The following is a 41,223-nucleotide window of genomic DNA, read 5'->3' as shown; positions in this document are numbered from 1 at the left end:
CGTCGACACAGCAAAATAGTTCTTCTAGACTAAGCATGGGGTAATTCAGATGGATGAGAAGTTAGCACTTTCACCCTACCTGTTTTGCCCCTTCCTTATCCCGAACTCAGGTTACTTAGGATGATGCCAGCAGTAGAATCAGCAGAGGCTCTTAAGGAAAAATTAGCTAAGCTACTGATTGGCAGTAAACAATCTGTTGAAGTAGCACTGTCAAGCTAGTTAACTTAGCAGGGTTTGTTGATGGGACAAGGATTGTTATCTACAATCCTTGTCCCATCAACATTGTTTCTGAGGCGACATTATTTCCTGCTGAGGGCTAGTCCTGAGTTTTTTACTTGGCAAACAATTCTTTGCCTGCTAAGGCAGCAGCCACTCGTGTTACATTCGCACCATGATACTTGGCAGCTTCCAGCCTTTCTTCAGTAACCCATCACTGGCGATTACATCATCTTCAGTAACATCCTCAACAAACTTTACCGCCACTTCAGTACCTGGAACTGATGTCACACCAGATGCTACCGCTTCTGCCATCTTCTGGGTATTGCCGTAATCAGTTGCGTAAACGATTAAAACTTTTGTCATCTTTTACCTCACACTTGTTGAAGTTGATAGCTGTTTGTGCGCCAAATCTCAATCGCTTTGCGTTTAAGTCCCGCTACCCTAAATGCTGTTTTAAAAACGCCAACGTGCGATCGCGTGCTAATTCTGCGGCTTCTTGGCGATAAGCGGAACTATTCATGCGGCTAAACCCGTGACTCACTCCTTCATAGCGATATATTGTGACCAGAGGGTTGTCTTTCAGTCCTTGCTGAATGGTTGTTTGAGCGCTTGGGGACACATACTCATCATTTCCACCTATATGCAATATCAGCGGTTTCTGAATCTTTGTCGCCTCGGCTAAATTCTTGTCAATCTCAACACCGTAGTAACTGACGTTGGCATCCGCATCGGTGCGTGTTGCCATGAAATATGCCAGTTTGCCGCCCAAACAAAAGCCCACACTGCCGACCTTGCCTGTGCTGCTGGGATACTGCCGCAGAAAAGATAGACTGGCCTTGAGGTCTTCTACGCCGCTACCCACATCAAATGCTCGAAGTAGCTCAAAGGCTTTAGCCCAATGCTCCTCCTTGCCAGGATCGAGTTGCACATCGGGTTCCAGTCGCCAATACAGATCCGGCACCAGTACCAAATAGCCTGCCTTAGCATAATCATCGGCAGTCTGTCGCATATTCGGATTGACCCCAAGAATTTCTTGAATCAGCACAATCCCTGCACGAAGCTGAGTATCGGGTGCTGATAGATAGGCGTTAAAACTGCCGCCTGAAAAGGCTGGAATGGTTACATTTTGAGTTGTCATGATGCCTTCATTCTTCCTGATTACGATAGCCATCTGGATGCTAGAACGTTAACTGGCATCAGCCACGGCGCTGTCAACGATCCACTCCAACGATCGCGGCTGAAAATCCAGTTCGCGTTTTGCCTTGGCATTCGATACGCCTCGCATCTGAGTCTGGTAGTAAACAATATCCGCACCACCATCCCTTTTCAGAGCATCCTCAACTGATACCTGTGGCGGTGGTGGAGCATTCAGCGATCGAGCAAACGCAGGGAGCCATTCGCGCACCGCTAAAGGGCGATCGTTCGCAATCAGATAAACACCAGGATTCCCCTGCTCTGCGGCTGCAACTGTGGCGATCGCTGCATCCTCAATGTGTAACCAGGACCAAACGCCATTACCATTCCCGACGATCGGAAACTGTTGCTGTCGCACCTGTTGTGCTACATCGCCATCCGGGTTGAACCAAGTGCCGGGTCCGTAGAAGAAACCATAGCGTAAAGCAATTCCTTCGAGATTGGATGTTTCCAATAAACGGTGTTCAATTTCAGTTACGAGGCGAGCATCGGCGGCAACGGCGGGGGAGGCATCAAGCGATAACGGTGTTTCCTCATCTGCCAATCCAGTACCGGGAATTCCCCAGAAGGCGACCGACTGTCTCAGGTAGCGGCGCACCCCTGCTGCCTGTGCAGCCGCCAGCACGTTGGCACCCCCTTCTAACCGAATGCGCGTATTCAGAGGCGCTGCTGCACTCATGGATTCACGACTGTAAGTCCTGGGTAGGGCGGTGAGTTGTTCAATCACCACTTCCGGTTGAGCGCGGGCGATCGCCGCTTTAACTGAATCAGCGTCGAATACATCCGCGACCGCAGGCTCTATTCCCTCTGCCACTAATGACTGTGCCCTTTCCGGGGAGCGGGTTAGAGCTATAACATCGTGACCTCTGGCAAGTAATTGGTTGAGTAGCGGACGACCGATTGCTCCTGTTGCTCCGGCAACAAAAATCTTCATCTGTAAACCCTCTAAAACTTTGTTGACGTTGAGTATCTTTCTCGTTCAATCGTTTTCATTGCTTACTTCATAGCCTAAGAGAATCAACAAAAATCAAAGTAGTGTTTCTTTGTTTTCATTAGGCAGGGATGGGTTGAAGCCGTGACGCGAGAAATTGACGGATGTAGTTTGCGATCGCATCCCCATCTTCTTCCAGCGCAAAGTGCCCGGTGTCGCGCTCTGGAGCTTTAGCCGCAATCCGATAACCAATCGGAACACCATAATCCATTAAGTAAAGGCTATATTTCTTGAGAGCGATCGCAGCGATAAATTTCTCGACGATCTGTGCCAGATGATCGAACGTGTAATCAAACTCATCCACAGTCGGCATCGAACTGTTACTAAAACCCGGATAATCGGGAGCAACGAGATGGAAGCGATCGCTAAGCGCGGGCATCAGATTGCGGAACATATGAGATGAGATTGGGAAGCCGTGCAACAGCAGAATCGTTGGATTATCGCGAGAACCAGCTTCTCGATAAAAGATATCTAAACCATCGATCGAAACGGTGCGATATGTAATCATCGGATTACTCCTTGTAAGTTTACTGGAGTCGTTTTACGGCAATTACTTTGGCATGGGTTGCCACGTCGAGAAATTAGCAAGATGTGCCCAGTAGGAACTCAATCCAATAAACGCAAAATAAACGCAAAAATGAGGGCTGCCACAATTAACACAATGGCTCCAACAGTTCGTAAGAGCCGGTTTTCTTTGAAATAGAGAGTTGGTACAGCAAAAATTCCTCCTAAACCAACTAAGATAAACCCAGTTCCTGCTGGCACAGCGATTGGTATGAGTCCCAGGTTGATGAAGCGCAAGCCAATGAGCAGCGATACAAGTCCTGCAAAAAATCCATAAATGCCATTTTCGGACAATGGGTAATGGATAAAAAGTCATTAGTTGTTACCTGAGGACTCATAACTAAGAACGAATAACTAATGACCAAGATGTTGCCAATTGCCCTAATTTATACGCCTGATTTTGCTATACACGATCCTGGTCAAATTAGGGTCGAAGGAAATAATTTATATCACCGGGTAGCGGGGCAAGATTTGCTTGACCCAGTTTACACGTTAGACCAAATTCAGTTTCCTTACCCAGTCGTTAGTCCGGTTCCCCACCCGGAATCCAGCAGTCGCCTGACAGCAGCAATGGCAGCGCTAAGAGATTTTGGGTTAAGCCAGCAGATGACTCTTCTTGAGCCAGAATCGGCAACGGAAGAGGATTTACAGGCGGTACACACATCGGAATACATTGCTCAAGTCCGGGCAATCAGTGCGGCTGGCGGGTATTTGGCTGAGTCTACCTATGTAAGCCCCGGCTCTTACAAAACCGCCTTGATTTCCGCTGGGGCAGGAATTAGCGCCCTCAAGGGCATTTTGTCCGGGCAGATTCAAAGCGCTTTGTGCTTAAACCGTCCGCCTGGACACCACGCCGGACGCGAAAAAGCGGGTGGTTTCTGCTTATTTAATAATGCAGCGATCGCAGCCAAGTATTGCTTAAAAAAAGAGGGTGTAGAGCGTGTTTTAATCTTGGATTGGGACTTGCATCACGGAGATGGCACCCAAGATATCGTACAGGACGACCCGCGTATCATTTTTTGCTCCCTCCACCAGTTTGGTAAAGAGCTTTACCCGCAAACCGGCAATCTGGAGGATATTGGCGCACAAGGTAACATTATTAACCTGCCGCTACCCGCGAAGCTAGCAGATGATGAGTATTGGGCGTTGTTCCAAACTATCATTCCGGCTCTAATTGCCCAGGCTAAACCCGACATCGTGATTGTGTCGGCGGGGTTTGATGGACATTTGGATGATATCAATCATCTTTACCTGTACGATCCAGGTGCAGGCTTGTGCCTGAGTGCCCAACTTTACTACAACCTAACCCGTTTAGTCGCAGAAGCGATCGCCTCTGTGGGTGGGCATTACCTGCTGTTGTTAGAAGGTGGCTACGATGCCACGAATTTGGGCAACTGTCTAGTGAATACCTCTGCGGCGATGTTGGGTTTGCCGCTTGTCATTGAAGAAACCCTCCCCCAAAAAGAAACGGAGTCTTCTTTTAACTTGGAGGAATATATTGCAACACTCAACGCAGTACAGCTAGGTCGTTGGCAATTCTCTCGATAGTCACTTCTCACCCCTCACTTCTGACTTCTCGCGCCTCACTTCTCAGCCCTCAGCCCTCACTTTTCACTTCTCAGCCCTCAGCCCTCACTTTTCACTTCTCAGCCCTCAGCCCTCACTTTTTACTCCTTACTCCTCACTTCTCACTCCTCAGCCCTCAGTCCTCAGTCCTTACTCCTCAGTCCTTTTTTTCAGAAGCGCTTTTCATACTCCACCACTCCCCTGGTTTCCCCAGACAAATCGGTGCCACCTCGCAGCAGAATCTCATTATTGACTCGATAAGTGACACCAAACTCAGGAGGCTCATCAGCCGTCAAAATCTTCGATACAGAGGCAGAAAGCTTAGGAGTGACGGAAACCCCAACTTCTGCCGCCAAGCCCAACGTTGAAGTGCGGGACTTTTCATCCCTCACTACTGTGGGGAACAAGCGAAACTCGCTCAATCCCAACGCATCTCCCACCACATTTTGGAAAGGTGTCAACAGTGCCGAACCTGCCAAATTTGCGAGTCCTAGCGTGGTATCTCCCCGACCTAGCGTTTCCACAAAGCCACCACCCAAAAGGGCGACAATTTCGCTCTCGCTGCGAGGCGGATTACTGGTCAGCTCCAGATTATCTGCCAATTGACTTGCCGAACCTGTGGCTCTGGCTTGAATGCGAACCGTTCGCAATGCCCCCAAATTGGTAGCGGGAACATCGCTAATTTCGCTACTCACAATACCCGTGGCGGTTGTGTCAGCAATCCGGCTGCGGGTTACTTCGGAAACAGACGCGACCAGCCGAATATCCAGAACCGGGTCAAGTCCCTCACTGGGGGTAAACTCAGCCGTGTGTTCGTAGCCGCGTGCCAAGCGGAACTGAGTCGTAAACAGATTCACCTGACCCCTGGTTAGCCGAATCGTCCCCTTTGGCTGAGGTTCATCCAAAGTGCCATTGAGAGTAAAGCCACCAGTCGCCTGGAAACTCAGCAGCGGTGGGCGGGAGATTTCGACGCCTTTGTCTAAAGCCAGTTGTAGGTTATTAAATGCGGGAGTGAAGGGTTGCTCGTTAGAGGTTGGGGATGATGGGGTAGCGGTACCACCACCGGGTGAAGCCGTTCCGTTTGTGCCATCCCCTGCCGTCTCTCCTATCAGCACCCGACCATCGGCAAGTCGCACTTCACCACCAATTTGCGGATTGAGAGCCGAGCCAGTAATCTCCACGTTGCCGTTGACGCCGCCTGAGTATAACCCTTTCAAATTTACAGCGAGTTTTTCAAGGCTAACCGTGAGTTTATCCCCCGACTCTTGCCCCGTGCCTGAGATGGGGATGGCTCCGGAGGCGACCACTTCACCACCACTAAAGTCACCCCGGAAGTTTTCTACTTGGATGCGGTCAAAGTTAAATAAGACCCTACCGTTGACATCGGTAAGCGGTTCGGGCAAAGCTTGCGCTTTGATAGTGGCATCGTCAACAGTCGCAATCCCGTTAGCGACAAGCTGGTTTAATTTGCCCGTATTTGGATTCACCGTACCCTGAACGTTGAGTTGCACTTGTCCGGTACCATCCACCCAAGTGACAGCAGAACGCGAAAGCAGGTTTAACAGGGAAAGTCCCTCATTTTGAACGTTTAAATCCAGGCTGAGTTGGTTGTTATCGGGTGCAACGGAGGCAAAGGGCAACTGATAAAAGGGAATGCTGCCAGTGATTTGAGTCGTCGAGGGGATACTGGCGATTGGAGATGGGGTACGAGGAGTTGTTGCAGGTTGAGTATCGAGCCGAGTCTCCCCAGCTTCCGGGCTTGCCTGCTCTCCAGATTCGGCAGTGGCGATGGTGCTGCTGAAGGTCAGACGAGCATTGGTGTATCGGAAACTGCCCCGCGCCGCTTGGACGGCGGTTTGGTTCAGGGTGGCATCGGTGAGAGCCAGTTCGCCGATGGCTTGGGGATTGTTGATGCTGCCTGCTAGGGTTGCGGTTCCATTGAGATTCCCGGTGATATCGACTGGTAAATTGGCGAACTGTTGGAATGGGGCGACAGGGACATTTCTCAGGCGCAGCTGACCGCTTTGTTCGGTTCCGCCAAGGGTGCCAGTGAAGGCAAGCAGCGTTTCTTCAGATTCAATTCGTAAGGGCAGAAGGGTGAGGACGCCGTTTTGGAAGCTGCCTTTGACAATCACATTATCAGCGGTGTAGAGACGATTGGGCTGGTCGTCTCTGCCCCACTTCCAGTTATTGCCGCCAAAGTCAAAGTCGAGGTTAATGCCTTGTCTAGGGGAAGCTGCTACTTTGATTCCGCCGGAGAAATTGCCGGTGAGGTCTTTGAGTTCGGGAATGGGCGAAGCTTCCCGTTCCTCTTTCTGGGCGGCAAGGATGGCTTCTATTTCCGACAAGCGGCGCAGTTGAGCTTCCAGGGTCGCATTGGGTAGACCAACGGGTTGGGGTTTAACCTCAGCGGCGCTGGCATAGGTAGGAGGTTGTCCGCCTCTGGCGAGGTCTTGTAAATCAAAGATTTGCAGGAGGGGGAGGACGTTTTGGATTTTTCCTTGAGCTACTTTCAGCGAACCTTGCAGTTCTGGGCCGCTGGAGGTTTGAGTGACGCTACCGGCGAGGGCGTATAGACTTTCGCCTTGGCGGAACTCTCCCCCATCCAAGGTGGCGGTACCATCGGCATAGCGGAAACTGCCGATGGTCAGCAAATCGCCTTTAATGGTACCAAGCACGGGTTGAGCGATCGCTACATCATTCCCAGCAACATTAAAATTGGCGAGATTTAGGATAAAATCTCCTGAAAGTTTACCTTCGATGGGTTGGGATGCGATCGCTGGCGGTAGACTTGCTAAGGCATTCTGGGGAGCTAAGTCTTTCAACAATTTGAGCGGAACGTTTTGCACATCCACCACCAACAAATCGCCCTCGCGGTTGCCTTGTGCCAGCACCTCGTCACGCTTCACTAAAAAAGAGACGGGTTGATAGCTAGGCGACAACACCAGCGAAATCCGGTCTTGTTGATTGCCTGCCAGCTCAACGCTACTCGGCTGTCCGGGGACTAAATTGATTTGCCCGGTGAGAATGGGGTCGAACACCAAGTCATTGGCGGCAAAATCCTCGACGCGCAACTGTCCGGTTGCTCGGATAGCCGCCGGATTGACAGCACTCAGCGACCCAGAAGCATCAACGTTGCCACTCACCCGTCCTCGCAGCGCCGGAACCGGCACGGAATCGGGTAATGCTGCGGCAAGCTGTTCTAGATCAACATTGTTAGCAGAAATTAAACCCGCAAAGCGCCCGTCTTGGAGTTGGACATTTGAGGCGGTGAGGGTGCCATCCCCCACATTCAAACTTCCAGAAATCGTCCCGTTCAGGGTTGCCGGGGTGAAGGCAGCCAAACTGCCGGATAGGTTGAAGGAACTATTATTCAGCCGACCTTGAAATTGCGGGGGCATCTGGGGAAATACTTTTGCCAACTGAACCCCATTCGCCTCGCCAGAAGCTTGCCAGCGACCGTTGCCGAACTGTAGGTTGGCTGCACTGACGCTTCCCTCACCCAAGTTCAGATTTCCAGAAGCCGTGCCAGTAATCGTTTCGGGGCTGAAAGCGGCTAAACTCCCGGAGAGATTAAAAGAACCATTATTTAGCTGACCTTGGAATTGGGGCGATTGCGGAAACACCCTAGCAAGTTCGATATTGGACGCCTCACCAGAGGCTTGCCAGCGACCATTGCCAAACTGTACGTTGGCGGCACTGACGCTGCCTCCAGCTAAGTTCAGGCTTCCAGAAGCCGTGCCGCTAAGAGTTTCTGGCGTAAAAGCCGCCAGACTTCCCGATACATTAAAAGAACCATTATTCAGCTGACCTTGGAATTGCGGTGGCAGTTCGGGAAATAGCGTTGCTAACTGAACCTCAGACGCTTGTCCGCGAGCTTGCCAGCGACCGTCGCCAAACTCTACATTGGCGGCACTGACGGTTCCCCCACCCACATTCAGGCTTCCAGAAGCTGTTCCGGTAACGGTTTGCGGGCTAAACGCCCCCAGACTTCCCGATACATTAAAAGAACTATTATTCAACCGACCTTGGAATTGCGGCGGCAGTTCGGGAAACACCCTTGCTAGTTGTACCCCAGAGGCTTGTCCGCGAGCTTGCCAGCGACCGTTGTTAAATTGGATATTCGAGGCGGTAACGGTGCCCCCGCCAAGATTCAGACGTCCAGAAGCTTCTCCAGTAATCGTTTCGGCGCTGACATTTTCCAGACTACCGGAGACGTTAAAGGAAGCATTATTCAGCTGACCTCGGAATTGCGGCGGAATTTGGGGCAACACCTTTGCCAACTGGACGTCAGAAGCTTGCCCAGAAGCTTGCCAGCGACCGTTGCCAAACTCCACGTTGGTGGCACTGACGCGACCACCGCCAACCTGAAGATTTCCTTGGGCAGTCCCGCTAATCGTTTCCGGGGTGAAAGCCGCCAAACTTCCTGACAGGTTGAAGGAACCATTATTGAGTCGCCCTTGGACGGGTGATTGGGGCAACACCGTTGCTAATTGAATGGCAGACGCTTGTCCAGAAGCTTGCCAACGACCGTTGTTCAGCCGAACGTTTGAGGCATTGACGCTGCCCCCGCCAATATTCAGTTGAACCGATGCGGTGCCGCTAATGGTTTCGGGTTTAAAGGTAGCTAGACTTCCAGATAAGTTAAAAGAACCATTTGCGGTTTGATTTTGGAATTGCGGCGGCAGTTGCGGGGCTAGCTGCCTCAACTGGACAGCAGAAGCCTGCCCAGAAGCTTGCCAGCGCCCTGCATTCAGCGCAATTTTTGATGCCTTGACGGTGCCACCAGCAACCCGGACATTCGCTTGTGCGGTGCCGCGAATCGTTTCCGCTTGGAAAGAATTGACACTTCCCGCTAGATTAAACGCCCCATCTGCCTGGGCTGACTGCAACTGTGGCGGGAGTTCTGCCAAACGTGCTAGTTGAACATCATCGGCAACGCCTGCCACTTCCCAGCGACCCTCTGCCACCTGACCTTTGAGGTTGACGGTGCCTGCCCCGACCCTCAGAGTCGTGTTGCGAAAGTAGGTTTTGTCCTGAGTAACGATGACTTCTCCACTGCCTGGGTAGGTGGCTTGGGGTGCCTGAACTTGCACGACGGTCTGGAGGTTGCCGGTGGTGCCAAAAAGCTGTGCTTTGGCGGCTACGGTGCCGATTTGGATATTGCTCGGCTTGGCGTTGTAAATCTGGGCAACGGCATCCCCTGGAATGTCTTGACCGATGACATCGAATACCAATCCTCCTTTGTCGCCCATCTGAATGCGACCATTACCAGCCAGTCTGCCGCCAACGCTAGGCAAGGCACGGATGTTGGTAATGGTGAGGAGGGTATCGATCATCTGAAATTGACCGCTGATGCCGCGAAAGTTTACCTTATCTACGATTAGGGGCACTTTTTCGGTGGGCTGGAGGGTGGCGACGGTTCCTGAGAGGATCGGTTTTTCCAGCGCTCCTTTGAGCTGCACGTCAACGCGGACTTGTCCAGTTACGGGGAAGGGTGACTCTACTTTGAGAGTATTGAGGGCAGTCGCGATCGCAACCGATTTCACTTGGGCGGCAATGTTGTATCCACCCTTTTCTTCTTGGGTATCAATAACACCATTGGCAACCGCGGGAACCTGACCGTAAAGAGCGCTAACATTCTCCAGCGCGATCGCATATCCGTTGAATCGCACGAGTCCGTTGGCATTGTTAAACGGTTGCGGCACCTCTGCAACCTGCGCTTTCACATTTTTGAGGATAGCTGTTCCCAGAAATGTGGCTCGCTCTTCATTTTGGAATCGGACTTCCAAGTTGCCATCCAACAGCCCTGCATACAAGTCTATTGGCAGCTTCGCTAAACGATCGACATCGACTGCACTCAGGTTCTGCCCTTGAACTTGCAGGTTGGTTTGTCCGGTTGGGGCGCGGTATTCACCAGAAAGTTTGAGGCTGCTTTGGATGGGCGCAGGTGTTGGATTGGCCTGCTGTTTTTGAGGGACACTTTTTGTCGGTGCCCCTAATTCGACCTGAGATTGAGCGCTGACATCAAAGCGAATCCGCTGGTTGTTATCGAAAAAGCGAGCCGTACCGCCTACCTGACGAAAAGCGACTGGTACCCCCCTCCTCTCTGCTCTGGGAAGCAGAGATTCCAGTCGTCTGGAGAGGGTGTCTTGAGTGTTACTGCGCGGGAGATTTTGAGAGGGCAGCGTTGCATCTACATTTCCTCTTGCTTCCTGGCTGCCTTTTTTCCTCTCTACAATTTTGGGCGTTGGTACCAGCACAACGTCTGCATTTTGAACCCGAACGCTTTGGATATCCGTCTTAATCGGCCCACTCGGTTCTTCTGACTTCAGTTCCGTAGAAACCCAGCGCCCCTCTTTGTCTTGTTCAACGTAAATATCAGGGTTGACCAGGGTAATATCTAGCTCCAAAGTCCGCCTAAAGAGAAGCGCCAGCGGATCAAAAACCACGTCTACACCCTCTACCGAAGCGCGGTCGGGGTCAGTGGGCGTAACTGGTATCGAGGAGGCACCAAAGCGCAGATTGTTGATGGAAAAGCCTTCGACTTTCCCCAGTTGCACGGGTCGTTTCAGCGTTTGACTGAGATTTTCTTCAACAATTGGTGCTAACCGCTGATGGACAAAAATCCACGCCCACCAGACCCCGCCAATTGTGCCAAGCAACAGGATAATTCCCACGCCAAGGCCGGTGCGGCTTAAGAGTACCCATAGACGCCGATTGGAACGGGTAGCTGCTGTTTCATTACCCGAATTTGGGGAGTTCTTCATAGAAAACTAGCAACGGCGGTAACGAGGGTGTCTTTAGACATGATTACAGGCTTCTACCGATGAATACTATCGGCTTGTCCTATGTTAAGTGTCAACTCTGCTCCTTACGCCTGTTCCTTATATTTGGGAATTTTCCCACACTCGCGTACTCAGAATGAGACTTGCTTTGAAAGGGTCTGCCTGCGATCGCGTAGGTGACACTCTTAACCTACAATCAATGCATAATCCAAAAGACTTGAGTAGCGCTGATATGTTTCACCAATCCGTCAATTCCCTAAAACTCATCCCCTTTTAGAGTTTTGATTTCTGATTTTGGTTCGTAGAAGATTGGCTGCGATCGCGCTCATGCGAAGCGAGGCGTTAGCCTAGCACTGAAAAAGTCAGTTCGAGTCTATCGCAGTAGCCACTGATAACCCTTTATTTGTGGCGACCTTAAGCTGGAAATGATTTCACTAGTATTTAATCTAGGGTGGCTTTAATCATACATTTGGCTTGCAGTACAACCAGCTCCCCTGTCTCAAAAACCGAACAACGCTGCATCAAACCAGACATGGCTGGAATCATTCCCCGATCTAGCATTCCTAACATCTCTTTCGCTAGCGGCTGCCACTGCCTAAACCAAGGATTGTTGGTAATATATTCAGAAGTAAATGCTGCGCGATCCAGCAAGAAAAAATCCACATCATAGGTTTGAATAAAATTTTGAATTTCTGCCAAATTCTGAGTGTACTGAGTGTGAATTAAATCGGTAGCTCGTTGGCGAATTTGACGCTCGTATATTACATGATAAGGATTTGCATACTCCCACCCGACTAAAATAGCTCTCTGGGAAAAAGTAGGCAGGTTATCCACTTCTTCCGATAAAGAAGCAATCAGAATATTTTTAGGTTGTTTCTGAAAAAAATCATATAGTGCAGGTGCCTTACCAACGACATAGTTACTGTTTGGAAATTCCTCCAATAAGTACGGATAAAAGAGGATTGTAGTTCCTAGTAGAGTGGTGAATCCCAAAGCTATAAACTGACGCCGAATTAAAAATTTATCTTGCTGCTTTGCCCATTTAAAAACTGCATCTATCAGTGCGACTAATACGATTGCTGCACTCAAAATCATCACCAACTTGAAGCTATATCGCGTGTAACGAGCCGGAGCAAAAAGCTTGTAGAGCATGGCATGGGCAGCCACAAATATCCCGAAAGATGCTAGCGCAATCTGAGGCAAAATGATGATGTTGCTGGCAATTTGCTTAATTAGGGGAAACCTGTCGGGATAGCGCATTAAGATTGGCAAGAATAATCCCAGCAGAGATAGGGGATGTTCAAACACATTAGGCAAAAGACCACTATGTTGCCCAAATAGCCAAAACCACAAGGGATTAGTGTTATCAAAAAAAGGAATTCTTCCCGTTTGAGAAAATGCTGGTAACGATCTTAACTCCATCCCGGCGATCGCTGGGCCAACTTCAGAGGATTTCAAAGCATAGGGCAAGATCGCTAGCAGGCAAAATCCCAGCCCAGTAGCGCCGAACAGATAATCAAGCCGATTCTTAGATAGATGGAGTCGCTGTCCGTCCCAGCGCCACAGTCTCAAGATTAAGATTCCGGCTAAAATGAACAACAACGGGGGATAAAACAATCCAGCCAAAGCGATCGCGCCTAGACATAAAGATAAAGAGCGCCGCAGCAGATAGTACAAAAATGCTAGAAAAAATAAATAAATAAAAGATCGGGGAGTGCTAGAAACTAAATCATCCCTCATGGAAAGATTTTGATTGAGCAGCAGCGTGCTAATAAATCCTGCTATTGGTACCGGAAATATTTCCATGCAGACTGCAAAACAGTAGGCGGTTGTCAGCAGTGTCAAAAAGACTGGTAGTAATTTACTCAAGCCAAGTGGCTCAATCCCCAAAAATGCTATCAGTCGATAGAAAGCAGCATATCCAGAGGGGGTTATAGCTTGAAAATAGTCAGCAATAAAATCATTCGGAAACAAGCCTGAGTCTACAAATCGCTGCATCCAAAACACATACACCCGTGCATCATCTTGCACCACATATGAGCTACTGAAAGCCTGCTTGAGTCCTAAAAAACTATAAATGAGGGCAAAAGTTAAGCTTAAAGTGAACCAAAATATCATCTGAGATTTAGAAGTTTTAGCAGTCGAGGTTGTTAAAAATTTGTGCAGGTGAGTGATTACCATAGGTAAGGTGACAGACTTAAGTTGAATGGGCAAAATGAAACGGAATAGACAAACCTCGTAATCCGACGCTAAGCAGAATTAAACTTAAAGCTCTTCATCAGACTAGACACGGCTGGGATAGTTCCTTGTTTCAGGGAAGCAGGCGCGTCTCCTAGGCGGCAGATGCAGGTAAGGGAGTAGCCGCATAAAGCAGCATACGCTACGCGAGGAGCGTATACACGTACCTGCGCTCCTCGCGTAGCGCTTTTCGCTCTCATCAACAAAATGCTCCCAGTTAGCTGCCTAGAGCGTACACAGGACACGCTCCAGGTAGCTTGCATCAGTTTGATGGGGTTGTAAGGGCACATGAACCCTTAGTGTCACCAGGGGTTCATGTGCGGAACTATGGCATTCGGCTGAGTAATTGGGCTAGACTTTGGACTTGAACGCCTTTGGATTTGTCGCGCTCATCGCCATTATTTGTCAATGACGCTACATCAATTACCAACCTGCTAACAGCTAGTAGAAACAAAAATATGGGGAAAATTTTAGTTACTGGTGCCGCTGGTTTTGTTGGTTTTTACTTGTGTAAACTGCTGCTAGATAGAGGAGAAGAGGTCATTGGCATCGATAATCTCAATGATTATTATGATGTCAATTTAAAACAAGCTCGTCTGGAGCAACTGAAGGACAAAAATAATTTCCAATTTTACAAACTTGACTTGGCTGACCGTCAAGGAATTGCTGAGTTATTCGCGAATTCCCAGATTGAACAAGTACTACATATGGCTGCCCAAGCCGGTGTACGTTACTCGCTGCAAAATCCCCATGCTTATGTTGATAGCAATTTGGTGGGATTTACGAATATCTTAGAGGGGTGTCGGCATTCGCAAGTTAAACACTTGGTGTTTGCTTCTTCTAGTTCAGTTTATGGGGCAAATAAGAAAATGCCTTTTTCGGTGCATGACAATGTAGATCATCCGGTCAGCTTGTATGCAGCTAGTAAAAAGGCAAATGAACTGATGGCGCATACCTACAGTCATTTGTATGGTTTACCAACGACTGGCTTGCGCTTTTTTACAGTATATGGGCCGTGGGGTCGTCCAGATATGGCAATGTTTTTGTTTACCAAAGCCATTTTAGGAGGGCGTCCGATTGATGTTTTTAATTATGGTAAAATGCGGCGCGATTTTACATACATTGATGACATTGCAGAAGGAGTTTTACGAGTAGCTGATAAAATTCCACAACCAAATCCTGATCTAGCAGGAGCTGACTCCGATCCGGGAGTGAGTGCCGCACCTTATAAAATTTACAATATTGGCAATAATACGCCGGTTGAATTAGGGCGTTTTATCGAGGTTTTGGAAGATTGCCTCGGTACGAAGGCAGTGAAAAATATGCTGCCAATGCAACCGGGAGATGTTCCTGAAACTTATGCCGATATTAGCGATCTACAAAGAGATGTTGGGTTCAAGCCTAGTACACCCATTGAGGTTGGAATTCCGCGTTTTGTTGAGTGGTATCGCTCTTTTTATGGAGCTTAGCGGTTAGTTATCAGTCATTAGTTCTATCCATGATTTAAAAAAATGACTAGAAACTAATGACTAATTCTTAACAATTAATCGCCAAGAGCTAGCGCAATCCAAGTTTCTTTTGCAAGAGTTTCTTGGCATTCTCTACTTCTGATTCTTGATTAGAAGTGTAGTAACGATCGTAGTAATAGTACGATCCACCGGCGTTTCTTCTCACACCGTTGGCAACCATACCCAAGACGGGGGCACTAGAGATTTTTAATGCATCTATCGCTTGTAGCAGGATGGAGCGATCGGTTTTGCCCAGTCTCGCTACCATGATCACGCCATTGGTATGGACAGCCAGGAGTCTGCCATCTGCCAGACCTAGTATCGGTGGCGTGTCATAAATCACTAGATCAAAAACAGCGTTCAACTGCTCCATCAAATACTGCATTCGCTTGGAGGAAAGCAGCCTGGTTGGGTCTGGTGGGATTTGTCCAGCGGTTAGCACGTAGAGATTGTCCCAGGAGGGCAAGCGCTGGATGGCTTCTCTGGGAGTTAGACCTGTGGCAATGACGTTGCTTAATCCCTGGTGATTTTCTAAACCGAGGACGTTATGAACCTGAGGACGCCGCAAATCTGCATCTACCAGCAAAACTCGCTGTCCCATTGCCGCAGCCGCCTGTGCTAGGTGTACGGATACAGTGGATTTACCATCACCTGGAGACGCTGAGCTAACCACTAGCGAGTGGATGGGGGTATCAGAACCGAGAAAACGAATATTGGTATGGAGAGAACGGAAGGATTCTAAGAAGGGAGAAGCATTGTACCAGCTAGCTTTGCGAGTGGTGGCACGCTCTTTGGATGGGGTTTCTCCGTTTTGGTTTTTGGCTGAGGCTCCGTTTCCATTTGGCTGGGCAAAGTTGGCGATTTCTGCAATGGGTTTGAATAGTTTGAGTTCTTTGTGGTGGGGAATCAAGCCAAGAATGGGCAGTCGGGTGCTGTCTTTGAGTTCTTCGGGGGAGTGGAAGACATTGTCGAGTCGCTCTGCTAATAAGGCAGATGCCAGCCCTAACATTACCCCTGCGATCGCGCCTAATATCAGATTTCGCTTGGGCTTGGGAAAGATAGGATCTTCTGGCTTTTGGGGTTTGGCGATCAGCTGCCAGGGGAGAGCTTTCTGTGCTGCTTCAATTTGCAGGGTTTCCCGAACGGCTAGAAAGCGGTTTAAACTCTCGGTTGCGACGTTGAGTTCCCGCTGTAAATCTGTGTACTGACGGGCAATCAGGGGCAGTAGTCTAACTTGTTGATTTAAGCGCTTTTCGGCTTGGGCGATCGCATTGCCGCGAACTTCCAGAACCTGCACTTGGTTTGCCGCATCCACAAATTGCTGAATCAGCTCTAAGCGCACCGTGCTGGGGGAAGACAAATATTGCCGTTCGTTGAGACCAGATAGATTATTTCCCAGTACTGCCGCCGCTTCTTGTTGCAAGAGGGGCAGCAAATTTTGCTGCTGCTCTTTGAGTGACTGAATGGTTGGACTTTCTGCCAGAAATCGGGCTGACTCGGTGGCAAGCTTTGTTTCGACTTCCTTAAGTTTGTTGAGTAACTGTTGGTAGCGGGGTGCTTCCGAAAGAGATGCAGCAGCGATCGCTTGATTGGGGGGTAGCCCTAACTGCTTTTGTAGCGTTGCATACAGCGACCGGACTTCATTATGTTTTAGTTGGTTATCGAGTTTTTGTTCCTCAACATTTGAGGCTAGCACGGCAAGTTGTTTGGCTTGTTCTTCCGGATCGAGGATGTTGTACCGCTGCCGGAACGTTTGCAGTTGTCCCTGGAGTTTGTCCACCCGTTGTTGAAGTCCAGGAAGTTGACCGTCTACAAACTTAATTCCCTGGTTGAGGTTAGTTTGCCGCTCCTGAAGAGAGTACCTCAAATAAACTTTAGCTAACTCAAATAATACATACTTGATTTTATCGGGATCGGTATCGCGGTAACGTACTTCTAAAATTTTTGTTTTATCTATTTGGGTAATTGTTAGGTTGTTTTCAAGAATGAGTGACTCATAGTCGATATCGGGATAGCGCTTTTGGATCTGAGCGATGAATGCCGCCATCCGTTCGGAACTGAGTAAAACTTTAATTTGGGTTTCGTAATCCAGACTAGAGTCGTTTAGAGCTGGCTCGATTGCCTGTAATTGAGTAAGTTTCGTCAGCTTATTTTCAGCCGTAACGGGTTCCACCAGGAGTTGGAACTTTCCTTCATACTTGGGTGTTTGGCTGAATGTCCATAAGCCGATTCCAGTCGTGACAACGATCGCCACCCCCGCAATCACCAAAGCACGGCGACGCACCACATTCAAGAGCTGACGAACATTCAAGTCGTCCTGGCTGTTTTCTAGAAACTGAGTTTCGTCGGTTAGCGGCAATGGCTGAAGTTGCTTGCCATTCCCTTTCGGCGATGACGGTTGAGAAAATTGGCCCGCTTCCATCTAAACCCCTGCACCTTGTTGGCTTGGTTGACGCGATCGCCAGGGAGATTCCTGGTTCTAGCCTCATTTTGTACCATGAATGTGCAGGATGCTACATCCAAACGATCGAATTTTTTACTCAGCTCTTGATTGTGGCTCTCCAGACCTAGCCAGCCACGTTTTTACTCGAAGATTCTAAAGAAGTTGAATAAGCTGAAAACCCCTCCCAGCGGACTCAATACCGTCCCCAGCGTGTCTGAGAAATTAGCGAGGTTAGAGCGGTTCACCACCACCACATCGTTATTGCGTAGAATCGGATTGTTTTGATCGTTGATGCCCTGAGCAAAATTGACCGGGACGTTCCGCTTTGATATGGTGCCATTGGCGTTGAGACGAATCAGCTCTACCGAACTCCTCCGGGCACGATTGTTAAATCCTCCGGCTGCCAGCACCGCTTGATTCAAGGTCGTATTGGGTGGCAGTTCAATCGTCCCTGCTTTGGCAACTTCCCCGACCACATTGACCCGAATGGTATTGGGAGAGAAGCTAGCCGATGCGACTTGGGGTACCTCAGAGGGGTCGATATTGCTGGCAGTAGGCACCACAACGGTATCTCCCTCTTGCAAGATGACATCTTGGGTGACATCCCCGGACTGTAAAAGTTGCCAGAGGTTGATATTGAGGACTTTTTCGGGTCCCGAACGGGCGGAACGGCGGACTTGAACCTGGCGAATATCTGCTAAGGAGGTAATTCCCCCTGCGACTTGAATGGCTTGGGTCACGGTGGCAGGAGTGCTGCTAGAAGCCGCAGTCGCATTCGCCTCAGGGGGAGTATTCGCAGTGGCAATGGTGGTTGGTGACACGATATAAGGCCCTGGACGGGATACTTCTCCGACGACGACAATCTTGATCGGCCCGGTGTTCTGGGGCGCAAAGCTGGCATCCGCTAAGGTACGGGATTCATCAGCGTTGATTTGGAGGCTGGTGGGGATAAACAGCGAGTCTCCATCTCGCAAGGTGAGGTCTTGACTCAAATCACCGTTGTTGAGTAATTCCCAGAGATTGACAGCGATGACTCCCGAAGAACCGGGTGAAATACGGCGCAGTTCTACTTGGCGGATATTGGCGGCTTGAGTAATGCCCCCAGCCAATTGCAGTGCTTGCGTGACGGTGGGAAATTGATTGCCTTCGGTTAGGTTAACGGTATAGGAACCCGGACGATTGACTTCCCCAGCCACTGCGATTTTGACCGGACGGGGTGCCAGCAGAGTAATGGTCAGCAAGGGGCGTCGGATGTAGCGACCGTATCTGCTAGAAATTTCATCGGTTGCTCTTTCGAGGCTCAATCCCCGAACGGGTACGCTGCCAATGATTGGCAGGTTGAGCGTACCATCGATTAGCACCTGGTACTCTCCGCTGTATTCAGGAACCTCAAAAATATCCAGCCGGACGCGATCGCCTGCGCCTAGAGTATATGGGGCATCCGGTCCACGTCTGGTAGATGTTCCCGCTGGGGCAGCAGAAGGGCGCAATCCGGGGAGTTGCGCGATCGCTGGTGAAACCGTCATTGCTGCCACGGCTAGAAGCGCGAAGCCCGCAACGGTTCGGGCAGCCAGTTTCGGAAAACCAGCACCGCTCGTACAAAAACTACAGCTTGTTTCACGATGCCTTTTGGCGCTCAACTTAGCACTCTCCATTCCAAATCTGTTAAACCTCGTTACACAAGTCACGCCATTGACGGATGCAATCCGTAAAAAGTTGCACTATAAATTTTAATCACCAACGTAATTTTCCCAAACTCGTGTACCTTTGAGGTGGCAAGGAATATTTGGGTATGAGGAGGAAAGGTTATGACGCCAGCAACAGGTGGGAGCCGTGTCAGTACAAGTGAAAAGAAATTGTGGTACCGATTACGCATCCTACTAAGTTCCATGTTTTTGGGCAGTACGATCCTCTATGCGGCTGCCAGTCTGGCTACCACCAAGGCAAGTTCTACCAACGGGAACACTTCAGCACCAGCCAAGGGTAGCGGTTCAATGGGTGACGCACTCTTAAAAACGATGCTGGGAGCTGACGCGCTGCGTTCTAACAACCCGGCTACTCCTTCAACCACCACCCGTTCCAGCTCTTCCCTACCAGCGATTCGCAATCCAGCCGCCCCAGGAAGAAGTTTACAGCAACCCGGCTCCGTCTCGACGCCGACTCAATTGGCTCAAGCCAGCACCTTCCCGGATGTACAAGGTAGCTGGGCGCAGACTTTTATTGAAGCACTCGCACAGCGAGAAGTAATCGTAGGCTTTCCAGATGGCTCTTTCCGCCCTGACGAGCCGGTGACACGCGCTCAGTTTGCCGCCATGATCCGGAAGGCTTTTCAAAGACCCGCTACTCGCCAAGCGGTGGATTTTGTGGATGTACCTGCCAATTACTGGGGTTACACAGCAATTCAGGAAGCTTATCGGACGGGATTTCTAGAGGGATACCCCAACCAGGTTTTTCAGCCGAATCAAAACATCCCCCGCGTCCAAGTCTTGGTATCTTTGGTCAGTGGACTTAACCTGAATCCAACCGCAGATACCGCCTCGATTTTAAATGGTTTATTTCAGGATGCTGGCAGCATTCCTGCCTATGCCCGCACCAGTGTTGCCGCAGCCGCACAAAATCAACTGGTTGTCAACTATCCAGATGTGGCGCTGTTAAATCCTAATCAGTTAGCCACCCGTGCTGACGTGGCGGCGTTTATTTACCAGGCTTTAGTGAATGCGGGGCAAGCGCCGCAGATTCCAGCAACGGATGTTGCCGCTCGTTACGTGGTTGGCTACGAACCCGTGGCGACAACACCACCTCCCCTGACAGCAGAACAAGTTGCAGCCTTGCGCCAACAGTATCGGCTTCCAGCACCCCCGATAGTAGAACAGCTGCGGCGGTTAATTGGCGGAAATTCTAGCATTACAACACCCACGGCTTTCGGAGCCGATCGGGGTCAGGCTTTTATCGGAGGGGGCTTCCAAGAAAGAACCCGCAACACCAATAAGGCAGACGGGGTAATTGCAGCAGGTATTGGTCTGGGCGATGCTCGGAGAGCAGTGGGTGTAGAAGGCGTTATCTCAATTTATGACCTCTTCGGCGATGATAGCTTTGAAGATGGTGGGATTAGCTTCAAGATTCACCGTCAGTTTGCTAATGACCTAGCCGTTGCGGTTGGGGTGGAAAATATCGAGACGTTTGGAGAACCCGATCCAGGGTACAGCACCGTTTACGGTGTCGTCAGTAAAGTTTTTCCGATAGGATCTCGGACAACGGCAGGCTTCTCCCCCTCAGTTACTGCTTCTGTGGGTCTGGGTGGAGGTCGCTTTCGTTCAGTACCTGATATTGAGGCTGGCAGAGACTCGGTCAATCCGTTTGGCAGTATTGGCGTACGGGTCGCTCAACCGATATCGGTCATTGCCGAATGGAGCGGTCAAGATTTGAATGTGGGTGCTTCGATCGCTCCATTCGAGAATATACCGCTGATCATCACTCCAGCGCTTGCTGATGTAACTGGAAATGCCGGTGATGGTGCGCGTTTCATCCTAGGCGTCGGTTACGGCATCACTTTCTAAGTTTTTTGCTCGTAAAATAAAAGCCATGAACATCAAACGTCTTTCTTTAAATCTCGGTCTGGGTTTAGCTTTGGGTTCTTCTCTACTGTTTTCGGAAACAGCATTTGCCCAGACTCCAGGCAATTCAGATGTCACTGGGCCGATTATGACGACTAGCGACGTTGTCAACGGAGCCTTCATACCCGACAGAGGCGGGCGGGGAAGACTCGCCTTCAGAACAGCAGCGATCGCGTCTGCTGTCAACCAGGCAGCAGCCTCAGTCAACTCCCAGACTGCCAATAATAGCTTAGGGAACGTTTTGACAGGGACTGGAAATGTTGCTGCTAGCGCGAGCCAGCTAGAAAGCGGTCTGGTGAATGCTACTGAAGGCATTAATCCAACCCTGGCTCGTAACGTGGTTGCCAACTTGCAAGGGCTAACCGCAAATGGTAGGGTCGATGCGGTTCGGCTGGCGGCGGCAGTGGAAGCATATAATGCTCTCATCAACTCCAGTAGCGGCGTATTTTTGAGCGAGCCTCCCGATGAGCTGCTAGCGATTCAATCTGTCCTGGCTGCATTGTTGAATGCGGCTTTTGGAGCAGGTTAATGGTAATTCCAAATTTGATGTCAATTAATGAGGATCTATGGGGTTGAGCGCTGCTACTATCAGTCCCTATCAGGGAGTTTGGGATGAAATCGCTCAGCGAGCTGAAAACTTGAGCTAAGTGTAGGTGAAACAAACTCTAGCAGCACAAAAGCTGCTCCATTCTTGGAAAAAGCTGACTAGTGGCTCGACCAACCGCCAAATCTTTGGTGCAGCTGTTACAGTTGCTCTGATGACAGCGTTGGTAAAAGTAGCAGCTGCGGGTAAGGAATTGGTAGTTGCTTGGAAATTTGGCACTGGGGACGAACTCGATGCATTTTTAATTGCCTTGCTCGTTCCTTCTTTTATCATCAATGTGGTAGCTGGCTCTTTTAATGCTGCCCTCATCCCCACCTATATTCAGGTACGAGAGAAAGAAGGTGTAGAGGCAGCGCAAAAGCTTTTCTCCGGGGTAATAGTCTGGAGTTTAGGGTTGTTGTTAATTACTACCATACTGATGGTGGTTACTGCGCCTCTATATCTACCCTGGATTGCTAGGGGGTTTAGCCGCGAAAAGTTAGACCTCACGTTTCGTCTTCTGTGGGTGATCGCGCCTGTTGTGCTGCTGGATGGGCTGGTAGTTATCTGGGTTGCACTTTTGAATGCGGGTGAGCGTTTCGCTTTAGCTGCACTTTCTCCGATTATTACCCCAGTTATCAGTGTGATATTTCTGCTGGTATGTTCGTCTTGGGGAATCTTTGCCTTGGCAGGTGGTTTACTGTGCGGTGCAGTTTTGGAGATGGTAGTTATGGGAGTGGCGCTGAAGCGGCAAGGTATCTCATTGCGCCCCAGGTGGTACGGATTTGATCCTCACTTGCGTCAGGTAGCTGGTCAGTATGTACCGATGATTGCTGGAGCTTTTTTAATGAGCAGCACCAATCTAGTGGATCAATCAATGGCGGCAATGTTGTCACCGGGAAGTGTCGCCGCGTTGAATTATGGTAATAGAGTAATTGCATTTCCAATTGGGCTAATGGCTACAGGATTGGGAACTGCTGTGATTCCCTATTTTTCAAAAAAAGTTGCCTGTGAAGATTGGACAGGAGTGCGCTATACACTGAAGCGTTATATATGTTTGATTATTACGATTACTGTGCCGCTCACAGGATTTTTGTTCTTTTTTTCTGAAACTATAATCCAAGTGTTGTTTCAAAGAGGTTCATTTACACATGAAGCCACTCGCTTAGTAGCTCAAGTACAGGCTTTTTATGCTTTACAAATCCCTTTTTATCTTACTGGCATTTTGTTAGTAAGACTGCTTTCATCACTCTTGTCAAATCATATCCTTTTGGGAGGAGCAATAATTAATTTAACAACCAATGTGTTATTCAATTTTATATTTATGAGAAAAATTGGGCTTCCAGGTATCGCTTTATCAACCAGCTGCGTATATTTGATTTCTCTAGTTTTTCTAATGCGCTACTACCTATATAAAATGAAAAAAATCGAATCATTATCTAAAACTTTAATTAATGAATAGTCCTAATCGCTTTAAATCATCTCCCCTTTTTGGCTTTGATAAAAAAGAGTCTCATTATTATAAGGGGCTTCGTATGAAAACTGATACTAATCTTCACGAGCAGTTATCAAATTTTATTAATAATAAGCTGGAATTGATTGACATACACGGGAAAAAACCTTGCGTCTTAGATTGGGGATGTGGAGAAGGAGCTTTTTCTCAGCGGTTATACGATCTTGGCTACAATGTTATCGCCGTTGATGGAGACGCTGATAACTTTAAAGCTCAAGGTCCTGTATTTTACAAAATAGACTTCAATCATTCTTTAGAAGTTGAAAGTTTTATCAATAAACATGGTGGTTCATTTGATCTAATTGTGTCCATAGAAGTCATTGAACATATTAAGAATCCTTGGCAGTTTCTAAAAAATTTATATCAGCTTTGTCGTCAAGATACTCATTTAGTAATTACAACACCAAACATTAGCTCTTGGTGGGGTAGATTCTGGTTTTTAATAACAGGAGAGTTGTGGGGATTTAATCAAAACTCTTGGGCTAGTATTGGACACATAAACCCGATTGGTAACGTAGAAATGATAAATATGTTATGTGAAACAGGATTTATCTGTTTGGATGTTTGGGCTGGTGGAAATTTGCCAGTTATTTGGTTGTACAATTGGAAACGCACGGTGATTAGTTTATTGATATTGCCTATATATTTGATAATGAAAGGGCAAAAACAAGGATGGGTGCTTTGTTATTATGCAAGGCGTAAACACTGCAAGTGATATTTTTAAATAGAGTAGACCTTGAAAATTACCTTAGTAATTTCATCTCTTTCTTGTGGTGGAGCAGAGCGGGTTTTGGCTTTGCTTGCTCAAGGTTTTTTTAGGAAAGGTTATGAGGTTGCTGTACTAACACTCTCTGGAATAGAGTCAGATTTTTATAAACTGCCAGATGCAGTTCATAGATTAGCTCTCAATATTGCTGAAAACTCACCAACGCCAGCCCATGCTATATGGAACAATCTGTATCGCATATGGATATTGAGGGAAGCAATTATATCAACTCGACCTGACGTGGTTATTTCCTTCTTAGATAAAACAAATGTATTAACATTGCTAGCTCTTATTAAGACAAGCTATCCAGTGATTGCTACTGAGCATTGTGACCCAAGTATAATTAGTTGCGGAAGCTTGTGGGAGAAGTTGCGACGCTTGACCTATCCGTACACTGTTAGGCTGGTGAGCGTAAGTCAAGGAGTTGATAGTTATTTTGACTGGTTACCTAAAACAAAAAGAACCGTAATCTATAATCCACTGGCGATAGGTGAGGATGAGCAAAATTCAATAACTTTACCTAAAGGTGCTGACTTAGGTAAAAAGTTAGTTATTGCTATGGGTCGATTAACGTACATAAAGGGGTTTGATATTTTATTATCCGCCTTTAGCAAAATCGCTGATAAACATCTAGACTGGCAACTTTTGATATTAGGAAAAGGCAACCTTCGGATAGAACTCGAAAACCAGAGAGATAGTTTAGGATTAACCGAGCGGGTTTTTTTTCTAGGGTCTATGAGCAATCCCTTTCCTATATTAAAACTCTCAAAGTTATTTGTTATGTCTTCCCGAACTGAGGGGTTTGGCAATGTCTTAATCGAGGCAATGGCTTGTGGGTTGCCGGTCATTTCAACAGATTGCCCTAGTGGACCAAGAGAAATTATTCGCGATGGTGTAAATGGTATTTTAGTGCAGAATGGTGATGTGGAAGCATTAGCTGTAGCTATGGATCGATTGATGTCCGATAGGGGAGAACGCAAACGTCTCGCTGACCGTGCAGCGGATGTCACTGAGCGATTTAGTTTAGAGAAGATTATGGGAATGTGGGAGGCGTTAATCAGCGAAGTGATGGGAGAAAGATAACAATGGTAGACCAAGTTCGGCAGATAACAGTAATAGAAATAGCCTGTCCGTATGTGTTTACCGTTTTCACCCCAACTTACAACCGCGCTCATACGTTGCATCGTGTTTATGAAAGCCTTAAAGCACAGACTTATCGAGACTTTGAGTGGTTAATTATCGATGATGGCTCCACCGATCGTACCCGTGAGTTGGTAGAACAGTGGCAGAAGGAGGTTGACTTCTCTATTCGCTATATCTATCAAAGAAATGCTGGCAAGCATATTGCTTTTAATCGCGGTGTGCGAGAAGCCAAGGGAGAACTATTTCTAAATCTTGATTCAGATGATGGTTGTGTCCCAGAAGCCTTGGAGCGATTCAAGTATTATTGGGATATGATTGCAGAATCCGAAAAAGAGAAATTTTCAGCCGTAACTTGCCTGTGTAAAAGCCCGAATAATCAGGTCATTGGTAGCCGTTATCCATTTGATCCAACTGATTCAGATCCTCTTGAGATTCGTTATCGCTTCAAAGTTACAGGAGAGAAGTGGGGTTTCCAACGTACTGATATACTCCGGCAGTTTTCATTTCCTGAAGAACTCGTAAAGACTTACATTCCGGAAGGTTTGGTATGGAATAAGATTGCTAGGAAATATAAAACAAGATTTGTAAATGAGGCTTTGAGGATTTATTGGACTGACCAGCAATCAATGGTGAATTATCAACATCCAAGTAAGAATGCTGTTGGGGGTCGAATGCGTCATTTGGCTGCTCTTAATGAAGAAATAATCTGGTTTGGGTATGCACCATTCAATTTCTTTCGCTCGGCTGTTCACTATAGCCGTTTCTCTTTTTATACAGAAACTACTATTAGGGAACAGTTTCAAGCGCTTAACACAGCACTTGGTAAATTACTTTGGCTAGTAGCTTTCCCAGTAGGATATTTAGTTTACTGGCAAAACCGAAAAAAGTAATATGATTAACATCCAGCCTTTTTCAGACGCAGAATTATTAAATGCTTTTCATAGCTCCGATGTTGCCACTTCCAAACATTTATTAACTATTTACTCATTGGCTATTGGCTTAAATGCAAAAATAATAATTGATTTAGGGATAGGCTCAACCACAAGAGCTTTGCGTGCAGCAGCATTAAAAACAGGTGGAGTTGTTATAAGTTGCGATTGTGATGCTAAAAGATTCTCATCTTTATTAAAATTACAAGACAAGCATTGGCAATTGTACTTAGGCGCTAGTGAAACTTTATTAAGCTCGCTAGAACCTCCTTTTGATCTTGTTGTTCATGATGCTGCACATGATTATTTTCAAGTCAAATTAGATTTAGAACTAATTTTACCCAAGATGAAGACTTTTGGTATGATCTGCGTGCATGACACGCAGCAACCAGACCTAAATCGTAATATGCTGGCAGCAATCAGAGATGCGACAAAAGAACACAAAATTTCTATTACCCACCTGCCCTTCAATGCAGGTCTTTCTATTATTAGAGTCGAAGCCGGGAATCATCCTGCTATAACACCCAAGGGTGGTTTTTTACCAGATGGGCGGTTCGATACTCAACTAATACCATTTACTCCTTTTAGTGATGGAAAGGAAAAGGTTGATATTGATGCGGATGATTCTTCCTTACGACGATGGCTTCGTTGGAAAATACGAAAATTTATCAAGGGCTGGTGAAATAAAATGCAAAATATTTTGATAAAGCTTTCGTCTATATAAGCACAGAATTGAGATGGATAGAGAACTCAAACTATGGCTATTTTTTACCCGATGTTTGCCCAAAGTACGTGGAGCTGGAGTTATTGCTAACGTAGTTAAAAAAATTTACAACCGAAAATCAAGGAATATTGTCATTACTGATATATTTGACTTCAAAATGGAAGTAAATCCTAAAGAATGTGTTGATGGGGGCATTCTGTTTTATCCCCAGTTATATGATTATAAAGAGATTGCATTTATTAAACAAAACTTACCAGCTAATTCCTGCTTTCTAGATGTGGGCGCACATATCGGATTCTATTCGTTGCTCGCCTCTAGGCTGGTTGGGGAAAAAGGCAAGGTTGTAGCTATTGAAGCCGATCCTTATACTTATAATAAGTTATTAAAAAATATTTGGTTAAACAACACAAAAAATATTCAACCTCTCAACGTAGGTATTTCAGATCAACAAGAAATATTAAAATTAGGACTAAATCTTACCGGAAATCGGGGGGGGAACGGTTTTCTTTTTGCTAATTCAAATAGTATAGATATACAGTGTTACCCTTTACATGAGGTGTTATCACAGCAAGGAATCAAACAGATTGAAGGAGCTAAATTTGATATTGAAGGCTTTGAATTCCGAGTTTTAACTAAGTTCTTCGCAGCCGCCGCATGCGAGCTGTATCCCAAGTTTATAATTATTGAATATAATCCAGACTGGATTGAAAAAGCAGGTGGTAATGCCATTGAGTTATTACAGTCCAAAGGCTACAAAATTTATAGGCGTTCTTCCTATAACTACATAATGGTGCTATAGCTTGGAAAAGCTGACGATGAACAGTTACGCTCAGGAAGTTGAAGAGGGCGATCGCTTTGAGTTTGGTAAAAATTGGAGACGGTTTTTATCAGTTCTTAATGACGAACGCATAGCAGAAGCAGAGAAGTCTCTCAAGCAAATGCTAGCAGTAGAAAATTTACAGGGTAAAACATTTCTTGATATTGGTTCTGGCAGTGGATTATTCTCACTTGCTGCCCGTCGCCTAGGGGCAAAGGTCCATTCATTTGATTACGATACAGAGTCAGTAGCTTGCACGAAAGAACTTCAATGTCGATGCTTTCCTGATGATTCTAACTGGACTATTGAACAGGGTTCAGTGCTAGATGTAGATTATCTCAAATCTCTAGGGGAGTTTGATATTGTTTATGCTTGGGGTGTGCTTCACCACACCGGCGCAATGTGGCAAGCTCTAGAAAATGCTAGTTTGCCTGTTGCAGATGGGGGGATGCTGTTTATTGGTATTTACAACGATCAAGGTGGTAAGTCTCTACGTTGGCGCAGAGTCAAGCAACTTTACTGTTCAGGAATCGCAGGCAGGTCTCTAGTTTCTATCTTCTTTATTCCATATTTCATCCTGGGTGGGTTAGCTATCGATCTCCTGAAGGCTCGAAATCCAGTAATCCGCTATACTAAGTACAAAAAATCAAGGGGAATGTCCAGAGTTTATGATTGGTTTGATTGGTTAGGTGGCTATCCCTTTGAGGTGGCAAAGCCAGAAGATATATTTAAGTTCTATCAAAATAAAGGTTTTGTCTTAAAAAATTTAATTACTTGTGGAGGTGGCTTAGGTAACAATCAATTTGTTTTCATAAAGCAATGATTAATTATCTTCATGCTCTAATTGACCGACAAAAGTCCGTTCAAGGTAAACAAAATTAATAATTTTTTCCATGCCATCTATCCGTATTCTGTACATTGGCGGTGTGGGTCGCAGTGGCTCCACAGTACTCAGCACGCTGCTTGGGAATCATCCCTCTATTGAAAGCGTAGGGGAACTAACCAACTTACCGCGCCGAGGCTGGATTAATAACGAATACTGCGCCTGCGGTGAGCGTTGCTCTATCTGTTCGTTCTGGTCAAAGGTGCGTGCGGAATGGGTAAAAAGCATAGGATTTGACGATATTGAGAGGTATTTAGCTCTTCAGAATACCTTTGAAAGCATGAACTTTCAAAGCATGAAAAGCTTTTTGTGTTGGTTGCGTTTGTTTAGAGAGCGCATGAACGGCTCCCCTCAGTTTCAGGCTTATAGCGAATGGACTTGTGCCCTCTTTCAAACCATCTGCTCGGTGAGTAAAAAGTCTATAATCGTTGACTCCTCTAAGAACCCAGTTCGAGCCTTAGCGCTCTCTATGATGCCTGAGATCGACGTGTACTTAATTCATTTAGTACGAGATGGTCGAGGAGTAGCACATTCACTGAAAAAAGCATACAAACAGCATCAAAAAGGAGGAATAGAAGAGACGCTTCAAGCTTGGCCAGTTTGGAAGACTGCTATTTTCTGGAGTGATGTCAATCTGCAATCAGAATTGCTTCGTTCTCAATTTGACCCTGGAAAATCAATCAGAGTTTTATATGAAGATTTTGCAACTAATCCTAAGAAAACATTAGAGAGGATTGGGCATTTAATTGAATGTGATTTTGATGAAGTAGCTAATGCAGTTACGGCGGGAGAAGCTATGAAAGTCGGTCACGCTATTGCTGGGAACCGCTTGCGTATGAGAGGGACAGTGCAGTTGCAGGCGGACACAGAATGGATTGATAGGTTGCCAGTTCAGGAGCAAAATCTGTTTTGGCTACTTGCAGGATGGCTTATGCAGCAGTATGGGTATAAAACATAACTCCTCATGCAGATTGTATTTTTTATTGGTAGCCTTGAGACAGGCGGTGCCGAGTATCAGATTGTGCAACTTGCTGATGGCTTGGCCCAACGAAACCATGATGTGTGTGTTGTAACTTTCTACCCTGGTGGTCAAAACTGGGAATGGCTTCAAGCTCGAGGTCAAGTCCGAATATATCCGTTATTCACAAAGAAGTTCAGTGGAACTATCCCCGCTGGACTACAGTTAATCTGGGCTATCCCACGGTTGCGGAGCGTGTTGCGGAAACAGCAGACACCTCTATTCGTGTATAGTTTTTTGTACCTGAGTAATCTAATCGCTTGGCTTGCTGTGCGCTGGATGCCTGGTGTCACTTTAATATGGGGGATCAGGGCATCTAATCTGAAATTAAATTGGAAACGAGCGATACCTTTCAGTTTGTGTAAATGGATTTCGGCATCCGTTCCCTTGATCGTAGCTAATTCTAAGGCAGGGCTAGCCTACCACGAAGCTCAAGGCTATCGCGCTAAAACGAGTATAGTCATTCCTAATGGCATCGACATTGAGCTATTTAAGCCTGATTTAGAAGTTAGGGCAAGAGTGCGAGCAGAATGGGGGATTTCAGAGGATAGCATTTTAATCGGTTTAGTGGGACGGCTAGACCCCATAAAAGACCATCCAACCTTTCTTAGAGCAGCTGCACTCTTGTGCAAACAACGCCAAGATGTACGCTTTGTCTGCGTGGGTACTGGTCCTGAGATTTATGCTCAAAAGTTGTATCAGTTGACGGAGAAGTTAGATATTTCTGAAAAAGTTATCTGGGCAGGAGTACGTGTCGATATGCCTGCGGTTTACAATGCTTTCGATATTGCTACCTCTTCTTCTTATAGCGAAGGGTTTCCTAATGTAATTGGCGAGGCAATGGCCTGTGGTGTAACCTGTCTGGTGACAGATGTGGGAGATTCCGCTTGGATTGTGGGTGATACTGGGGTAGTAGTACCACCATTAAACCCAGAAGCATTTGCAGCCGGAGTTAAGCAGCTAATACTAGATAAGCTCCTTAATCGGAACTACATCTCAGTAATCAGAACACGGATGAGAATTATTTCTGAGTTTAATTGTGCAAGGTATATCGAAAGAACCTGTGCAATACTAAATAAAAATATTCCATAATTTTTATAATTAACCTATATAAAATAGGGAGGAAAACTAAGGTGGATTCACTGTTTGCATATCTACTATATTTAGCCACCTTGTCCCCTGTTGTTTGGGGTTCATTAAACAGCAAAAATTATTTTTTATTGATATTTGGGTTTGTTTATTCTATTTATTCTTTAGGGTTTATCATTAAAGATTTTAAATTTCAATACTTTTATGAGATATTTCATATAAATTTTAATGCAGATAATTACATTTTACTTATAATTATTAATTTAAGTATGCTAGCTATTATTATTTTAGATAGGGTTTATTTTAAGAATACAATAAAAAGTAACTATTCAATTAAAATTAATAAATTAAGAATTTTATCATATATTTTCATAAGCTTAGGTTCTTTAGCACTTCTAAACGAATTAGCTTTCTATGGTTTAAAGGATTTTATTTTATTAAATAAAGCGACTAGATTTGCTGAAATTTTAAAAAAAACACCCAATCTTTATTTTATCTCTATTAACTATCATCTTTTCTTACTAAGTGGTTTTTACGGGGTTGCTTCAACTAGTAAAAAAAAATTTAGTAGATACATCATCTATGCTTTGATGCTTATTGTGGGTATAGTTGGCTTGCTTCAAGGGTTTAGATACTATGTAGGTATCTTATTTATGTTATTCATTTTAAATTATCAAGCTAGAAATAAGTTACCGGTAGTAAAAGTAGTAGTCTTAACAATTATTGGTTTAGTATTGAGCGAATTATCAAGGGTAGTAGCTGGATACATTTTTTTCTATAATTGGGTAGGCAAATATGGATTTATTAATTATTTCTTAAGAGTTTTTGAGACTTATAACATTTTTATACCGAAAGAAATAGCTGCCATAACTACTAATACATATATTGGATTGTCAAATTTGGATAAGCTAAAACCTGATTTACTAGGTTACATTATAAAACTTTTTCCTTTAAGCGAACGATTTTATGATTTTAAAAATTTCGAGCACTTTTATGCCCAAATTGCTACAATTTCTGGATTGAGGCTAGAAACAGGTCAAGGGACTGCGTTCTCGTTTTTTTTGGAAAACCATACTTCGTATTTTTTCCCAATGTTTTTTGCAGCTCTTGTTTCATATCTATGGCGCATACACCAGTCACCTATCTTACTTGTTATTCTAATCAACCTAGCGCTAAATCTTGTAAGAAATGGTCTAATAATATCAATAGGAGAGTTGAAAACTCCCTTGTTAATATATTTTTTATTTTATTTTGCAATTCAATTAATTTTTGTAAAAAACTCTCGTAAGTATCCACTCGATATTAATCCATATGGTTAATTGGGCGGCTAAATCAACAAGACGATTATGTATCGCTTTTATCATTACTGGCCTAGGGACTGGCGGTGCTGAAATGATGCTCTATAAGCTGTTATCTCGGATAAATCGGGAAGAGTTTAATCCGGTTCTGATCTCTTTAATGGATAGAGGAACCTTGGGCGAGCGCATCGCCGCCCTAGATATCCCAGTTCACACCATTGGCATGCAACATGGAATCCCGACATTAGCCTCTATAGGGCGACTAATTCGCACAGTACGCCAAATTAAACCTCATTTGATTCAAGGCTGGATGTCTCACGGCAATCTTGCTGCACAATTAGTTAACATTTTTTTACCCGGGCAAGTTCCTGTAGCGTGGAATATTCGTCACTCTGCTTTGTCACTATCAGACACTAAAGTAAAAACTATATTAATTATTAAAATTCTTTCCTACTTATCTTACTTTCCCAAGAGAGTGATTTATGCATGTAAAGTTGGTGCCGACGAGCATTATAAAATTGGCTATTGCAACAAGAAAAACATCATTATTTCCAATGGTTTTGATACAGAACTATTTACACCATCATTAGAAGCTCGTGCCACTGTTCGCTTAGAGCTAAATCTGGCTGAAGAGAGTTTTATGATTGGTCTAGTTGGACGTTTTCATCCCATGAAAGACCACGAAAACTTTCTTAAAGCTGCTGCATTATTAGTAAAAATTAAGCCAGATGTAAAGTTTGTTCTTGCTGGTCAGGGAGTTGATTGGCAAAATCAACTTTTATGTCGGCTAATCCAGGAGCTAGGAATTTATCCCTACGTACACTTACTTGGTGAACGTCAAGATGTGCCGCGCCTCACGGCTGCTCTGGATATTGCTTCTTGTTCTTCTTATTGTGAAGGTTTTCCGAATGTCATTGGCGAGGCTATGTCTTGTGGTGTACCCTGCGTAGTTACGGATGTAGGGGATGCAGCCTGGATTGTGGGAGAAACAGGTTGCGTAGTGCCACCCAGCAATCCAGAAGCTTTAAGTAGAGGGTGGTTACAGTTAATGGAAATAGGAGCTAAAGGAAGATATGAACTAGGGAGAAAAGCACGGGAACGTATTAAAGAGAAGTTTTCCCTAGAGAGTATAGTCAAACAATATGAAGAAACGTACAAACAGGTAATTTATGGATAAAAATATTGATTTTAAAGTAGTTGAAGGATTTGGTGATGAGTGGAGTAAATTTGACCAATCCGGACTTTCAGATCAAGAAAATCTAAAAATATTTAACTCATACTTTGATATTTTAGATTGGGATAAATTGCCAAAAGATGCTGTTGGCTTTGACCTTGGGTGTGGTAGCGGTCGTTGGGCCAAGCTAGTTGCACCGCGAGTTGGCAAATTGCACTGTATAGATCCAAGCCTTGCTGCATTAAATGTGGCTAAAAAAAATTTATGCCAACATCATAATTGCCAGTTTCATCTAGTAAGTGTTGACGAAATTCCCTTAGTTGATGGATTCGCTGATTTTGGATATGCTCTAGGGGTGTTGCACCATGTTCCCGATACGGAAGCAGGAATTAAGTCTTGTGTACTAAAGTTAAAAACAGGTGCCCCCTTTCTGCTTTATTTGTACTACTCATTTGATAATCGACCTGGGTGGTTCAGAATAATATGGAAAATTAGTGAATCTGGGCGTTTTATAATTTCTCGCTCACCTTACTTCATAAGATACCTGTTAAGTCAAGTTATAGCCTTTATTATTTATCTGCCGCTGGCGAGATTCTCGCTAATTCTGGAAAATTTTGGTGTGAATGTTAGTTCTATACCTCTGTCTTTTTACAGAAATAAAAGTTTTTATGTGATGCGGAATGATGCGTTAGATCGGTTTGGCACAAAACTAGAGAAAAGATTTTCTAAAAATGAGATATATCAAATGATGGAGAATGCGGGGCTGGAAGAGATTGTATTTAGCGATCGCCCTCCTTACTGGTGTGCAGTGGGCTACAAAAAATAGATGTGCGGTATTACAGGTTTTTGGGACACATCCTGCCAAAAAAGCGCATTGCAGATGCAGGCGATCGCGCAGAAAATGTCAAATACCCTACTCCATCGAGGGCCAGATGACGGCGGAGTATGGGTGGATGCTGCATCTGGGATTGGTTTTGGGCATCGGCGACTGGCGATTGTAGACCTTTCCCCAGAAGGACATCAGCCGATGGTGTCTGCAAATGGGCGCTATGTAATTGTATTCAATGGCGAGATTTATAACTTTTTAGAATTGCGGCGAGAATTGGAACGGCTAGGACATCGGTTTCGCGGTCGTTCCGACACAGAGGTGATGCTGGCTGCTTTCAGCGAGTGGGACGTGGAACCAGCAGTCAAACGTTTTAACGGGATGTTTGCCTTTGCGTTGTGGGATTGGCAAGAGCGAGTTTTACATTTAGGGCGAGACAAACTAGGCGAAAAACCCCTCTATTACGGCTGGATAAATGGAACTTTTTTATTTGCATCTGAATTAAAAGCTATCAAGGCTTATCCTAATTTCGAGGCTGAAATTAACCGGGATGCCTTAGCCTTGTTTATGCGGCATAACTACATCCCAGCACCCTATTCCGTCTATAAAGGTATTTACAAGCTACCCCCTGGCACTCTTCTAAGTTGGAATGGGGGTGCGACTCGTTCTCCTACCGTACCCTATTGGTCTGCCAAGGAAGTTGCTGAATCGGGTATTGCTAACCCTTTCACAGGTTCAAAGTCGGAAGCAGTAGAACAGTTGGAAGCTTTGTTACAGCAAGCAGTACATCTGCGAATGGTGGCAGATGTGCCCTTGGGTGCTTTCCTGTCAGGGGGCATCGATTCTTCGACTGTAGTTGCCTTGATGCAGCAGGTTTCCAGCCAACAAGTGAAAACATTTACCATCGGTTTTGATGAAGACGCTTTCAATGAAGCAGCTTATGCCAAGGCTGTCGCCAAGCATCTAGGTACAGACCATACAGAACTGTATGTGACACCAGAGGAAGCACTAGCAGTTATCCCCAAGCTACCGATGCTGTACGATGAACCCTTCTCCGACTCATCCCAGATTCCTACCTTCTTAGTGTCTCAACTTGCCAGACAGCAAGTTACCGTTGCCCTTTCCGGAGATGGCGGCGATGAACTATTTGCTGGCTACAACCGCTACTTCTGGGGTGCCAAAATTTGGCAGCAGATTGGCTGGATACCACCAAGTTTGCGGCAGGTTGCAGCGAGTGCATTAACCCGCTTATCCCCTCAAGCTTGGGATCGGGGCTTTACACATTTTGATAGCCTACTACCGGCTCGACTCCAGCAACGCCATCCAGGAGACAAACTGCATAAGCTGGCTGAGATTTTGGCAGTGTCTCATCCCGATGCCATGTACAAAGGTCTAGTTTCTCACTGGAAAAACCCCGAAGCTGTAGTCATAGGTAGCTGCGAACCACCGACAATCTTAAGCGATGCCTATGGTTCGGACTCTGCCCTCCGTCAACACTGGACGCGCCTACCATCCTTTATTCAGCGAATGATGTACCTCGACACTGTCACCTATCTACCGGACGATATCCTTACCAAGGTAGACAGAGCGAGTATGGGTGTGGGTTTAGAAGCCCGCGTACCGCTGTTAGACCATCGGCTGGTCGAATTTGCTTGGCGCGTGCCGCTGTCTATGAAAATTCAGAATAAGCAAGGTAAATGGCTGTTGCGCCAAGTTTTGTGTAAGTATGTGCCAAGTAACCTGATCGAGCGTCCCAAAATGGGCTTCGGCGTTCCAATTAAACGTTGGTTGCGCGGTTCTTTACGAGACTGGGCAGAGGAACTACTTTCTGAACAGCGACTGCGGGATGAGGGTTTTTTCAATCCGCAACCGATTCGTCAGAAATGGAAGGAGCATCTTGCGGGCGATCGCAACTGGCAATACTATCTTTGGGATGTCCTGATGTTCCAAGCTTGGTTAGATGCCTGACACTCTTTATCTGAATTCCTTATCAAAACTTGATAAATGTTAAGTCAGTAATTGATCCAGTTACTCTGCCCCTAAAAATAAACTATTGGAGGATATAAATGTCTAATCTAGTTAGACCACTCCGCAAAATTCTGTTATTGGAAATCAATGAAGTTCCGTGGCAGCTTATCGATAGATTCAAAACTGATCCACGCTTTCCTCACATCAGAAAGTTTTTTGACAACGCTAAAACTTACACTACGTTAGCAGTTGATAGCGGTGAACTCTCACCTTGGGTTACTTGGCCTTCATTTTATCGGGGTATGAGTAATCAAGAGCATGGAATCAAAAATTTAGGGCAAAATCCCGGTACTTTCAAAGGTAAGCCACTCTGGGAGGAATTTCGCGAACTTGGTCTAAGTATTGGTATCTGTGGCTCTTTACAAAGTTGGCCTCCTAGCGATCCAGGTGAGGGTGGATTCTACATTCCCGATACTTTTGCTCACGACGAAAGGTGTATTCCCAGATATATTGAGTCTTTCCAAAAATTCAACCTGGGGCAAGTTGCCAAAAACGGTCTTGTTGTCAAAAAAGATAGACTGATTTCTAAAGATTTATCAGGTTTATTAGCTTCTCTACCTAAACTTGGTATTTCCAGGAGTACCATCATACAAATCGCCAAGCAGCTTTGTATGGAATGGATTGACCCACCACGTGTTGCACGTCGATCAACTTTCCAGACTATCCTTTTATGGGATATATTCAAATCTCTCTATAACGCCCATAACCCACCCGCATTTTCTACATTTTTTACGAATCATGTGGCTAGTGTAATGCACCGCTACTGGCACCATATTTTTCCTGAAGAATTTGGCGATCGCTACTTCACTCAACCCAAGATCCATGCGGCTACCATGATTTTCGCTCTTGAAATACTTGACAAAATGTTGGCTGATGCCATGCAATTGTGCAAAGTAAATCCAGAAATAACTTTAGTCTTTGCCACCAGTATGGGGCAAGCCGCAATTCATCGGGATGAATATCAAGGGTTTTCATCGGCAATTTCAGATATCCCCAAATTTATGGGTGTATTCGGCTTACAAAAAACAGATTACAAGCAACTTCTGGCAATGGTGCCGCAGATTGCTGTAGAAATTCCCGACCCAGAAGTAAGATACCATCTCATTCAAAAGTTGAATAACTGTTACTCTATGAGTGGGAAGCCACTATTCAAGGTTGAAGAAATCACTAGTAGCCTTAGTATTACTATTAGAACGCCTCCTGCTATAGACATTAAATTAAAGAAATTTATTTATAAGAATAAAAATGGAGAAAGTATTGATTTTAGTTGGGAATCAGCAGGCATTACAATACATCAAGTCGAGGCGGGCACAGCCTACCATATACCAGAAGGTATAATGGCGGTATTCGGTTGTGGAATTGTACCACAGGACTCACGACAAAGAATTAAGGCTTCATCGTGTAAATCTCTACTACTTAAACTTGCCTTTGAAACTACTGAGGTAAAAAGTGCGTATACCCTCTTATGAAGCAGGAGCATTGCTTGAAAGCTACAACAAATGATTGATTATAATCTATAGGTATCAAGCTGAATACGCCAAGTAAGGTGTATAGCAAAGGTGCTGTAGTTTGGTATTAGAACGCCTAGTAAATTAAAATATTTCAAAACGTGGAATAGAAATTAGTTGGTAATACTAGGGTGGGATAAATGGTGTAGGAATGAAACATTTTCTAAAAAATTTCTGAGTCGCTAATATAAATTGTTAGCTTTGTAGTTATGGAATTTGCTAAGTGCGTGCCACTGACAATTAAAATTAAAAAAAGTTAGGGTACATAACTTTTGCCGCAAGTTTTATGTAAGTATATGCCTCGGAACTTGATTGAGGAAACCAAAATGGGCTTTGGTATCTCGATTAAATGCTGGTTGCCAGAGTTCTGTGTGCCACTGGTGAGAAGCATTGCTTTGAGAACAGCGATCGCAGCATTGGGGTTGTTTCAATCCTCAACCCATTGGTCAGAAACAGAAGAAGCATCTATCGGGGATCGCAAGCTGGCAATATTATCTATGGGCTGTCCTAATGTTCCAGGCATGGTTAGATGACTAAAGGCAGACCGATCCGGTTCTAAACATCAAAGAGAAGCAAGTATCATGAGCGATCGCAAAGCGTTTAGGCAAACAAATCGCATTGCCGTCATCGGTCTTGGTTATGTTGGTTTACCTGTTGCCTTGGCGTTTGCCAAAAAGTTCCCCGGCACAATTGGCTTTGATAGTAATGTTGAGAAAGTCAATATCCTCATGCAGGGCATCGATCCTGCGCGTCAAGTCAGCAATGATGACTTAAAAACCTCCAATCTCCAGATATCCACCGCGATCGCCAACCTCGCCGAAGCAAATTTTTTTGTAGTCGCCGTACCAACGCCAATCGATCGCAACCACCGACCGGACTTAACCTGCCTGATCCAAGCTTCTGAAACAATTGGCAAAGTGCTACAACCAGGAGCAGTAATCGTATACGAATCCACTGTGTATCCGGGAGTAACAGAAGATATTTGTGGGCCGGTCTTAGCAAAGGTATCAGGCTTACAGCAAGGTATAGATTTTAAGCTAGGTTACTCACCAGAGCGGATCAATCCTGGCGATCGCGTTCACACCCTAGAAAACCTGGTCAAAGTCGTAGCTGGGGAGGATGCCGAAACCCTGGAACGGGTTGCCAATGTCTACGGCAGCATCATTGACGCAGGCGTTTACCGCGCCCCTTCCATCAAAATAGCCGAGGCAGCCAAAGTCATCGAGAACACTCAACGAGACTTGAACATTGCCTTGATGAACGAGTTAGCCTTAATTTGCGATCGCCTAGGCATCCGTACCTGGGATGTTTTGGCAACAGCCAAAACCAAATGGAATTTTTTGCCCTTCACACCTGGACTCGTCGGGGGTCATTGCATTGGGGTCGATCCTTATTACCTGACGACTAAAGCAGAAGAGCTGGGGTATCATCCTCAAGTCATCCTAGCCGGTCGCCGTATCAACGACAGCATGGGTACATACCTAGGACAGCGCCTAGTCAAGCTTTTAGTTCAGGCTAATCTGCCCATCAAAGGGTCGCGAATTGGGATTCTAGGGCTAACGTTTAAGGAAAATGTGCCAGACCTTCGCAATAGCCGAGTGCCAGATATTGTGGCAGAGCTGCAACAATTTGGTGTAGAGCCACTCGTACATGACCCCTTGGTCGATCCCGATGAAGCACAGCGCTACTACAACATTGACCTTGTCCCTTGGCAAGCCTTATCCGATCTGGAGGGACTGATCCTTGCAGTCAGTCATCAAGTCTACCTAGACATGCCCAGCGCTCAACTACTCACTTGTCTGCGCTCAGGTGGAGTATTAATGGATGTCAAATCGGTTCTTGACCCTGCTACATTACCATCCACTATCCATTATTGGAGTCTTTAGAGTATATCTGTAAGGCGCTAATTATCTTGTAGTGGCGAAGCATTCAACTGGGAATGAATCGATAGAACCCTGTTTTTCCCTAAGATTGTTAGCTCTCAAGAGAGCCACTACCAAGACCAGATATAAGCTGGGCGAATTGACTTATAGACAACCTTATTAGTATTGGTTTCACTATCAAGTTTATATATTTCCATACCTGCATATAAACTAATTGATAAAACTAGGGTGAGATTAAGTTGTGTGGAAAACAAAAATCGCCTGAAAATTTTGCTAGTTGCTAATACGGGCTGGTATCTTTATAACTTCCGTCTGCCTCTAGCTAGATTTTTGCGTCTTCAGGGAATCGAAGTCGTTTTAGTTTCCCCTTGGGATGCCTACGTCGAAAGGCTGGAAGCAGAAGGGTTTCGTTGGATTCAACTGCGGCTGAGTCGGCGGAGTATCAACCCTCTAGTAGAACTCTTAACCATTGCTCACTTAACATACATTTACCTTCGTGAGAAGCCCTCCGCTGTCCATCACTTTACAATTAAATGCGTTCTGTACGGAACGATTGGTGCAAAGCTCAGTAGAACGAGAGCAGTTGTGAATGCTGTAACCGGCTTGGGCTACATCTTTATTAGCACCGAGTGGAAGGCTCGTATTTTACAACCTATTATCCGGTTTCTGTATCGGCAGATATTGACTGCTCGTAGAGTGAGGGTTGTGTTCCAGAATATGGATGATCTGCAAGCTTTTGCAGACCGAAAGTTGATCGTTCCGGACCGGACGGTACTAATCAGAAGCTCTGGTGTTGACTTGAAGCGCTTTTCACCACGTCCTAGTCACCCTGATGCTCCACCTGCTCCGGTTGTGTTGTTCGCCGCTAGGCTGCTAGTTGATAAGGGTCTGATTGAATACGTTGAAGCTGCTCGCATCCTCAAAACAAAAGGAGTCTGCGCGACCTTTCAAATAGCAGGTGTCCCAGACACCGGAAATCCATCTTCAATTTCTGAGACGACCTTGGAGCAGTGGCGCAGGGAAGGAGCGGTTGACCTTCTAGGGTATGTAGAGAAGATGGAAAACCCGATCGCCTTATCAACCGTTGTTGTGCTTCCTTCCTACCGAGAAGGTGTGCCTCGGATTTTACTAGAAGCAGCTGCGATGGGGAAACCACTGGTAGCAACGGATGTCCCTGGCTGTCGAGAGGTGGTTATTCCTGGCGAAAATGGCTTTCTGGTTCCAGTTAAAAATGCTCGGCTGCTGGCTAATGCCATTGAGGTACTCCTGAAAGATCCAGATCTGTGCAAAGCAATGGGGGACGCCGGGAGAGAGAAGGTGTTACGTGAATTTGATGACCAGGATGTGGTAAGAAGGACGGTAAAAGTCTACGAAGTAATAGGAGTAAGACTATCAAGCGACATGGCAGCAACTGAGCAATAGCGATTAATTTCTAATTCTTGGAGTTGGTTGAGCAGTGGTTGGTAACGGTAGCCTCACTCACCCGCAGCAAAGGTAAACTGATGAAGATGTTTCATCCCCAGCGCAAAAGATACCATTTTTGTGTTTAGCTAGTTCTGCCTTTATCTTGCTATTAATCGAGATTATTCCTGTGGGAATAGGGATTACTTTCTATCTAAGCACCCTTGCCCCAAGCTATAAACGCTAGGTGGAGAACCAAACTAGGAAAAGTTTATTGCTCAAGTTGTCCAAATTATCTGTTACTGCAAATTTGGGTTTTCCAGGCACGCCGCCTAACCAAACTCGTGAAATTTTTCGTGCAGATGAAATTCCGGAGTGGTGGGTACATCTCGACCGGCGTGCCTCACGGGGTGACAACCCCGTCAAAATATGCGTAAAATCAAGGACATAGCCCTCAGACCTCTCTGAAAAAATGGCAGCTTGTTACGTCTTATTACCATTAATTCATGAACAAT

The 41,223-nt window shown here is 45.9% G+C and carries 30 protein-coding genes and 1 pseudogene; 22 read left to right on the top strand and 9 right to left on the bottom strand.

All coding sequences use genetic code 11. The features are described from left to right. Positions 1-378 precede the first annotated feature (378 nt). The 5 genes and pseudogenes from NDA03_RS25255 to NDA03_RS25235 form a co-directional block, all read right to left on the bottom strand. Positions 379-582 carry a flavodoxin domain-containing protein gene (locus NDA03_RS25255; RefSeq protein ID WP_348239501.1) on the bottom strand — a complete coding sequence of 68 codons (204 nt, stop codon included), beginning with the start codon at positions 580-582 and terminating at the stop codon, positions 379-381. A 73-nt stretch (positions 583-655) separates the two neighbouring features. Next, positions 656-1,357: a dienelactone hydrolase family protein gene (locus NDA03_RS25250; RefSeq protein ID WP_348239500.1), complete on the bottom strand. Its 702-nt coding sequence runs from the start codon at positions 1,355-1,357 to the stop codon at positions 656-658. 48 nt (positions 1,358-1,405) lie between these two features. Then, positions 1,406-2,347, bottom strand: a complete 942-nt coding sequence (locus NDA03_RS25245) for an NAD(P)-dependent oxidoreductase (protein WP_190416110.1) — start codon at positions 2,345-2,347, stop codon at positions 1,406-1,408. 214 nt (positions 2,348-2,561) lie between these two features. After that, positions 2,562-2,912 (bottom strand): annotated as a pseudogene (locus NDA03_RS25240) (alpha/beta fold hydrolase); the annotation flags it as partial. 98 nt (positions 2,913-3,010) lie between these two features. Then, on the bottom strand, positions 3,011-3,262 hold the full coding sequence (locus tag NDA03_RS25235; protein ID WP_348239499.1) for a DUF981 family protein: 252 nt from the start codon (positions 3,260-3,262) through the stop codon (positions 3,011-3,013). A 63-nt stretch (positions 3,263-3,325) separates the two neighbouring features. Here NDA03_RS25235 and NDA03_RS25230 point away from each other — a divergent pair, with 63 nt between their 5' ends. Beyond that, the gene (locus NDA03_RS25230; protein ID WP_348239498.1) at positions 3,326-4,516 is read left to right on the top strand and encodes a histone deacetylase; all 1,191 of its coding nucleotides are present in this window, start codon (positions 3,326-3,328) and stop codon (positions 4,514-4,516) included. A 188-nt stretch (positions 4,517-4,704) separates the two neighbouring features. Here the strand turns inward: NDA03_RS25230 and NDA03_RS25225 are convergent, their stop codons facing one another. Both NDA03_RS25225 and NDA03_RS25220 read right to left on the bottom strand, forming a co-directional pair. Continuing rightward, positions 4,705-11,304, bottom strand: a complete 6,600-nt coding sequence (locus tag NDA03_RS25225; RefSeq protein ID WP_348239497.1) for a translocation/assembly module TamB domain-containing protein — start codon at positions 11,302-11,304, stop codon at positions 4,705-4,707. Positions 11,305-11,763: 459 nt separating this feature from the next. After that, positions 11,764-13,503: a hypothetical protein gene (locus NDA03_RS25220; protein ID WP_348239496.1), complete on the bottom strand. Its 1,740-nt coding sequence runs from the start codon at positions 13,501-13,503 to the stop codon at positions 11,764-11,766. Between the two features lie 515 nt (positions 13,504-14,018). Between NDA03_RS25220 and NDA03_RS25215 the strand changes: the two genes are divergently transcribed. Beyond that, the gene (locus NDA03_RS25215) at positions 14,019-15,029 is read left to right on the top strand and encodes an NAD-dependent epimerase (RefSeq protein WP_190684236.1); all 1,011 of its coding nucleotides are present in this window, start codon (positions 14,019-14,021) and stop codon (positions 15,027-15,029) included. A gap of 88 nt (positions 15,030-15,117) precedes the next feature. Here NDA03_RS25215 and NDA03_RS25210 read toward each other — a convergent pair whose 3' ends face one another. Both NDA03_RS25210 and NDA03_RS25205 read right to left on the bottom strand, forming a co-directional pair. Then, the gene (locus NDA03_RS25210; protein WP_190416105.1) at positions 15,118-17,490 is read right to left on the bottom strand and encodes a polysaccharide biosynthesis tyrosine autokinase; all 2,373 of its coding nucleotides are present in this window, start codon (positions 17,488-17,490) and stop codon (positions 15,118-15,120) included. A gap of 161 nt (positions 17,491-17,651) precedes the next feature. After that, positions 17,652-19,166, bottom strand: coding sequence for an SLBB domain-containing protein (locus NDA03_RS25205; RefSeq protein ID WP_190416104.1), 1,515 nt, complete (start codon positions 19,164-19,166; stop codon positions 17,652-17,654). Between the two features lie 153 nt (positions 19,167-19,319). Here NDA03_RS25205 and NDA03_RS25200 point away from each other — a divergent pair, with 153 nt between their 5' ends. From NDA03_RS25200 to NDA03_RS25105, 20 genes are all read left to right on the top strand, one after another. Continuing rightward, positions 19,320-21,068, top strand: coding sequence for an S-layer homology domain-containing protein (locus tag NDA03_RS25200; protein ID WP_190416103.1), 1,749 nt, complete (start codon positions 19,320-19,322; stop codon positions 21,066-21,068). Between the two features lie 25 nt (positions 21,069-21,093). Beyond that, a complete protein-coding gene (locus tag NDA03_RS25195) occupies positions 21,094-21,654 on the top strand; it encodes a hypothetical protein (RefSeq protein WP_190416102.1) in 561 nt (186 codons plus the stop codon). 124 nt (positions 21,655-21,778) lie between these two features. Continuing rightward, the gene (locus NDA03_RS25190) at positions 21,779-23,170 is read left to right on the top strand and encodes a lipid II flippase MurJ (protein WP_339380853.1); all 1,392 of its coding nucleotides are present in this window, start codon (positions 21,779-21,781) and stop codon (positions 23,168-23,170) included. Next, positions 23,163-23,936: a class I SAM-dependent methyltransferase gene (locus tag NDA03_RS25185; RefSeq protein WP_348239495.1), complete on the top strand. Its 774-nt coding sequence runs from the start codon at positions 23,163-23,165 to the stop codon at positions 23,934-23,936. Before NDA03_RS25190 ends, NDA03_RS25185 begins: the two co-directional genes overlap by 8 nt. 21 nt (positions 23,937-23,957) lie before the next feature. Further along, positions 23,958-25,070: a glycosyltransferase family 4 protein gene (locus NDA03_RS25180; RefSeq protein ID WP_190416100.1), complete on the top strand. Its 1,113-nt coding sequence runs from the start codon at positions 23,958-23,960 to the stop codon at positions 25,068-25,070. A 2-nt stretch (positions 25,071-25,072) separates the two neighbouring features. After that, positions 25,073-26,020, top strand: coding sequence for a glycosyltransferase family A protein (locus NDA03_RS25175; protein WP_190416099.1), 948 nt, complete (start codon positions 25,073-25,075; stop codon positions 26,018-26,020). Position 26,021: 1 nt separating this feature from the next. Continuing rightward, positions 26,022-26,741, top strand: coding sequence for a class I SAM-dependent methyltransferase (locus NDA03_RS25170; protein WP_348239494.1), 720 nt, complete (start codon positions 26,022-26,024; stop codon positions 26,739-26,741). A 55-nt stretch (positions 26,742-26,796) separates the two neighbouring features. Continuing rightward, entirely contained in the window at positions 26,797-27,582 is a 786-nt protein-coding gene (locus NDA03_RS25165; RefSeq protein WP_190416097.1) for an FkbM family methyltransferase, read from the top strand. Between the two features lies 1 nt (position 27,583). After that, positions 27,584-28,423 carry a class I SAM-dependent methyltransferase gene (locus NDA03_RS25160; RefSeq protein ID WP_348235312.1) on the top strand — a complete coding sequence of 280 codons (840 nt, stop codon included), beginning with the start codon at positions 27,584-27,586 and terminating at the stop codon, positions 28,421-28,423. 70 nt (positions 28,424-28,493) lie between these two features. After that, on the top strand, positions 28,494-29,441 hold the full coding sequence (locus tag NDA03_RS25155) for a sulfotransferase (protein ID WP_190416095.1): 948 nt from the start codon (positions 28,494-28,496) through the stop codon (positions 29,439-29,441). Between the two features lie 6 nt (positions 29,442-29,447). Beyond that, positions 29,448-30,593: a glycosyltransferase gene (locus NDA03_RS25150; protein ID WP_190416094.1), complete on the top strand. Its 1,146-nt coding sequence runs from the start codon at positions 29,448-29,450 to the stop codon at positions 30,591-30,593. A 41-nt stretch (positions 30,594-30,634) separates the two neighbouring features. After that, a complete protein-coding gene (locus NDA03_RS25145) occupies positions 30,635-31,909 on the top strand; it encodes a hypothetical protein (RefSeq protein ID WP_348239493.1) in 1,275 nt (424 codons plus the stop codon). After that, positions 31,902-33,065, top strand: coding sequence for a glycosyltransferase (locus tag NDA03_RS25140; protein ID WP_348239491.1), 1,164 nt, complete (start codon positions 31,902-31,904; stop codon positions 33,063-33,065). Before NDA03_RS25145 ends, NDA03_RS25140 begins: the two co-directional genes overlap by 8 nt. Beyond that, positions 33,058-33,888 (top strand): class I SAM-dependent methyltransferase, encoded by an 831-nt coding sequence (locus NDA03_RS25135; RefSeq protein WP_190416091.1) that lies wholly within the window; start codon positions 33,058-33,060, stop codon positions 33,886-33,888. The genes NDA03_RS25140 and NDA03_RS25135 overlap by 8 nt, the downstream gene beginning before the upstream one ends. Next, positions 33,889-35,856, top strand: a complete 1,968-nt coding sequence (gene asnB, locus NDA03_RS25130) for an asparagine synthase (glutamine-hydrolyzing) (protein ID WP_190416090.1) — start codon at positions 33,889-33,891, stop codon at positions 35,854-35,856. It abuts the gene before it with no gap. Positions 35,857-35,954: 98 nt separating this feature from the next. Beyond that, positions 35,955-37,385: a hypothetical protein gene (locus NDA03_RS25125; protein WP_190416089.1), complete on the top strand. Its 1,431-nt coding sequence runs from the start codon at positions 35,955-35,957 to the stop codon at positions 37,383-37,385. A 365-nt stretch (positions 37,386-37,750) separates the two neighbouring features. Next, positions 37,751-37,957, top strand: coding sequence for a hypothetical protein (locus NDA03_RS25120; RefSeq protein ID WP_190416088.1), 207 nt, complete (start codon positions 37,751-37,753; stop codon positions 37,955-37,957). Between the two features lie 48 nt (positions 37,958-38,005). Then, positions 38,006-39,310, top strand: coding sequence for a nucleotide sugar dehydrogenase (locus NDA03_RS25115; RefSeq protein ID WP_190986619.1), 1,305 nt, complete (start codon positions 38,006-38,008; stop codon positions 39,308-39,310). A 240-nt stretch (positions 39,311-39,550) separates the two neighbouring features. Further along, a complete protein-coding gene (locus tag NDA03_RS25110; RefSeq protein WP_190416086.1) occupies positions 39,551-40,729 on the top strand; it encodes a glycosyltransferase family 4 protein in 1,179 nt (392 codons plus the stop codon). A gap of 262 nt (positions 40,730-40,991) precedes the next feature. After that, positions 40,992-41,159 carry a hypothetical protein gene (locus NDA03_RS25105; protein ID WP_348239490.1) on the top strand — a complete coding sequence of 56 codons (168 nt, stop codon included), beginning with the start codon at positions 40,992-40,994 and terminating at the stop codon, positions 41,157-41,159. Positions 41,160-41,223 lie beyond the last annotated feature (64 nt).

It is taken from the genome of Trichocoleus sp. Lan (genome assembly GCF_039961855.1).
Taxonomy (GTDB): domain Bacteria; phylum Cyanobacteriota; class Cyanobacteriia; order Cyanobacteriales; family FACHB-T130; genus FACHB-T130.
Note: the sequence above shows the minus strand (reverse complement) of the source record. Positions and strands in the feature narration are given on the sequence as shown.

Excerpts from the sequence above, each read along its gene's own strand:
- NDA03_RS25255 (WP_348239501.1), bottom strand. The coding sequence starts at position 582 with ATGACAAAAGTTTTAATCGTTTACGCAACTGATTACGGCAATACCCAG.
- NDA03_RS25250 (WP_348239500.1), bottom strand. The coding sequence starts at position 1,357 with ATGACAACTCAAAATGTAACCATTCCAGCCTTTTCAGGCGGCAGTTTT.
- NDA03_RS25245 (WP_190416110.1), bottom strand. The coding sequence starts at position 2,347 with ATGAAGATTTTTGTTGCCGGAGCAACAGGAGCAATCGGTCGTCCGCTA.
- NDA03_RS25230 (WP_348239498.1), top strand. The coding sequence starts at position 3,326 with ATGACCAAGATGTTGCCAATTGCCCTAATTTATACGCCTGATTTTGCT.
- NDA03_RS25225 (WP_348239497.1), bottom strand. The coding sequence starts at position 11,304 with ATGAAGAACTCCCCAAATTCGGGTAATGAAACAGCAGCTACCCGTTCC.
- NDA03_RS25220 (WP_348239496.1), bottom strand. The coding sequence starts at position 13,503 with ATGGTAATCACTCACCTGCACAAATTTTTAACAACCTCGACTGCTAAA.
- NDA03_RS25215 (WP_190684236.1), top strand. The coding sequence starts at position 14,019 with ATGGGGAAAATTTTAGTTACTGGTGCCGCTGGTTTTGTTGGTTTTTAC.
- NDA03_RS25210 (WP_190416105.1), bottom strand. The coding sequence starts at position 17,490 with ATGGAAGCGGGCCAATTTTCTCAACCGTCATCGCCGAAAGGGAATGGC.
- NDA03_RS25205 (WP_190416104.1), bottom strand. The coding sequence starts at position 19,166 with ATGGAGAGTGCTAAGTTGAGCGCCAAAAGGCATCGTGAAACAAGCTGT.
- NDA03_RS25200 (WP_190416103.1), top strand. The coding sequence starts at position 19,320 with ATGACGCCAGCAACAGGTGGGAGCCGTGTCAGTACAAGTGAAAAGAAA.
- NDA03_RS25195 (WP_190416102.1), top strand. The coding sequence starts at position 21,094 with ATGAACATCAAACGTCTTTCTTTAAATCTCGGTCTGGGTTTAGCTTTG.
- NDA03_RS25185 (WP_348239495.1), top strand. The coding sequence starts at position 23,163 with ATGAATAGTCCTAATCGCTTTAAATCATCTCCCCTTTTTGGCTTTGAT.
- NDA03_RS25175 (WP_190416099.1), top strand. The coding sequence starts at position 25,073 with ATGGTAGACCAAGTTCGGCAGATAACAGTAATAGAAATAGCCTGTCCG.
- NDA03_RS25170 (WP_348239494.1), top strand. The coding sequence starts at position 26,022 with ATGATTAACATCCAGCCTTTTTCAGACGCAGAATTATTAAATGCTTTT.
- NDA03_RS25165 (WP_190416097.1), top strand. The coding sequence starts at position 26,797 with ATGGATAGAGAACTCAAACTATGGCTATTTTTTACCCGATGTTTGCCC.
- NDA03_RS25155 (WP_190416095.1), top strand. The coding sequence starts at position 28,494 with ATGCCATCTATCCGTATTCTGTACATTGGCGGTGTGGGTCGCAGTGGC.
- NDA03_RS25150 (WP_190416094.1), top strand. The coding sequence starts at position 29,448 with ATGCAGATTGTATTTTTTATTGGTAGCCTTGAGACAGGCGGTGCCGAG.
- NDA03_RS25140 (WP_348239491.1), top strand. The coding sequence starts at position 31,902 with ATGGTTAATTGGGCGGCTAAATCAACAAGACGATTATGTATCGCTTTT.
- NDA03_RS25135 (WP_190416091.1), top strand. The coding sequence starts at position 33,058 with ATGGATAAAAATATTGATTTTAAAGTAGTTGAAGGATTTGGTGATGAG.
- asnB (WP_190416090.1), top strand. The coding sequence starts at position 33,889 with ATGTGCGGTATTACAGGTTTTTGGGACACATCCTGCCAAAAAAGCGCA.
- NDA03_RS25125 (WP_190416089.1), top strand. The coding sequence starts at position 35,955 with ATGTCTAATCTAGTTAGACCACTCCGCAAAATTCTGTTATTGGAAATC.
- NDA03_RS25120 (WP_190416088.1), top strand. The coding sequence starts at position 37,751 with ATGGGCTTTGGTATCTCGATTAAATGCTGGTTGCCAGAGTTCTGTGTG.
- NDA03_RS25115 (WP_190986619.1), top strand. The coding sequence starts at position 38,006 with ATGAGCGATCGCAAAGCGTTTAGGCAAACAAATCGCATTGCCGTCATC.